The sequence below is a fragment of the Burkholderiales bacterium genome (assembly GCA_035543335.1).
Lineage (GTDB): Bacteria > Pseudomonadota > Gammaproteobacteria > Burkholderiales > JAHFRG01 > JAHFRG01.
Map to the genome: position 1 here is coordinate 167,498 of DASZZH010000028.1, position 46,308 is coordinate 213,805.

At 57.7% G+C, this 46,308-nt stretch carries 47 protein-coding genes and 1 pseudogene (1 of these 48 running past the window's edge); 13 read left to right on the forward strand and 35 right to left on the reverse strand.

Annotation, left to right across the window (positions count from 1 at the left end; all coding sequences use genetic code 11):
* Positions 1 to 1,051: the 5' portion of an ABC transporter ATP-binding protein gene (locus tag VHE58_08170; protein HVS27255.1), read on the reverse strand. 35 nt of this gene lie to the left of the window's left edge; only the first 1,051 of its 1,086 coding nucleotides appear in the window; its start codon is at positions 1,049 to 1,051; the stop codon falls past the left edge of the window.
* 155 nt (positions 1,052 to 1,206) lie between these two features.
* Here VHE58_08170 and VHE58_08175 point away from each other — a divergent pair, with 155 nt between their 5' ends.
* A complete protein-coding gene (locus tag VHE58_08175) occupies positions 1,207 to 1,950 on the forward strand; it encodes a sulfite exporter TauE/SafE family protein (GenBank protein HVS27256.1) in 744 nt (247 codons plus the stop codon).
* A gap of 139 nt (positions 1,951 to 2,089) precedes the next feature.
* Here the strand turns inward: VHE58_08175 and VHE58_08180 are convergent, their stop codons facing one another.
* From VHE58_08180 to VHE58_08240, 13 genes are all read right to left on the reverse strand, one after another.
* A complete protein-coding gene (locus tag VHE58_08180) occupies positions 2,090 to 2,344 on the reverse strand; it encodes a hypothetical protein (protein HVS27257.1) in 255 nt (84 codons plus the stop codon).
* A gap of 29 nt (positions 2,345 to 2,373) precedes the next feature.
* Positions 2,374 to 2,727 (reverse strand): hypothetical protein, encoded by a 354-nt coding sequence (locus tag VHE58_08185; protein HVS27258.1) that lies wholly within the window; start codon positions 2,725 to 2,727, stop codon positions 2,374 to 2,376.
* Positions 2,728 to 2,774: 47 nt separating this feature from the next.
* Entirely contained in the window at positions 2,775 to 3,605 is an 831-nt protein-coding gene (locus tag VHE58_08190) for a hypothetical protein (GenBank protein ID HVS27259.1), read from the reverse strand.
* A gap of 134 nt (positions 3,606 to 3,739) precedes the next feature.
* The gene (ubiB, locus tag VHE58_08195) at positions 3,740 to 5,257 is read right to left on the reverse strand and encodes a ubiquinone biosynthesis regulatory protein kinase UbiB (GenBank protein HVS27260.1); all 1,518 of its coding nucleotides are present in this window, start codon (positions 5,255 to 5,257) and stop codon (positions 3,740 to 3,742) included.
* Positions 5,258 to 5,296: 39 nt separating this feature from the next.
* Positions 5,297 to 5,866 (reverse strand): SCP2 sterol-binding domain-containing protein, encoded by a 570-nt coding sequence (locus VHE58_08200; protein HVS27261.1) that lies wholly within the window; start codon positions 5,864 to 5,866, stop codon positions 5,297 to 5,299.
* The gene (locus tag VHE58_08205) at positions 5,859 to 6,704 is read right to left on the reverse strand and encodes a Tim44-like domain-containing protein (GenBank protein ID HVS27262.1); all 846 of its coding nucleotides are present in this window, start codon (positions 6,702 to 6,704) and stop codon (positions 5,859 to 5,861) included. The genes VHE58_08200 and VHE58_08205 overlap by 8 nt, the downstream gene beginning before the upstream one ends.
* The gene (locus VHE58_08210; protein ID HVS27263.1) at positions 6,701 to 7,942 is read right to left on the reverse strand and encodes an ATP-grasp domain-containing protein; all 1,242 of its coding nucleotides are present in this window, start codon (positions 7,940 to 7,942) and stop codon (positions 6,701 to 6,703) included. The genes VHE58_08205 and VHE58_08210 overlap by 4 nt, the downstream gene beginning before the upstream one ends.
* A gap of 46 nt (positions 7,943 to 7,988) precedes the next feature.
* Complete coding sequence (locus VHE58_08215; protein HVS27264.1) at positions 7,989 to 9,428, reverse strand: CUAEP/CCAEP-tail radical SAM protein; 1,440 nt, start codon at positions 9,426 to 9,428, stop codon at positions 7,989 to 7,991.
* 6 nt (positions 9,429 to 9,434) lie between these two features.
* On the reverse strand, positions 9,435 to 10,169 hold the full coding sequence (ubiE, locus tag VHE58_08220) for a bifunctional demethylmenaquinone methyltransferase/2-methoxy-6-polyprenyl-1,4-benzoquinol methylase UbiE (protein HVS27265.1): 735 nt from the start codon (positions 10,167 to 10,169) through the stop codon (positions 9,435 to 9,437).
* 111 nt (positions 10,170 to 10,280) lie between these two features.
* Positions 10,281 to 10,691: a DUF971 domain-containing protein gene (locus VHE58_08225; protein ID HVS27266.1), complete on the reverse strand. Its 411-nt coding sequence runs from the start codon at positions 10,689 to 10,691 to the stop codon at positions 10,281 to 10,283.
* Between the two features lie 105 nt (positions 10,692 to 10,796).
* Complete coding sequence (locus VHE58_08230; GenBank protein ID HVS27267.1) at positions 10,797 to 12,401, reverse strand: hypothetical protein; 1,605 nt, start codon at positions 12,399 to 12,401, stop codon at positions 10,797 to 10,799.
* Positions 12,402 to 12,423: 22 nt separating this feature from the next.
* Positions 12,424 to 12,843 (reverse strand): HIT family protein, encoded by a 420-nt coding sequence (locus VHE58_08235; GenBank protein HVS27268.1) that lies wholly within the window; start codon positions 12,841 to 12,843, stop codon positions 12,424 to 12,426.
* A gap of 9 nt (positions 12,844 to 12,852) precedes the next feature.
* Complete coding sequence (locus tag VHE58_08240) at positions 12,853 to 13,716, reverse strand: dienelactone hydrolase family protein (protein ID HVS27269.1); 864 nt, start codon at positions 13,714 to 13,716, stop codon at positions 12,853 to 12,855.
* Positions 13,717 to 13,845: 129 nt separating this feature from the next.
* Here VHE58_08240 and VHE58_08245 point away from each other — a divergent pair, with 129 nt between their 5' ends.
* Complete coding sequence (locus tag VHE58_08245) at positions 13,846 to 14,583, forward strand: ATP-binding cassette domain-containing protein (protein HVS27270.1); 738 nt, start codon at positions 13,846 to 13,848, stop codon at positions 14,581 to 14,583.
* Positions 14,583 to 16,091: a glycine betaine ABC transporter substrate-binding protein gene (locus VHE58_08250; GenBank protein HVS27271.1), complete on the forward strand. Its 1,509-nt coding sequence runs from the start codon at positions 14,583 to 14,585 to the stop codon at positions 16,089 to 16,091. Before VHE58_08245 ends, VHE58_08250 begins: the two co-directional genes overlap by 1 nt.
* 320 nt (positions 16,092 to 16,411) lie before the next feature.
* On the opposite strand, the gene VHE58_08255 is transcribed toward VHE58_08250, so the two are convergent.
* From VHE58_08255 to leuS, 7 genes are all read right to left on the reverse strand, one after another.
* Complete coding sequence (locus tag VHE58_08255; GenBank protein ID HVS27272.1) at positions 16,412 to 17,275, reverse strand: methyltransferase; 864 nt, start codon at positions 17,273 to 17,275, stop codon at positions 16,412 to 16,414.
* Positions 17,276 to 17,313: 38 nt separating this feature from the next.
* The gene (locus VHE58_08260) at positions 17,314 to 17,883 is read right to left on the reverse strand and encodes a TMEM165/GDT1 family protein (GenBank protein HVS27273.1); all 570 of its coding nucleotides are present in this window, start codon (positions 17,881 to 17,883) and stop codon (positions 17,314 to 17,316) included.
* Between the two features lie 13 nt (positions 17,884 to 17,896).
* Positions 17,897 to 19,612 carry a dihydrolipoyl dehydrogenase gene (lpdA, locus tag VHE58_08265; protein HVS27274.1) on the reverse strand — a complete coding sequence of 572 codons (1,716 nt, stop codon included), beginning with the start codon at positions 19,610 to 19,612 and terminating at the stop codon, positions 17,897 to 17,899.
* Positions 19,613 to 19,708: 96 nt separating this feature from the next.
* Positions 19,709 to 20,974, reverse strand: coding sequence for a glutamate-5-semialdehyde dehydrogenase (locus tag VHE58_08270; protein HVS27275.1), 1,266 nt, complete (start codon positions 20,972 to 20,974; stop codon positions 19,709 to 19,711).
* 2 nt (positions 20,975 to 20,976) lie between these two features.
* Positions 20,977 to 22,002 (reverse strand): DNA polymerase III subunit delta, encoded by a 1,026-nt coding sequence (gene holA, locus VHE58_08275; protein ID HVS27276.1) that lies wholly within the window; start codon positions 22,000 to 22,002, stop codon positions 20,977 to 20,979.
* The gene (lptE, locus tag VHE58_08280) at positions 22,002 to 22,487 is read right to left on the reverse strand and encodes an LPS assembly lipoprotein LptE (GenBank protein HVS27277.1); all 486 of its coding nucleotides are present in this window, start codon (positions 22,485 to 22,487) and stop codon (positions 22,002 to 22,004) included. Before lptE ends, holA begins: the two co-directional genes overlap by 1 nt.
* Before the next feature lie 107 nt (positions 22,488 to 22,594).
* Positions 22,595 to 25,255 (reverse strand): leucine--tRNA ligase, encoded by a 2,661-nt coding sequence (gene leuS / locus VHE58_08285; protein ID HVS27278.1) that lies wholly within the window; start codon positions 25,253 to 25,255, stop codon positions 22,595 to 22,597.
* Positions 25,256 to 25,342: 87 nt separating this feature from the next.
* On the opposite strand from leuS, the gene VHE58_08290 reads away from it, so the two are divergent.
* The 3 genes from VHE58_08290 (at position 25,343) to uvrD (ending at position 28,749) form a co-directional block, all read left to right on the forward strand.
* Complete coding sequence (locus VHE58_08290) at positions 25,343 to 25,513, forward strand: hypothetical protein (protein HVS27279.1); 171 nt, start codon at positions 25,343 to 25,345, stop codon at positions 25,511 to 25,513.
* 137 nt (positions 25,514 to 25,650) lie between these two features.
* Complete coding sequence (locus tag VHE58_08295; GenBank protein ID HVS27280.1) at positions 25,651 to 26,523, forward strand: phosphoribulokinase; 873 nt, start codon at positions 25,651 to 25,653, stop codon at positions 26,521 to 26,523.
* 48 nt (positions 26,524 to 26,571) lie between these two features.
* Entirely contained in the window at positions 26,572 to 28,749 is a 2,178-nt protein-coding gene (uvrD, locus tag VHE58_08300; protein ID HVS27281.1) for a DNA helicase II, read from the forward strand.
* On the opposite strand, the gene VHE58_08305 is transcribed toward uvrD, so the two are convergent.
* From VHE58_08305 to VHE58_08320, 4 genes are all read right to left on the reverse strand, one after another.
* Positions 28,750 to 29,511: a BPSS1780 family membrane protein gene (locus VHE58_08305; protein HVS27282.1), complete on the reverse strand. Its 762-nt coding sequence runs from the start codon at positions 29,509 to 29,511 to the stop codon at positions 28,750 to 28,752. It lies immediately after the preceding gene.
* Between the two features lie 56 nt (positions 29,512 to 29,567).
* Entirely contained in the window at positions 29,568 to 30,512 is a 945-nt protein-coding gene (locus tag VHE58_08310; GenBank protein HVS27283.1) for a homoserine kinase, read from the reverse strand.
* A gap of 62 nt (positions 30,513 to 30,574) precedes the next feature.
* Positions 30,575 to 30,907: a DUF2782 domain-containing protein gene (locus VHE58_08315; protein ID HVS27284.1), complete on the reverse strand. Its 333-nt coding sequence runs from the start codon at positions 30,905 to 30,907 to the stop codon at positions 30,575 to 30,577.
* Positions 30,908 to 31,132: 225 nt separating this feature from the next.
* Entirely contained in the window at positions 31,133 to 31,819 is a 687-nt protein-coding gene (locus VHE58_08320) for a TIGR00730 family Rossman fold protein (protein ID HVS27285.1), read from the reverse strand.
* A 102-nt stretch (positions 31,820 to 31,921) separates the two neighbouring features.
* Between VHE58_08320 and polA the strand changes: the two genes are divergently transcribed.
* The 3 genes and pseudogenes from polA to VHE58_08335 all read left to right on the forward strand — a co-directional run bounded on the left by polA (position 31,922) and on the right by VHE58_08335 (position 35,932).
* A complete protein-coding gene (gene polA, locus VHE58_08325) occupies positions 31,922 to 34,696 on the forward strand; it encodes a DNA polymerase I (protein ID HVS27286.1) in 2,775 nt (924 codons plus the stop codon).
* 64 nt (positions 34,697 to 34,760) lie between these two features.
* The gene (locus VHE58_08330) at positions 34,761 to 35,270 is read left to right on the forward strand and encodes a TlpA disulfide reductase family protein (GenBank protein HVS27287.1); all 510 of its coding nucleotides are present in this window, start codon (positions 34,761 to 34,763) and stop codon (positions 35,268 to 35,270) included.
* A 185-nt stretch (positions 35,271 to 35,455) separates the two neighbouring features.
* Positions 35,456 to 35,932: pseudogene (locus tag VHE58_08335) on the forward strand (DinB family protein).
* A 57-nt stretch (positions 35,933 to 35,989) separates the two neighbouring features.
* Here the strand turns inward: VHE58_08335 and lipA are convergent.
* From lipA to VHE58_08360, 5 genes are all read right to left on the reverse strand, one after another.
* Positions 35,990 to 36,940: a lipoyl synthase gene (gene lipA, locus VHE58_08340; protein ID HVS27288.1), complete on the reverse strand. Its 951-nt coding sequence runs from the start codon at positions 36,938 to 36,940 to the stop codon at positions 35,990 to 35,992.
* Positions 36,937 to 37,491: a lipoyl(octanoyl) transferase LipB gene (lipB, locus tag VHE58_08345; GenBank protein HVS27289.1), complete on the reverse strand. Its 555-nt coding sequence runs from the start codon at positions 37,489 to 37,491 to the stop codon at positions 36,937 to 36,939. Before lipB ends, lipA begins: the two co-directional genes overlap by 4 nt.
* Before the next feature lie 142 nt (positions 37,492 to 37,633).
* A complete protein-coding gene (locus VHE58_08350; GenBank protein ID HVS27290.1) occupies positions 37,634 to 37,900 on the reverse strand; it encodes a DUF493 domain-containing protein in 267 nt (88 codons plus the stop codon).
* A 6-nt stretch (positions 37,901 to 37,906) separates the two neighbouring features.
* Positions 37,907 to 38,782 carry a D-amino acid aminotransferase gene (locus VHE58_08355; protein HVS27291.1) on the reverse strand — a complete coding sequence of 292 codons (876 nt, stop codon included), beginning with the start codon at positions 38,780 to 38,782 and terminating at the stop codon, positions 37,907 to 37,909.
* On the reverse strand, positions 38,779 to 39,903 hold the full coding sequence (locus VHE58_08360; GenBank protein HVS27292.1) for a D-alanyl-D-alanine carboxypeptidase family protein: 1,125 nt from the start codon (positions 39,901 to 39,903) through the stop codon (positions 38,779 to 38,781). Before VHE58_08360 ends, VHE58_08355 begins: the two co-directional genes overlap by 4 nt.
* Positions 39,904 to 40,239: 336 nt before the next feature.
* Here VHE58_08360 and VHE58_08365 point away from each other — a divergent pair, with 336 nt between their 5' ends.
* Positions 40,240 to 40,695 (forward strand): copper chaperone PCu(A)C, encoded by a 456-nt coding sequence (locus VHE58_08365; GenBank protein HVS27293.1) that lies wholly within the window; start codon positions 40,240 to 40,242, stop codon positions 40,693 to 40,695.
* A gap of 13 nt (positions 40,696 to 40,708) precedes the next feature.
* Here VHE58_08365 and VHE58_08370 read toward each other — a convergent pair whose 3' ends face one another.
* The 5 genes from VHE58_08370 to VHE58_08390 form a co-directional block, all read right to left on the reverse strand.
* Positions 40,709 to 41,479 carry a putative DNA-binding domain-containing protein gene (locus VHE58_08370; GenBank protein HVS27294.1) on the reverse strand — a complete coding sequence of 257 codons (771 nt, stop codon included), beginning with the start codon at positions 41,477 to 41,479 and terminating at the stop codon, positions 40,709 to 40,711.
* Positions 41,457 to 42,308: a DUF692 domain-containing protein gene (locus tag VHE58_08375; protein HVS27295.1), complete on the reverse strand. Its 852-nt coding sequence runs from the start codon at positions 42,306 to 42,308 to the stop codon at positions 41,457 to 41,459. The genes VHE58_08370 and VHE58_08375 overlap by 23 nt, the downstream gene beginning before the upstream one ends.
* Before the next feature lie 19 nt (positions 42,309 to 42,327).
* The gene (locus VHE58_08380; GenBank protein HVS27296.1) at positions 42,328 to 42,648 is read right to left on the reverse strand and encodes a hypothetical protein; all 321 of its coding nucleotides are present in this window, start codon (positions 42,646 to 42,648) and stop codon (positions 42,328 to 42,330) included.
* 125 nt (positions 42,649 to 42,773) lie between these two features.
* Positions 42,774 to 42,950: a zf-HC2 domain-containing protein gene (locus tag VHE58_08385; protein ID HVS27297.1), complete on the reverse strand. Its 177-nt coding sequence runs from the start codon at positions 42,948 to 42,950 to the stop codon at positions 42,774 to 42,776.
* On the reverse strand, positions 42,950 to 43,549 hold the full coding sequence (locus tag VHE58_08390; GenBank protein HVS27298.1) for a sigma-70 family RNA polymerase sigma factor: 600 nt from the start codon (positions 43,547 to 43,549) through the stop codon (positions 42,950 to 42,952). The genes VHE58_08385 and VHE58_08390 overlap by 1 nt, the downstream gene beginning before the upstream one ends.
* A 191-nt stretch (positions 43,550 to 43,740) precedes the next feature.
* On the opposite strand from VHE58_08390, the gene VHE58_08395 reads away from it, so the two are divergent.
* The 3 genes from VHE58_08395 to VHE58_08405 form a co-directional block, all read left to right on the forward strand.
* Entirely contained in the window at positions 43,741 to 44,163 is a 423-nt protein-coding gene (locus tag VHE58_08395; protein HVS27299.1) for an Hsp20/alpha crystallin family protein, read from the forward strand.
* Positions 44,164 to 44,536: 373 nt separating this feature from the next.
* Positions 44,537 to 45,430: an acetylglutamate kinase gene (gene argB / locus VHE58_08400; protein HVS27300.1), complete on the forward strand. Its 894-nt coding sequence runs from the start codon at positions 44,537 to 44,539 to the stop codon at positions 45,428 to 45,430.
* A gap of 7 nt (positions 45,431 to 45,437) precedes the next feature.
* The coding region (locus VHE58_08405; GenBank protein HVS27301.1) for a pyrimidine 5'-nucleotidase at positions 45,438 to 46,308 on the forward strand (871 nt) is incomplete at its 3' end.

The window sequence follows — 46,308 nt, forward strand, 5'->3', positions numbered from 1 at the left end:
ACGCTACTTCGACGGTATCGCCGATTTCGAAGAATTTGGCGCGTCCCGGTGCCGAGTTGGGCAGCAGCGCCTCGACGCGGGCGCCATTGTTGAGGTCAACGATGTAGGTGGTGATGTCGCCGATGTAAAGAAAGTCGCGCACCTTGCCGGGAAAGTGGTTGTCATTCGCCACATCCTCGATTTTGGCGGCGATGCGCACCTGCTCCGGGCGCAGCGCCAGCACTCCTTTCTGGCCGGGCGAGGCGCCGGTTTTGGCCGGCGCCCGCACTTCGCCCATGCCGGGAATGCGCAGGCGCAAATGCTCGGAGGTCGTTTCCACCACTTCGGCATCGAGCATGTTGATGTTGCCGATAAAGTCGGCGACGAAGCGGTTGACCGGGAAACTGTAGATTTTCGAGGGCTCGTCCATCTGCTCGACTACGCCCGCATTCATCACCGCGATGCGGTGCGAGAGCGCCAGCGCCTCGGCCTGCGAGTGGGTGACGAACACGAAGGTGATGCCGACATCGCGTTGCAGGCTGATAAGCTCGATTTGCATTTCCTCGCGCAGCTTGGCATCGAGCGCGCCCAGCGGCTCATCGAGCATAAGCAGGCGCGGGCGGTTCACCAGACCGCGGGCGAGTGCGACGCGCTGCTTCTGACCCCCGGAAAGTTCATGCGGGAAACTTTCGCCTTTATCCGAGAGATGAACCAAATCCAGCACCTCTTTGACTTTGGCTTGAATTTCCTCCGGAGGCTTGCCCGCCATTTTCAGCGGAAACGCGACATTACCCGTTACCGTCATGTGCGGAAACAGCGCGTAACTCTGGAACACGGTATGAATCGGACGCTTCTCCGGCGGCGTGCCCGCGAGGTCCTTGCCGTCGAGCAGAATCTGGCCGCCATCGGGCAAATCGAATCCGGCGATCATTCTGAGCAGCGTGGTTTTGCCGCAACCCGAAGGGCCAAGCAGGGTAAAGAATTCTCCTGCCTCGATATTGATGCTGACGTTGTTGACTGCGGTCAATTCGCCGAAGCGCCGCGTCACGTTGCGAATTTCCAGAAGCGCCATGCACAGTCCCAAAAGAAAAGTGGCCTATTCTAGCAAAAAGCGGGGCCATGATGCCGCGGCTTGCTGACGGCAACCGGAGCGTGTATAAAACGTGGGAACAATATTAGCCTGCCCGGCCCCGTGTTTTTTGCGGCGTGAACCGTGCGCAAACTCTCATGACTGTTGAAAGCATTATCGCGCTCGCGATCCTGATTTTTCTTGCCGCGCTGTTGTATTCGTCGGTGGGCCACGCCGGCGCTTCGGCTTACATCGCGGCGATGGCCTTGTTCAGCGTAGCGCCTTCCGTGATGCGGCCCGCCGCGCTGACGCTCAACATTCTGGTCGCGGTGATTACGACTTTCAAGTATCACCGGGCGGGATTCTTTTCGTGGCGTGTATTCTGGCCGTTTGCGCTGACTTCGGTGCCGCTTGCCTTCATCGGCGGCCGGACGGCATTGCCCGATCCCATATATAAGGTGCTTATCGGGCTGGTTTTGCTCTATGCCGGGTACCGCATTTTTGCCACCGCAGCGCACCCCGACGCTGAGCAGCCGAAATCGCTGCCGCTGAGCATGGGGCTGGTTTGCGGCGCCATCATCGGATTTATTTCGGGTTTGACCGGAGTGGGCGGGGGAATTTTTCTCAGCCCGGTGCTGATATTCAGTTTGTGGGCCACGGTAAAGCAAACCTCTGGAATTGCCGCCGCGTTTATTCTGGTGAATTCGATCGCAGGCTTGCTGGGCCTGCTTTCGATGCATCCCGCGCTGCCGCCGGGCCTGCCTTGGTGGGCGCTTGCCGCCTTATCGGGGGGATGGATGGGGGCCGAACTCGGCAGCCGGCGCTTCGCCAACCCCGTCATTCGAAAATTGCTGGCGCTGGTGCTGCTGATTGCCGGCTCGAAAATGATTTTCACCGCCTGAATACGCAAAGCCGCAGACGCAAATCAAGCTTTCCCGCGCGCGGAGTTGGGCATTTTTTTCATCCTAGCCTGGATGATTGGTATCCCTCCGGAAAAAAGAAAGCGCACCCGCGGGTCACGGGGGCGCTTCTTGGAGAAGGTTAACGTCCAATCCGCTCAGGCCGCGCGCCCTTTTCCGGACGCTCCGCTTTCTCAGGCCGTTCCGCGTTCTCGATGCGGTCGCGGTCGTCTCTGTCGCGGCGTTCCGCTCTTTCTCCGCGCTCCTTGCGCGCGTCGATATCGTGCGCTTTTTCGGCCTTTTCGCTTCGCACTACGTCACCCAGCTTGAATCCAAGTAAGTTGGCCACCTTGCCCCAGCCGTTGCCCTGGCTTCTCAAGGTCAGAATACCCGGCACCGTGCTTGTACCTGTGGTGAGTTTCCCGCCTAACAAAGCGGTCTTAATTTGCTCAGGCGAAGGGTTATAATGTTTAGTTTGGTGAATTCCGCTCTTGCCAGCGACAACGCGATGTTCACGTTGCCAAAGCCCATCTTACCGGTGGGTGGCGTGAACGTCGTACCGTCGAGCGTAACCTCGGTGCCGTTGCGCAAGCCGGTGACCAGGGCTTCGGCGTTCGCATCGGAGCCGGCAAACTCGGTGAATTCCTTGGTCAGCCTGTCGGTGACCACCGCGGGCGAGCCGGACGTGACGCTGGTGCCGTCTGCGGCATGCGCCGCGGGGAGGCCAGCCACGAGGAACGCCGCGCAAATTGCCGCTGCGATTTTGCTAGTCTTAAACATGGATTTCTCCTTCAACATAAAAGGGACTTGCAATACATATAACGCGGCTAGAATTTATAGGAATACGACAGCCCGCCGCCATAATCAGGGCTGCCGCTAGAAAAACCTCCCAAGACATAAACCTGGAATTTGGAGACCGGCGTCACTTTATAGCTTACGAACGCCGTAATCTCGCGCACCTCGCCGGTGCCGGCGGAGCTCGCCTGGGCGAAGTCATAGACCAGTCCACCGCTCGTCAACTGTAAAAATTTGTAACTTCCGCCCACTGAACCGAAGAACACATTGCGCAGGTTGATGCCGGGAGGGTCGCCCAAGAACCTGTACCCGGCCGAGCCGAATAGAGAAAAAGCATCGAACGACTTAGTGACGTCACCTTGTATCGAATAATCGTTTTCCCCGGTGCCAAGGCCTTTTCGCTCGTCGGCGGTGCCGAACTTGATTTTGCCGGTCACATCGACCAGTACGCCTTGCGACCCTAAATCGAGCAGGTTGTAGGATGCCGCCGCGATGATGTCGCCCAGACCCGAGTTGGTCGCGCTCCCGACCCGGTTATCCTCGAAACCGCCGTTGCCGCGGCCACGCCTGCCACCGCCTTCGTTTTCAACGACGATGGGACTGATGCCGCCGACCACGTTGCCGGCGCCCGATATCCGAATGTAAGGAACGGTAAGCTTGAGCGAATACAGATTCGTTTCGAATTTGCCGGTGAAGGGCACATACAAAATATCGGTCCGGGTCGCGCCGCCGTATGTGCCCGAAGTGTAGTCTGCACCGAACGATATGCCGAAATGGCCGTCCTCTGCACGCGCCCCGCCCGCTATGAAGGCCGTGGCAAGGGAAACCGCTGCCAAAAGCGACTTGTGTTTAGTCCCATTCATAATTGTTTGTCTCGTCGAAAAATTTATTTTTACTTTGGTGGTGCCGATGGTAATCGTTTCGAAAATGCATTGCAATGAAGAAAGCACAACTGTCGTCAAATGACGACAGACACGCGGAAGGTCTTGGAAATAGTTTAGAGGATAAAAACAAGCCAAACGAGAATCGCGGCGAGCAGGACGGCAATTGCCGCGAGCCAACGGTTCTGCCGCTGGTGCTCGATGCGCAGTAGTTGCAGCTGCTGTTGCAGGGCTTGCGCACGGTCGTCCGTCAGCGCGCGGTGAATGAGACGAGGCAACTGTGGCAGCAGCGCGCCCCAGTGCGGCGCTTCTTCGCGAACCCGGCGGACGAGTCCCCGCCAGCCCACTTGCTCGCTCATCCAGTGCTCGAGGAAAGGCTTGGCGGTTTTCCACAAATCGAGATCGGGATCGAGGTCACGCCCCAGCCCTTCGATATTGAGCAGCGTTTTCTGCAGCAGCACCAGCTGCGGCTGAATCTCGACATTGAAGCGGCGCGAAGTCTGGAAGAGCCTGAGCAGGAGTTTCCCGAAGGAAATTTCTTTTAACGGCCTGTCAAAAATCGGCTCGCACACCGCACGGATGGCGGTTTCGAATTCATCCACCCGCGTGTCCCTGGGAATCCAGCCGGATTCGATGTGCACTTCCGCCACCCGCTTGTAGTCGCGGCGGAAAAACGCGAGGAAATTCTGCGCGAGATAATTCTTATCGACATCGTTCAAAGTGCCCATGATGCCGAAATCGAGCGCGATGTATTGCCCTTGCGGATTGACCTGGATATTGCCCGGGTGCATGTCGGCGTGGAAGAAGCCGTCGCGGAACACCTGCGTAAAGAAAATCTCCACGCCGGCGCGCGCGAGCTTCGGGATATCCACGCCAAGATCTCGCAGCCGCTGCACCTGGCTGATCGGCGTGCCGTGCATGCGCTGCATCACCATGACTTCGTTTGCGCAGTAATCCCAGTGCACTTCGGGCACGATCAACAGTGGAGAATTTTCAAAATTGCGGCGCAACTGGCTGGCGTTTGCCGCCTCGCGCATCAAATCCAGTTCATCGTGCAGGTGCTTTTCAAATTCCCTCACCACTTCGTGCGGCTTAAGGCGCTTGCCGTCCTGCCACAGGGTTTCAATCAATCCCGCGCCGATGTCGAGCAGCGCGAGATCCTTGGCAATCACCACGGCGATTCCCGGCCGCAGCACTTTCACCGCGACATCGGTGCCGTCGTGCAGCACCGCCAAGTGCACTTGCGCAACCGAAGCGCTCGCCACCGGTTCGCGCTCGAAATGCCTGAACACCTCGTTGAGCGGCCGGCGGTACACCCGCTCGAGCAGGACGACGGCTTCAGCGGATGGGAAAGGCGGAACTTGATCCTGCAGCTTGGCGAGCTCGTCGGCGATGTCGGCGGGCAGCAAATCGCGCCGCGTGGAAAGCACCTGGCCGAATTTGACGAAGATCGGCCCCAGCACCTCGAGCGCCAGGCGTAGGCGAACCGCGCGGGGCTTCTCCAGCCTGCGCCAGAACAGCAGGAGCTTGAGCAGCACGCGAAGCAGACGCACCCGCTCGTGGCCGAGGAAAAACTCGTCGAGCCCGAAGCGCACGCTAATGCTGATGATTTTAAGGAGGCGAAACAGGCGCATGCGCGGATTGTAACCGTGGCATGTGAGGCCGGCTAGTTGTTAGCCGGCGAGCTTCTTCAGGCGCTTTTCCAGCCGCTCGACATCATCGCGCAGGGCGTCCACCCTCCCGACGAATTTTTTCACGTCGATGGTTTTTGCGATGAGCGGTTGTTCTTCGGTCCAGTATTCGGCAAGGGAGAGGGCCAGGCTGTCGAGGCTCTGCTTTCCCCAATTGTTGAAACTTTGCACGGTATTGACGATGCGCCGCGCCGCAATGTCGCCGACGATGCGGCTCAAATCCTCCGCCGCGTCCCAGCGCAGGTTTTTGGCGACATAAGCGATGGCGCCGGCAAAGTTGGTGTCGCCTTCGATCCGCACTTCCTGGTAAGCGGCTTCATCGCGGGCGAAAAGCCTGGCGAGGAGTGCCGGGCTCACGGTGAACTGGACCTCCGCGGTTGTCGCATCCCCGGCTGGTTTTGCTTCTCCATTTTCCGCGACGGTGAGCACGAGTGAAAACGGCGGCACCAAAAACCGCGCGGTTTTTCCGGCATGGGTTTTGAGCCGTTGACGCGCCCAGGACTCGCCGCGCAGCAGATGATTCAAAGGTACAGCGATCGCCGCATCAAGCATGAACGATTCGGTGTGCCTGCTGGATTGCGGCGAGCAGCCACACCGACTCGGGTTCGTTAAGCCGCTTTTGCACGTTCCAGATTTCATAGAACGGCTGCGCCGGGCCGCCAAAATCTTTTTCCCGCAACAGGCCGCTGAAACGAACGCTGGCAACGGCCAGATCGTCTTCGATCGCCACTTCCAGTACTTCGGCATCGAGCGTGACGATGTCGGTTTTGCACGGCTCGCCGCCGCGCGCTTCGATTTGTTTTTTAAGCGCGGCTAACATTTCCGGCGTGGTGTAGTCGCGGATCACGTCCAGGTTCGCGGAATCGTTGGCGGCCTGCAGGCGGATGAAACTCGCCTTGGCGTTCTTCAGGAATGGCTCGATTTCAAAACCGACCGCATAGGGCGCGGGTCGTGCCATGCCGCCGAACATCCTTGCCGGCAGCGAGGGCATGGTTTCCGCTCCCAGCGCAGCGTACTGCATCGGTTCATTTACCGGTTTCTTGCGTAACATACGAAAGATGAAAAAAACCGCGCCGAACAGCAGCGCGAGCATCGCTATGTCAGCAAAGCGGATTCCATTGAAGGCACCGCCGGTAAACAAAGCCGCAAGCAGTCCGCCTGCCGCCAATCCTGCGAACAGCCCCGGCCAGGTGCTGCCCGCTGGAGCGGGTGAGGGGACGAGGGCCGGCGGCGGAACGGGCGCGGGCCGGGTTACCGCCTCGCGCTGCTTGCTGAGGCTGCTCCCGCTACCGAGGCGCTTGGCTGCATGAGCGTCAAAGCTGGCAAGCCCCGGGCTTACCAGGGCAAGAACGAGCAGCAGGACAAATTTTTTTAAGGCGGTCTGTTTCATGTTGAAGATTCTACCACTTTGAATTCGGGCTGAATATCAAATTGCAAACATCGGTGCGCTGATCTTATGACAGATTCAACCTCTTGCGGGTTCGCGGCGATGGCAAAAATAAAGCCGAGATAGCTTGCGCCTTCAGGCGCCGGAACGATGTCTTGCCCCGGCTCAATGGTGATCCGAATATCAGTGATGCCTGGCATGTGTCTCGCAAGATCGAGGTTTCGAACGCCCTGATAAATTCCGCGCATCGGGATCGGGATCATCATCACCGCTGCGGTTTTTCCTGGGCCAAGCGCTGGCAGGGGTTCGCCCAGCGCTTGGCGCAGAATCAGTTCCTCGAGGCTCATTCCCAGCGCATACCGCAGCACGTGCCCGCATAAGCCGCCAATTGAGCGCGCTGCCATTTCCAGAATCCAAATGCCTGCGCTGTTCAAGCGCATTTCCGCATGCACCGGGCCGGTAGTGAGTCCTGCGAGCTGGCAGGTGCGCTGTACAGTTTGTTGAATTTCATCCTGGGTTTTTTGCGGCAGCCGCGAGGGCGTGACATAAAGCGTTTCCTCGAAATAGGGCCCATCAAGCGGATCAGGCTTGTCGAAGAGCGCGAGGGTTTTGAGTTGGCCATCTTCCAGTATGCCTTCAAGAGCGTATTCCATTCCTGGAATGAAGCTTTCGATAACCAGGCCAAGCGCTGCGGCGTCGCGGTCGGCCTTGTTCTGGATTGCGCGCACCCGGGCTATGGCCTGCAGGTATTCCTGTGGATTATCGGCACGGATTACGCCGCGGCTCGCCGAGAGTCTTCTTGCTTTGACGACTACCGGGAAACGCGGAATTAGGGCGGCAGGATCGGTGTTATCCGGCAGATGATGAAATTCAGGGCAGTTGAATCCATGTGCGTTGAGCAGCTTGCGGAATGCCAGTTTGTCGCGCAGCTTTCGCACCGCCTGCGGCTTGTTTCCTGTAAGCCCAAGGCGCTCATTGAGCAATGCCGCAAGCGCGAGGCCGTGATCATCCACCGCCAGCACCGCTTCGGGCTTGCGCGCAAGCGCTTGCAGGATGGTTTCCGCTGCCTGTTCGGGCATATCGAAATGCACTGACATGATGGGCGTTAATCCCCATTGCGGCGCGAGTTGATGGCAGTAATCGGCTGCGCTGATGATTTCGGCGTTGAGCGCTTCGGCCGCGGCGAGGAAATCGTTGTTGCGGTAAGAGGTGGTGGGAAGAAGGAGGAGTATCTGCTTCATTTATTAATTCCAAGCTGCCAAGGCGCTAAGGACGCCTGGTTCGTCCCTAAAAACTCTGCAACTGCTGATGGGTTGGCTCGGCACAGCAATACCAGGGCTCGGATAATCGGGGAATCGGTTGTTGATTTTTGGACTTGGGCAAAGCAGGAACGGGAATGCCCAGCGCGCCATGCGCCATTTGCCAGACGTGTTCGAACGCTTCGTGGCGCGGGAGCTTCTTCGACTGTTCAACCAGCGATTGCACCTGGCTTTGCAGGCGATCCACCCGCGGGTCGCGGTGCCGCCACGGATAGCCCAAAAGACCCGGGTTGAAATCCTCGATGAGATCGCGAAAACCCGGCAATTGCAACAGGTATGAACCTTCGGGAATCAGCAGGCGAAGGGAAAGTTGCACCGGCGGCACGCTTTCCACGAGATCGAGATCGGCGATACGCCACAACAGTTTGATATAACCTTCGAGCGTGATCCATGGGGTGAATGCGACAAAAGTCGGAGCAAAAGCGATGCCAGCTTCGCGCATCAGCGCCACAACGCGGTTGAAATCCTCACTCGAGTGGTTTTTGGCCAGGTATTCAAGAACGCGATCCTCCACTGATTCCACAGCTGAGGTAATGAACAGGCAGCCGGTTTTTTTCAATTCCGGCAAGAGGTCCGCATGTTCGATGAGGTGCTGCACTTTGATAGTGGCGTCGTAAGTGATATCGGGAAATTCCTCGTGCAACGCGCGTACAATTTTCAGAGAATGGGTCGGGCCGTTGAAGAAATCAGGGTCGCCGAAGGAAATGTGTTGCGCGCCCATCGCCACCTGCTGGCGGATATCCGCCAGCACCACCTCCACCGGCACAATGCGGAACTTGCCCTGGTACACCGGCACCACCGGACAATGGCGGCATAGATGTTTGCAGCCGCGGCTGGCTTCGGCAAAGCCAACCACTTTTTTGCTTGCGTCTGGCAGTTCCAGCCGGGTGTAGTGCTGAAGATCCGGAAGAATCGAACGCTCAGGCACTACAAAATCGATTTTGTTCAGATTAACCACCGGCTCGATCTGTGTAGCAGAGATCTGCTTGTTTTTGAGCCGTTGCGCCAGGCTAAGCAGTCCCGGCTCGAATTCACCGCCAAGCACGGTTTGTACCCCAAGGCTTCTCAGGAGTGCTTCATTCATGGGCGCGTACAAACCGTAGACGCAAAGGTGCGTCTTGGGAGCAAGCTGTTTAATACGCGGCAGGGCTTCCACTGCGATGCGCGTGGCGGTGTGCATACCGACATAAATGGCGACCAGCGAAGTTTCCGCCAGCGCCGACGCGTCGAGTTTTTGCAAGGAAAGATCAAGGCAGGCAACTTCAATTCCCTCGCGTTTCAGCCATGCCGCGGGTTCGGCCAGCGCGAAGGGTTGCCGCCCCAGCTCATAGGGGTTAATAAGAATAACTTTGAATATGCCGGTGGGGCGTGATTGCAATCCGGGGGGATTAATCGTAGCAGTGTCCACTGTGGTTTAAAACTTGTAGCCACGGTGCAGCGCGACGACACCTGCGCTGAGATTGAAATACTCGACGCGTTCGAAACCGGCGCTTTCCATCATTTGCTTCAATTCTTCCTGCGAGGGGTGCATGCGAATGGATTCGGCAAGATATTTGTAGCTATCGGTATCGTTAGCCACGAACTTGCCCAGAGCGGGCAGCACTTTAAATGAATAAACATCGTAGAGCGGTTGCAGGGGCTTCCAGATTTTGGAAAATTCCAGTACCAGCAAGCGGCCGCCCGCTCTTAAAACACGCAGCATTTCCTTGAGTGCCGCTTCCTTGTGCGTCATGTTCCGCAGGCCGAAGGCGATGCTCACGCAATCGTAATAGTCATTGGGAAAGGGCAGTTTTTCCGCATCGCACTGGGCAACGGGCAGAGCCAGGCCTTTATCCAGCAGCCGGTCGCGGCCGATGCAGAGCATGCTGTTGTTGATGTCGGTGAGCCATACCTCGCCGCTTTCACCGGTACGTTTTGCGAACAGTGTGCTTAAGTCGGCAGTGCCGCCGGCGATATCCAGAACCCGGTCACCGGCTTTGATTGCGCTTAATTCAACGGCAAAGCGCTTCCATAACCGGTGCGCGCCCAACGACATGAGATCATTCATCAGGTCGTAGCGGCGGGCGACCGAATGGAAGACGCCCGCGACTCGCGTGGATTTTTCGTCTTCGGCGACTTTCTGAAAACCGAAATCGGTAGGTTTACTCATAACCAAACTTAAAAAGAATTAGCCGGACGAACACGGAGGTAAATAATGAAATTATCTGTGCGTTCTGTGATGGCAGATAATCTCGGTTTGCATTGCTTTCCTGGGCGGTTCCTATTTGGATTTGGGGCGGGACTCAAACGCTCCGGCAACCGGTTCGCGGCTTGCTCCCGCGGTTTGCATGCGTTTCAAGTATTCCTGCCACATGCTTTCCTGGTTCACCCCCATTAGGTACAAGTAATCCCACGAGTAAATGCCGGTATCATGGCGATCCGAAAAACAGGGTTGCACTGCATAGCTGCCTACCGGCTCGATTCCGGTAATCTCGACATTTTTCTTACCGACTTGCAATACTTCCTGCCCCGGCCCGTGGCCGCGCACTTCGGCCGAAGGAGAATATACACGCAAGAATTCGTACGGCAGCATGAAAGTCTTGCCGTCGGAAAACGCTATTTCCATTACACGCGACTTTTGGTGCAGCTTGATTTCGGTCGGGGTGGGGGTGTTTCTGTCGAGCCCAGCCATGATTTTCCCGCAAAGGAACCGCCGTTACGTTCAGGGAATCATGATAACCGAGTTATAACCGAGTTGGGGAAAAACAAAAACTGCTGCCGGCGAGTGTTTTTAGCGTTACGGAACGCCGAAATCCACCCGCTCATAGTCAGCCCCCTTTTCCATAAGCTTGGTAAGCTTGATCCGCTGTGATTCGCTGGTGAACACGTCGATAATCCGGTCCGTCTGAAACCAGCCGTTGGGGAGCACCAGTGACGGTTCGGTCTTGAGTACCGCCACGTCCGGCAGCAACAACGCCTGCACATAGGCCGTTCCTCTGCCCGTCCCGCTGGGGCGCGCGGCGACCGGCTCGGGGAGACCCGGAAGCGTGCGCGTGCCAATGTGCAATTCGCCGTTTTGCTGCAGGGTAATCCGCTCCACGACGCAAAGCATGAAGTACTTGCTCTCCGCCGGGCGGGCGCCGATGAGTTGCTTGAGGCTCACGCGCGAGCCGCCGCCGTTGGCATCGCGCATCATCCCGAGGCCTATTGAGGAGTCGCTGATGATTTTCCAGGAATCCAGCGCGAAGCCCAGTTGCGAAAGCTGCATCGCCTCGCGGTGCTTGCTGATGTGGCCGAACGTCCTTAATTCTTCTTCCTCCTGGCGGGAAAGCTGGGGCGCACCGGGCTGCTTGAACGGCTTGCCGCTGACGAAATAGTGAATCGCCGGAATGCCGAAGCATAGCTGCACTTGCTGGTCGGCTTGATGGCGCGGCTCGGCGCGACCGGTGATGCCGGGCTTGCGCCATTGCTGATAAAGGAGTTTCAGGAGCGCCTCGCAGCCCGGTTGCAGGCAGTCGCCGCCCAAACCCAGTTCCGCAGGCGATTTTCCCTCGCCAAGCAGCATGATTCTTATCCCAAGGTTTTTGCCCAGGTCGTCGGTCACCAAGTAGCGTGTTGAAGAGGTATCGGGGATTTCGCCCGCTTGCCTGGCGCCGCTGTTGCTCTCCGGGTCCACCGTCAGCACGCTTTCGCCTTCGCCAGGTGTCGTCCTGACCTGGATTTTTTCGCCCCATTTGTCGATCCAGCGGCTCGCGAGTTCAAGTTGTTTGGGGGTGAGCGAATAAGGGTTGCTTCGCCCAATCAGCAGCGCCTGCGCGTACGCTATCGTGCAAGATGTGGTTTTGGCTTCTTCGATGAGGCTGTCGCGCACCGCTTCATCGGTTAAATTATGTTTTTCGGCGAAAGCGTAAAGTCCATGCAAGTGGCGCCACAATTCAGGGTCCACTTCCTGGTTGGTGAGGTAGTATTCGAAAAGGGTCAGCGCGGTATAACGCAGGCAGCGCTGGCAAATCAGCGCGGCATGTTGCGCCGCCTCGCCGCCGCCGCCCAGGGCATCCAGCAAGCAGCGCTGATACGCCGCCCGCAGGTTTTGCCATAGCTCCACGGATTGTTTCCACTGCGCGACCTCCGTGGTCGCCATCGGCAACGGTTTGGCTGCGTATTTCTTGGCGCATTCGGCTTGTACCATCGCTGCGGTCTCGCGCAGCTGCTCGAGGGTGTTGAGACGTTCGAGAGGCGCAATTTTCAAATGCAGAAAGCGTATGAGCTCAGCGGTTAGGGCCTGCTGCGCCTGGCCAAAATTGGTAAGCGGCAACTGGTCCAGCCAGCGCTTGCACGAAGCCGCATCCTTCCAGTCGCAGGGAGCGGACGTGTGGGTATCGGGAAGCGACATCGGCAGCATCGGGTGCCCCGTTAATTGCGTATTAGTTAATACTCGAGCCAAGCGCCCGGATTAGCGCCGCTTGCATAGCGTCCTTGAAGCCGCTGTGCAGGGCGCGCGGGCCGGCGCGCAATTTCCGACCCCATACCGGATTGGGGTAATGCGAGTCATCGTGAAACCGCGGAATCACGTGCCAGTGCAGGTGCGGCGTCATGTTGCCCAGGCTCGCCAGGTTGATTTTGTCAGGTGAGAGCAACTTGCGCAATTCCGTCTCCACCGCCAGCGCCACCCGCAGCACATGCTGGCGTTCGGTTTCACCCAGGTCGGTCATTTCCTTGACATGCGCATTCCAGATGACGCGGCAGAAACCGGGATGCTCGGCATCGTTCACCAGCACCACGCGGCAGAGGGCGTCGCGCCACAGCGGCTCGCCTCCGGCAGATTCGCATAGTTCACAGGGCATATGCAACTCTCAGGCTACACCGTGAGTTTTGAACCAATCCTGCAATTTTTTCCAGCCGTCCTCGGCCTGCGCCTTGCGATAGCTTGGCCGGTAGTCGGCGTGAAAGCCGTGAGATGTGTCCGGATAGACCACGATTTCCGATTTGCTGCCCGCCGCTTTCAGCGCCTTGCGCATGTTCTCTATGATTTCCAGCGGTATGCCTTGATCGGCGCCGCCGTAAAGTCCTAGCACCGGCGCCTTGAGCAGCGCGGCAAGATCAATGGGGTTCTTGGGCTTAATCTTGTTGGATTGTCCTGCCAGTGACCCATACCAGGCTACGCCGGCTTTGAGTTTATTGCTGTGCGCCGCATAGAGCCAGACGATGCGCCCGCCCCAGCAGAATCCGGTGATGCCGAGTTTCGCGACATTGCCTTTGCCCGATTTCTCCGCCCAGGCGACGCTGGCATCGAGGTCGGACATGACTTGCGCATCCGGTACTTTGGAAACGACGTCGCTCAGAATCTGCTGGATATCGGAGAGTTTCGATACATCGCCTTGCCGCGAATAGAGTTCGGGTGCGACCGCGAAATAACCCAGCTTAGCGAAGCGCCGGCACACATCCTTGATATACTCGTGCACCCCGAAGATTTCCTGCACCACCAGAATCACCGCGAACGGTCCACCGCCGGCGGGCATCGCATGATACGCGGGAATCTCCCCGGCATTTACCGGAATTTTGACTTCGCCCGCGGTCAATCCCCTGTCGTCGGTGTGCAGGGTCTGCGCGGAAACCGGCTGCACGGCCAGCGCAAAGCCGCTGGCGAGCATGGTCACAACAAATTCGCGGCGGGTAAATTCAGTTTTGGGTTTCAAGCTCAGGAATTGCGAGTCCATGCGCGATTCTCCTTAAAATATTGAAGTTTTAACTGAGGCAATTCTACCTGCAATTGCGCAGTCTTGCGCGGTAGCGCGGCAGACAGACAGATGCTAGGCTAGCTCAAGATTTGCAGCAAAGGGCAACGGATGATCGCTGTCGAAAATATTTGTAAAAGTTATGGCCGGCAAATTGCCCTTGCCCCGACCAGCCTGGCGTTTCATGCCGGCACAACTGCACTGATTGGCGAAAGCGGCTGCGGCAAATCCACGCTGCTGCGGCTCATGCTGGGACTGATTCGGCCCGACAGCGGCCGGGTTGTTTTCAATACCGAGCCTTTGACTGCCGACAACGTAGAGCGCGTGCGCCATGCCATCGGCTACGTGATTCAGGACGGAGGCTTATTTCCTCATTTGACGGCGCGCGCCAATGTGACTTTGCTGGCGCGCTTCCTGCGGCGCACCCCATCCTGGATAGACGAGCGGGTGAATCATTTGGCGGATCTGGTCAGGCTGCAGCCCGCCGCGCTGGCGCGCCATCCGCGCGATCTCTCCGGCGGTCAGCGGCAGCGTGTGGGGTTGATGCGCGCACTGATGCTCGACCCAGAAGCGCTGCTGCTGGATGAGCCGCTGGGCGCGCTTGATCCGATCATCCGCTCCGAGCTCCAAACCGAACTCAAAAGCATATTCGCGCAACTCGGAAAGACGGTGATTTTTGTCACTCACGACATGAACGAAGCGGCTTATTTGGCCTCCGACATCGTGCTCCTGCGCGAAGGAAGGGTGGTGCAGCGTGGCGTCCTCTATGATTTGCTGCATCGCCCCGCCGAGCCGTATGTAAGGGAATTCATCCGCGCGCAACGCTCGTTGATAACAGAAACGGCTTGATGAAGACCAAGGCATTATTCCTTTCACTGCTATTGCTTGCACCCGCAGCTTTTGCCGAAACCACGCTCAACATCGGCTCCAAGCGCTTCACCGAATCGTACCTGCTCGGCGAAATTCTTGCCCGGACCGCGGCAAATGCCAATGAAGCGGAGGTGGCGCACAAACAGGGCTTGGGCAATACCGGAATATTGTTTGCGGCGTTGCGAAGCGGGAACATCGACGTTTATCCGGAATATTCCGGAACCATCTGGTTTGAGCTGCTGAAAAAGGACGCTGCGGGCGATTTCGCGGCGTTGAACCGCAAGCTTGCGCCTCTGGGATTGGCGGCGGCAGTGCCGCTGGGCTTCAACAACACCTACGCGCTTGCCATGCTGGATGCACGCGCCGGGCAGCTTGGCATCTCCAGCGTCGGCGATCTTGCCCGCAAGCCGGAACTGAAATTGGGATTGTCTCAGGAGTTCTTGAACCGCCAAGACGGCTGGCCGCCGCTGAAAAAAGCGTATGCACTGCCATTTGACCCTATCGGCCTCGACCACGGCTTGGCGTATGAGGCGCTGGTCAAAGGCAAAATCGATGTCATTGACATTTATTCCACAGACGCCAAAATCGCCAAATACGGCCTGCGCGTGCTGAAAGACGACCAGCATTTTTTCCCTGCTTATGACGCGTTGTTGCTTTATCGCCTCGATATGCCCGGCCGTTTCCCCAAAACTTGGGCGGCGCTGCAAAAGCTGGAAGGGCGGATTTCCGAAACGCAAATGGCGGCGATGAACGCCGAGGCGGAGCTTACAGGCAAACCGTTTGCGGCCATCGCTGCGGATTTCCTCTCCCCCGGCGCAGGATATAAGCCGGCCGAGGGCACTTGGGGAAATTTTCTCGCCCTGCTGTTTGCCGCAGATTTCTGGCGCCTGACCGCTGAACACCTGCTGCTGGTGTTCGTGTCACTCGGCGGGGCGATACTGCTGGGCATCCCGCTAGGGGTCTGCGCCGCTTACTCGCCCGCAGCCAGGCAGCCGATTCTTTTGGCAGTCGGAGTGATTCAAACCCTGCCGTCACTGGCGCTGCTTGCATTTTTGATCTCGGCTCTTGGCGTCATCGGCGTACTGCCGGCCCTGATCGCACTCTTTCTTTACGCGCTGCTGCCGATTGTGCGTAACACTTACGCTGGGCTCGCCGATATCGCGCCCTCGTTGCGGGAAGCGGCACAATCGCTGGGATTGCCTCTGTTTCCGCGCCTGCGTTTGATCGAGCTGCCGCTGGCTTCACGCGCGATACTTGCCGGCATCAAGACTTCGGCGGTCATCAACGTGGGAACCGCAACCATCGCGGCCTTTGTCGGCGCCGGCGGTTACGGCGAGCGCATTGTGCGGGGGCTGGCATTGAACGACAACGCAACGCTGCTGGCCGGAGCGATCCCCGCGGCGGCACTGGCGCTCCTGGCGCAGGGCGGTTTTGAGTTGCTTGACCGCTGGCTGATTCCCGCCGGACTGCGGGAGAAGAGCCACTAAGTCGAAATAAAGCAGGCTTACTAGTTTGTTGCCGGGGGCAGCCCGGCAGCTGGTGACTTTTTCTTGCTCGGCCAGGAAAAGGTCACCAAAAAGAAGGCCGCCCCGGTTCGCCGCCCTGCGGGTTCCCTCCGCTGCTCACCAAGTTCGCGCGGCTGCGCAACTCGCACTTCGTGCTCAGACAGTGCTCGCCGACTTCCTCGCGCCTTGGCTGCGCTGCTCGGCGACTCACAAGGGGGATTAAACCAAATTCAATACGCGTAGCCCCATGTGCCGCGCTAACTCGAAAATCTTGTTCTCCTAAAAACGGGTTTTTTTACGGATTACTTTGGTTTCACGAACTTGAGGGTCATGCGGTCGCTCTCGCCGATCGCCAGGTATTTTTCCCGGTCCTGATCGCCGAGGCGCAGCATCGGCGGCAAGGTCCACACGCCCTTGGGATGGTCCTTGGTGTCCTTGGGGTTGGCGTTGATTTCCGATTTCGCCGCCAGCTTGAAGCCTGCGCCTTTCGCCAGGCCAATCACCAGTTCTTCAGTCAAATAACCACTGCGAATCATATCCTGTAAGGGGGTGCCGGGCTTGGCGCGGTGATCGATGACGCCGAGGATGCCGCCGGGTTTCAATACATCGTAAAACGCCTTGAAGGTGGCTTCGGCGTTGCCGTCTTTCGCCCAGTTATGCACGTTGCGGAAAGTTAGCACCATGTCGGCTTTGCCGTGTGGCCCGATGTTGACGTATTCCGGCGCCTGCAATTGGGTGCGGATGATGCGGTTGTAGATTTCGGGATGCTGCGAAAGTTTTTTCAAATAATCCCGCTCGATTTCGACGCGGAACTCCGGTGTGTTTTTGGCGTTCACGGCAAAGCTCGCGGCATAAAGCCTGCCTTTGTCGCGCAAAACCGGCGCCAGGATTTCGGTGTACCAGCCGCCGCCCGGCCAGATTTCCACCACTATCATGTTGGGCTTCAATCCGAAAAACAGCAGGGTTTCCTTGGGGTGGCGGTAAATGTCGCGCGCTTTATTTTTTGGATCGCGGTGGGCCCCGTCGATGACTTGATCAAGGAGTGCCTCGGTCTGGTTTGCCGCAAATGCGGGAAATGCAAGGAAGGCAAGCAGAATCGAAAACAATAATAGCGATTTAAGCCGCATAATGAGTTCCGTTTTGAAAACCGTTAATGTGTCGAGCATACCTGATTAAGACCGGCTTTCCCGCGAATAGTGCAAAACTAGGCCCCGAACTCAAGCGGCCGCATCAAGGTAAAAAGGCCCAAAGCGATGAAAAGCGTAGCGGCCGCATAACGCACGAGCCGCATGGGAATATATTTTGCCAGCTTTTCACCGATAAAAACCGCCGGCACGTCGGCGAGCAGCATGCCCAGCGTGGTGCCGAGCACGACTTCGGCAAGGGCGTCGAAGCGCGCCGCCAGCGCAACCGTGGCAAGCTGGGTTTTATCGCCCATCTCGGCGAAAAAGAAAGCGATGAAGGTGGTGACAAATACCCCCGCCCGGTGGATGCGCGGATCTTTTTCCAGCGAATCAGGATGCAGCGTCCATAAGCCGAAAGCGATGAATGCTGCGGCGACCATCCAGTTGAGCGTTTGATGCGGAATAACGTGAGCCAGCCAAACGCCGACCGAGCCGGCGAGCGTGTGATTGAACAGCGTCGCGGCCAGTATCCCGGCGATGATGGGGTAAGGACGGCGCAGTCTTGCTGCCAGCACGAAAGACAGGAGTTGAGTCTTGTCGCCGATTTCGGCTGCCGCAACCAACGCGGTCGAGGTGAGAAAAGCCTGCACGGAAAACGCCAGATTACTTCTTGGGAATATACAAGTCGGTGATCGTGCCTTCCGCCATTTCGGCGGAGAAGAACACGGTCTCCGACAGCGTGGGATGCGGGTGGATGGTGAGCCCGATGTCCTGCGCGTCCGCGCCCATTTCCAATGCCAGCACGGTTTCGGCAATCAATTCACCGGCGTTTGGTCCTACCATGCCCGCGCCAAGAAGCCGCTGGGTATTCTTGTCGAAAATGAGCTTGGTCATGCCTTCGTCGCGTCCCTGTGCTAGCGCCCGCCCGCTCGCCGCCCAGGGGAAGGCGGCTTTTTCGAACTCGACGCCCTGTTCTTTTGCCTGCGCCTCGGTCAGCCCCATCCACGCTACTTCGGGATCGGTGTAGGCGACCGAGGGGATGGTGCGCGCGTCAAACGCGCTCTTTTCCCCGGCAATCACCTCTGCGGCGACTTTGCCTTCATGCGTTGCCTTATGCGCCAGCATCGGCTCGCCGGCGATATCGCCGATGGCGAAAATGTGCGGCATGTTGGTGCGCATCTGCTGGTCCGTACCGATATAACCTCTGTCGGTGACCTGAACGCCGGCATTTTCGGCGGCGACGGCCTGGCCATTGGGGCGCCTGCCCACCGCGACCAGCACGCGGTCGAAAACTTGCGGCCGCGGCGCGTTGTCGCCCTCGAAATAAACTTTCAGCCCGTCTTTTTGCGGCTCGATTCTGGTTACTTTGGTTTTAAGGTAAATGCCTTCGTAACGCTTTTCAATGCGCTTTTGCAGGGGCTTCACCAGATCACGATCCGTGCCCGGCATCAGGCCATCCAGCAATTCCACCACGGTGATTTTCGAACCCAGCGCATCGTACACGCACGCCAATTCCAGCCCGATGATGCCGCCGCCGATGACCAAAAGTCTTTTGGGAATCTCGGCGATTTCCAGCGCGCTGGTCGAATCCATGAGGCGCGGGTCGTCGGGAAAGCCGGGAATTTTCGCCGCCTGCGAGCCGGCGGCGATGATGCAGTAATCGAAAGACACGGTTTTCGCGCCGTCTTTGGTTTCCACGTGCAGGGTATTGGGCGAAGCGAATTGGGCGACACCCTGCAGCACCTGTATCTTGCGCTGCCTGGCGAGACCGGCAAGACCCTTGGTGAGTTTGCCGATCACGCTGTTTTTCCACGAGCGCAGCTTTTCGGTTTCGATTTTGGGTTGCCCGAAAGTCACGCCGTAATGCTGCATTTCCACGGCCTCAGACATGACTTTGGCGACATGCAGCAGCGCTTTCGAGGGTATGCAACCGACGTTGAGGCACACGCCGCCCAGATCCGGGTAGCGCTCGATCAAAATTACCTGCTTGCCGAGGTCGGCGGCGCGGAACGCCGCGGTGTAGCCGCCCGGCCCCGCACCCAGCACCACGACTTCAGCCTGAATATCTGCAGCGGGTTTGGCAGCTGTAACAGCGGGCGCGGCTTGATATGATTCGGGCGATTCGGCGGTTGCTGAAGCCGCAGTGTCCAGCGTGAGAATCAGTGAACCTTCCGACACCTTATCGCCGACTTTGACCTTGATTTCTTTTACCGTTCCCGCTTCCGGAGAAGGCACATCCATTGTTGACTTGTCGGATTCCAGCGTAATCAGCGGATCTTCCTTGGCGATACGGTCTCCGGGTTTCACCAGGACTTCGATCACCGGCACGTTTTTGAAATCGCCGATATCAGGGACTTTGACTTCAATGAGTTTGTGCATGGGTTATTTATGAGTGAACAAGTGAAGAAGTGAAGCCCCCTCACCCCGACCCTCTCCCCCGGGTGCGGGGGAGAGGGTGTTCACCCGTTCACTTATTCACTGCCTTATTTGCCCGTCGCCGAGCACGATGAACTTCTGCGAAGTGAGCCCTTCCAGCCCCACTGGGCCACGTGCGTGGATTTTGTCGGTGGAAATGCCGATTTCCGCGCCCAGGCCGTATTCGAAGCCGTCGGCAAAGCGCGTCGAGGCGTTCACCATCACCGAGCTGGAATCCACTTCGCGCAGGAAACGCATGGCGCGGCCGTAATCTTCAGTCACGATGGCGTCGGTGTGCTGCGAGCCGTAGGTGGCGATGTGCTGAATAGCCTGCTCCACGTCTTTGACCACGCGCACGCTCAAAATCGGCGCGAGGTATTCGGTGTACCAGTCTTCTTCGGTGGCGGCCTTGATTTGCGGCACCAGCGCCCGTGATTTCTCGTCGCCTCTGAGCTCCACGCCTTTGGCTAGATAAATCTTGCAAAGCTGCGGCAGCACTTGTGAAGCAATGCCTTCCGCGACCAGCAGCGTCTCCATGGTGTTGCAGGTGCCGTAGCGCTGGGTCTTGGCGTTGTCGGCGATGCGTACCGCTTTTTCGATGTCCGCCTTGTCGTCGATGTAGACATGGCAGACGCCGTCCAGGTGCTTGATCATGGGAATGCGCGATTCGCGCATCACGCGCTCAACCAGGCTCTTGCCGCCACGCGGCACGATGATGTCGACGTACTGGTTCATCGACAGCAGCTCGCCCACCGCGGCACGGTCAGTGGTCTCGATCACCTGCACCGCGGTTTCCGGCAGCCCCACGGCGCGCAGGCCTTCGCGCACCAGCGCGGCGATGGCCTGATTGGAGTGAATCGCTTCCGAGCCGCCGCGTAGAATCGCGGCATTGCCGGCTTTCAGGCACAGCCCGGCGGCGTCGGCGGTGACGTTGGGGCGCGCTTCGTAAATAATGCCCACCACCCCCAGCGGTACGCGCATTTTCCCTACCTGAATTCCAGTAGGACGGTAATTGAGGCCGGTGATTTCGCCCACCGGATCGGGCAGCTGCACGATTTGCATCAGCCCTTCGGCCATGTTGTCCACGATTCTGGCCGAAAGCGCGAGGCGGTCGAGCAGCGCGTCATCAAACTTCTGAGCGCGCGCTTTTTCCATGTCCCTGGCATTGGCGGCGAGCAGGTTGCTGCTATCGCGGCGGATCGCCTGCGCCATCACGGTCAACGTCTTGTTCTTGGTGCGGGTGTCGGCTTTGGCCATGAGGCGGGAGGCGGCGCGCGCTTCGCGCCCCATGCCGTGCATGTAGGCTTTGATGTCAACGATATCCATGATCAGTGTATTTTAACCCCGGCCGGGCCGGAACAGAAACGCAAGCCCAATTGCATAAACTCGTCCCACACATTGCCGGAAGCCAGTCCCTTGATCATGCGGTCCAGCCGCGCCGCGTGCAAAAGCGCTTCTTCCAGCATTTTTTTGCGCAGGTGTTTCACCGCGTGCTGCACTCCTTCCTGGCGCGCCCCCCACACCCGCGCTTCGCGCAGCAATTGCGGCAGCGGCCTGCCTTGCTCGAGGCCCATCACGATTTTAAGCAGCGCGCGGGTTTCTTCCGCCAGCGCCCAGAGTATCAGAGGCGGCGCGGTGCCTTCACCGCGCAGACCCTCGAGAATGCGCGCGAAGCGCACGGCATCCGCGGCGAGCATCGCCTCGCCCAGCTTGAACACATCGTAGCGCGCGACTTCCAGCACCGCCACCTTGACTTGCTCAAAGCTCAATGGCCCGGTGGGGTAGAGCAACCCCAGTTTCTGCACTTCCTGGTGCGCGGCGAGCAGATTGCCTTCGACACGGTCGGCGATGAATTGCAGCGTATCGGAATCGGCGCTCTGTGCTTGCGCAGCGAGGCGTCCTGCTATCCATTGCGGCAGCCGCCCGCGTTCCACGGCGCTGGCGTTCACCACTTCGCCATGCTGCTGCAACGCCTCAAACCATTTCGAGTTTTTTGTTTGCCCGTCGAGCTTAGGTAGCAGCACCAGCCCCATCAGGTCGGGGCCAGCGGCAGAACAGAAGCTTTCGATTGCCTGCGCGCCTTCAACTCCCGGCTTGCCTGAAGGGATGCGCAGTTCAACGAGCTTTTTGGCGGCGAAGAGCGAAAGGCTTTGGCTGCTTATGGCGAGCCGCTGCCAATCGCACCCCGGCTCGGCGGTGAAGATTTCCCGTTCGGCGAAGCCCGCCTGTTTTGCCGCGCTGCGTATTTGGTCCGCGGCTTCAAGAGCCAACAGCGGTTCGTCGCCATGCACCGTGTAGAGGGATTTCAGACCCCGTTGTAAATGCTGTTTGAACTGTTCCGCTTCGATGCGCATCAGGAGGGCGCTTTGGCCGCGCTCAAGCGCCGCATGACCTGTTGCACGGCGTCGCTTTGCATGTCTTTATAAAGCAGCGCCTCTTCGGATTCCTTGGCCAGCACTTGCGAGTCGTTGAACGTGACGTCGCGCTTGAGGATGATTTCAGTCTGTGGTATCCAGTCGTGGCCTTGGTTGTCATGCACGCGGAAAGCCACGCGATAGCGCAACTCGAATTCGCGCACGGTGCCGGCGCCGCTCAAGCTCAAGATTTGTTTCTCCTGGATTTCGCTCACCAGATCGAAAATGGCTTGCGCATCCTTGGAGCTGTCGCTCAGGCGGGCGTTGGTGCCAGCCAGCACCGCGCGCTTCAGTTGCGTGGCAAAAGCGGAACCGCCGGAAGCGTTCACATACAGACTTTCAAATGGCAGCGTGGTCTGCCCGCGCAAGTGAAAGCCGCAGGCAGCGACAAGGAAACTTGTTGCGATGGCGAGAACGAAGCGCATGGCTGCTCTCTGGAAAGGGTTCAGGGGCTTAGGGGTTAGGGATCAGTTTAAACCTGAAACCCGTACTTTTATGTGGATTTTAATCTCTAATCCCTGACCTCTAATCCCTAAACTACCACGTTGACCAGCCGTCCCGGTACGACCACCACTTTTTTGATGGGTTGACCGACCACGTATTTTTGCACACTGGGGTGGGATACCGCCAGTTGCTCGATGGCGTCGCGCGCGGAATCGCGGGGCACACGCATGTTGCCGCGCAGCTTTCCGTTAACCTGTAGCACGAGTTCAATCTCGTCCTCGATCAATGCCGACTCGTCAACAGTGGGCCAAGGTGCTGTGAGGATATCCCCTGAATAACCGAGTTCACGCCACAAAATGTGGGCGATGTGTGGTGTGATGGGATTCAGAACGCGCAGCAGTATGCTCATCGTCTCGTGTAGCGCAAGCTGAAAGACGCCGGCTGCAGCAGCAGCCTCGGTGATGGAATCGACTCCCAACGTGCCTTCTTGGAGTGAGTTAAGCATCTTCATTGCTGCGGACGAAACCGTGTTGAATTGTTTGCGCTCCATGTCGAAGCTGGCCTGTTTCAGCGCCGCGTGAATCTCTCTGCGAAGCGCGGCAAGTGTTGGATTGGTGTTGGCGATATTGGTCGGATATTCATAGCGGGTGAAATCGCCACTCCTCCGCTTCGATTCCCCGAAGATTACTGGTTCCCAATGGTGCGCGAACGTCCACAGTCGCTTGAGAAAGCGCGACGCGCCTTCGACGCCACTGTCTGACCACTCCAGCGTCTGCTCGGGTGGCGAAGCGAACATCATGAACAGCCGCGCCGTGTCGGCGCCGTATTCTTTAATCAGCGCTTGCGGATCAACGCCGTTGTTCTTCGATTTCGACATAGTGCCGATGCCGCCCGATTCCACCGCCTCGCCATCCGCCATAAGCTTGGCGCCCGCCCGCCGGCATTTGTCGTCCATGATGATTTCCACATCGGCCGGATTGTAATAAGTAATGCGGCCGCTTGCATTCTTGCGGAAGAAAATTTTATTCAGCACCATGCCCTGGGTGAGCAAATTGTTGAACGGCTCGTCGATTTTGACGAGCCCTACATCGCGCATGACCTTGGTCCAGAAGCGCGAATAGAGCAGATGCAGGATGGCATGCTCGATGCCGCCGATGTACTGGTCCACCGGCAACCAGTAGGAAGCACGCTCGTCCACCATCGCTCTATTCTGGTCGGCGCAGGCATAGCGCAGGAAATACCACGACGAATCCACGAACGTGTCCATGGTATCGGTCTCGCGGCTGGCTTTCTTGCCGCATCGAGGGCAGAAGCATTCGTAAAACGAAGGCGTCTTGGCGAGCGGATTGCCGGTGCCATCGGGCACCAGGTTTTCCGGCAAAACGACCGGCAATTGCTCATCCGGCACCGGCACGTCGCCGCAGGAATCGCAGTGAATCATCGGAATCGGGCAGCCCCAGTAGCGCTGGCGCGAAATGCCCCAATCGCGCAGGCGGTAGGTGACCTGCTTCTCGCCCAGTCCCATTTTTTTCAGGTCGGCGGCGATGGCGTCGACCGCCCGCTGATAATCGAGACCATTGTATTTGCCGGAATTCACGCACACGCCGTAATCGGCGTACCACGGCTGCCAGGCATCAAGCGAATACGGTTTGCCGCCAACATCAATCACCGGTTTGATTGGAAGATGATATTTTTTGGCAAAAGCAAAATCGCGCTCATCGTGCGCGGGTACCGCCATCACCGCGCCTTCGCCATAGCCCATCAGCACGTAGTTGCCCACCCACACCTCGATTTTTTCGCTGGTGAGCGGGTGGGTGACATAGAATCCGGTGGGCATGCCTTCTTTTTCCATCATCGCGAGTTCGGCTTCGATTACGCTGCCGCGCCTGCATTCGTCTACGAACGCAGCGAGCTTGGGGTTGTCACGTGCAAGCCTTGTTGCGAGCGGATGCTCGGCCGCCACAGTGCAGAAAGTCACGCCCATGATGGTGTCGGCGCGGGTGGTGAAGACACGCAGCAATTTTTTCTCGCCGTCGAGTTCGTAGGGAAAGCCGAAATTGACGCCAAAGCTTTTGCCGATCCAGTTGGCCTGCATGGTTTTTACCCTGTCCGGCCAGCCGGGCAGCTTTTCCAAGGCTTCCAGCAATTCGTCGGCGTAGGCGGTGATTTTCAGGTAATACATCGGGATTTCACGCTTTTCCACCAAGGCGCCGGTGCGCCAGCCGCGGCCGTCGATTACCTGTTCGTTGGCGAGCACGGTCTGATCGACAGGATCCCAGTTGACTACCCCGGTTTTTTTATAGGCCAACCCTTTTTCCAGCAGGCGCAGGAACAGCCACTGGTTCCAGCGGTAGTATTCCGGTTCGCAGGTGGCGAACTCGCGCTCCCAATCGATGGCAAAGCCCAGCGACTGGAGCTGCTTTTTCATGTAGGCGATGTTGTCGCGGGTCCACTTGGCTGGCGGGACATTATTGGACATCGCTGCGTTTTCCGCGGGCAGCCCGAACGCATCCCAGCCCATCGGCTGCAGCACGTTGTAGCCTTTCATGCGATAGAATCGGGTGAGCACATCGCCGATGGTATAGTTGCGCACATGCCCCATGTGCAGCTTCCCCGAAGGATAGGGAAACATGGAGAGGCAGTAATATTTGGCTTTGCCCGGATGTTCCAGTGCGCGGAACGCCTTGCGCGATTCCCAATATCCTCGCGCTTGCCGCTCGATTTCTTCAGGCCGGTACTGCGCTTGCATAAGCGAATGAATCCTTGTTATAAAAACTATAAAAAACTTAAGAATTATACCTGATACCATCTGGAAATTCGGGGTTAAGGAGAAACCATGAAGCCGACGCTGCTCTTTAACGGCTACGCGGTGCGTATTCAGCCGGTAATGATTGAAGGCCAGCAGCGCTTGCGCATCACTCACCTGCCGAGCCGGATTGAGGCGCAAGCGCTGACGGCAAAACTCAAGGGGCAGCTGGGCGCGGAACAACCCTCGATATCCCGCTGATTTCCAGCCGGGCTGCCGCCTTCCGCCGGCACCTAAACAATCCTTATCGTAACAATAAAAAAATATAACTATGGTTTATGCTTTTTCGTTGTACCATTTTCGCGGGAATTCGAACAACTTAAGGGAGCGACAGCTTAATGTCACGCCAGCATCCGGTTGTAGCGGTCACCGGCTCGTCGGGAGCGGGCACCAGCTCGGTCACCCTCAGCTTCGACCACATCTTCCGCCGCGAAAAAATCAATGCGGTGGTCGTGGAAGGCGACAGTTTTCACCGCTATGACCGCGAGGGGATGAAGCGGGAAATCGCCAAGGGCGAGAAAAACGGTCAACGTCCCATCAGCCATTTCGGCCCGGAAGCGAATCTGTTCGAGGAGCTCGAAGGCCTGTTCCGTCAGTACGGCGAGACCGGCACCGGGAAAACCCGCCGCTACCTGCACAACGAAGAGGAAGCCGCGCTGTACCAGCGAAAGCCCGGCACCTTCACCCCATGGGAGCCGATTGCGGAAGACAGCGACTTGCTGTTTTACGAAGGGCTGCACGGCGGTGCGGTGACGCCGACCGCGAACGTGGCGAAATACGCCGATTTGCTGATCGGCGTGGTGCCCATCGTCAACCTGGAGTGGGTACAGAAAATCCACCGCGACATGCAGGATCGAGGTTATTCCATCGAGGCGGTGACCCAGACCATCCTGCGGCGCATGCATGATTACGTGCATTACATCGTGCCGCAGTTTTCGCGCACCCACATCAATTTCCAGCGCGTGCCGACGGTGGACACCTCCAATCCGTTCATCGCGCGCGACATCCCGACCGCGGACGAAAGCTTCGTGGTGATCCGCTTCCGCAACCCCAAGGGGATTGATTTTCCCTATCTGCTGACGATGATCCACGACTCTTTCATGTCACGGCCCAATTGCATCGTCGTGCCCGGCGGCAAAATGGGTCTGGCGATGCAGCTGGTCCTCACGCCGCTCATTCTTGACTTGATGGAAAAGAAAAAGCGCAGCTGATTGCACGAGGGGTATGACTTATAATGCCGGTTTGAAAACCAGCATTGAATCATGTCCATTCTCTCCGGATTAAACCCCCGGCAGCTCGAAGCGGTCACCCTGCCCAAGCAATCGGCGCTGATTCTCGCCGGCGCGGGCAGCGGCAAAACCCGCGTGCTCACCACGCGCGCCGCCTGGCTGATTCAGACCGGACAAGCCGGCCCGATGAGCGTCCTCGCCGTGACTTTCACCAACAAAGCGGCGAAAGAGATGCTCGCGCGCATCTCCGCGATGCTCCCCATCAACACCCGCGGCATTTGGGTCGGCACCTTTCATGGCCTGTGCAACCGCATGCTGCGCGCACATTACCGTGAAGCGGGACTGCCGCAGCTGTTTCAAATCATGGACAGCGCCGACCAGCTGGCACTGATCAAGCGGCTGATGAAATCCCTCAACGTGGATGATGAAAAATATCCGCCAAAGCGGCTGCAATATTTCATCAACGACAACAAGGAAAAGGGCTTGCGTGCGCCGCAGGTGGAGGCGTTTGACGATTTCTCGAGGAAGCTCAACGCGCTTTACGCGGCTTACGACGAGCAGTGCAACCGCGAGGGCGTGGTGGATTTTGCCGAGCTGCTGCTGCGCTCGTATGAGCTGCTGCTGCGCAACGAAATCCTGCGCGAACATTATCAAGGCCGCTTCCAGCATATTCTGGTGGATGAATTCCAGGACACCAACAGCCTGCAATATCTGTGGTTGCGGTCGCTCGCCGGCAAAACCAATTCGGTATTCGCGGTGGGCGACGACGACCAATCCATTTACGCCTTCCGCGGCGCCAGTGCCGCGAACATGTTGGGTTTCGAGCAGGACTTCGGCGCGGCCAAGGTCATAAAGCTTGAGCAGAACTACCGCTCGCATGGCAATATTCTGGATGCGGCGAACGCACTGATCCGCCACAACCGCACGCGTCTTGGCAAGAATTTGTGGACGGTGGAAGGGGGCGGCGAGCCGCTCCGCTTCTACGAAGCGGCGACGGATCTGGAGGAGGCGGGCTTTATCGTCGACGAGGTGAAAGCGCTTGCCGCCGAAGGGGTCAAGCTTTCAGACATCGCGGTGCTGTATCGCTCCAACGCCCAGTCGCGGGTTTTGGAGCACGCGCTGTTTTCCGCTTCGATTTCCTACCGCGTATACGGCGGCCTGCGCTTTTTCGAGCGCCAGGAAATCAAGCACGCGCTCGCCTATCTGCGCCTGGTTGCCAACCCCGATGACGACAGTGCACTGCTCAGAGTGATTAACTTCCCGCTGCGCGGCATCGGCAGCCGCAGTCTTGAGCAATTGCAGGAGGAAGCGGCGCAAAACAAAAGCAGCCTGTGGCAAGCGGTCATGCGGCATCCAGCAGCCAGTGGTCAACGATCAGCAAAAGCAAAAGGCATCGAAGGCTTTGTTGCATTGATTGAGTCACTGCATTCAAGCTGTGCCGGGTTGCCGCTTCCGGAAGTCATCGAGCTCGTGATTGAGGCAAGCGGGTTGAAAGCGCATTACCAAAGCCAGAAAGACGGGCAGGACCGGCTGGAAAACCTCGACGAACTGATTAATGCGGTGGTAGCGTTTCTTAATGAAAACGATGAGGAAATGGAAAATTCGCTCGTGAGTTTCTTGGCTTTTGCCGCGCTGGAATCGGGCGAGCACCAGGCGGGAGAGGGCGCGGAGGCGCTGCAACTCATGACCGCGCATTCCGCGAAAGGCCTGGAGTTCCACAGCGTGTTCATCAGCGGACTGGAAGAGGGATTGTTTCCACACGAGCAAAGCCTGACGGAAGACGGCGGGCTGGAAGAAGAGCGGCGCCTGATGTATGTGGCGCTCACCCGCGCGCGGAGAAGACTGTATTTAAGCTATGCGCAAAGCCGGATGCTGCACGGACAAACCCGCTACAACATCACCTCGCGTTTCTTGCAGGAAATTCCTGAAAACCTGATAAAGCGCGTGAATGCAGGGTTGAGTGTTCAGAGTTCAGTGTTCAGTGTTAAAAGCAAAAGCGCAGCGGCCTCTCACACTCAACACTCAACACACAACGCTCAACCTTCGCTGCCGTGGCGCATCGGCCGAACGGTGCTGCATCCGAAATTCGGCGCAGGCGTCATCGTCAACGCCGAAGGCAGCGGGACGGACGCCCGCGTCCAAGTCAATTTCCACAAGGCCGGTGTGAAATGGCTGATGCTGGAATACGCCAAACTGACCCCGGCTTAATCAGGTTTTGGTCTGGATTGAATTATCAGAAAAAATATCTTTATAGCTTATGTAGAGCGTAGGGATAAGCACCGGCAGCATTACAACGAGCGCAATCATAAACCGCGAGCTGAAAGAAATATTCATTATCCCCAGCAACAGCGCTATGATGACTTGTAAAATAAATACAATAACACCGTAAACCAGGAAAGGCAGGATATTTTTCAGACAGGCAATAAAGCTCAATTTCAGGGCAACCATTGCCTTCGTGTCACGAAGCGCCACCAATACGGGTGAAAGCCATAGCGCCATGGCTAATGGCACGTATAGCGCCAGCCCTACAAGCAGAGCCAGCAATATCTGGTTTCCGTAAGTTGTGAGGACCGCCATATCCAAGTTACCTTGGTCACCCGCCAATACCGCATCTAGGGCTTGGCCTCCGATCAGCACCACTACAAATGCAATTAAAATTATCCCGACCAAGTTGACGCCGCCAAGCGCAATCAGGCTGCTCGGATTTTTGCGGAAACAGGCAAAAAGGTGGGCAATCTCCAGTTCCCCGCCATTTTGCAGGGATTGGCAGCCCAGCATCAGGCCGCCCACCAGCACGGGCAGGATTAAATTCAACACCATCCCGAGAAAGGGAATTTTAATCAATACGTAAGAAATTGCGACGAGGATGGCGCACAGGACAACCCAAATCAAAGGATTTTTCCTGAACAAAGCAAAGCCATCAACCAGCCATTGCCACCCCTGTTTCACCGCCACTTGATGTGGTTCCATGATATGCCTCGCCGACCAGTTGCCAGAGCTTTAACTTACACCGGTTTGGGCAAGATTTAAAGCCAGATAATCCCGGATTGGCCGCTTGCGTGCTGCCTCAATAATTTCATGAAATGATTGGGGTCCTTGGCATGGGTGAGCTCGCCCGGCCGCGGCAGATGCAAGTCCTGCAGGCGCGAGACCCAGAAGCGCAGAGCGCCCGCGCGCAGCATCACCGGCCAGGCCTCGCGTTCGGCTGCGCTAAACGGCCGGGTGGAGTGGTAGACGGAGAGGAAAGCGCGAGTGCGCCCGGCGTCCAGTTTATAATTTTGCGTGATGCACCAGTCGTTGACGGCAATTGCCACGTCATAGAGCAGCACGTCGTTGCAGGCGAAATAGAAATCAATCACGCCGCTCACCGCGTCGTTGTGGAACAGCACGTTGTCGCGAAACAAATCGGCATGGATTACGCCGCGCGGCAGATCATGGTAGCGATAAAGCGACTGGTAGCTCAACTCAGCTTTCAGCAGATCGGCCTCCTCTTGCGAGAGGAAAGGCATGATTTGCGGCGCGATGGTGTTCCACCAGTGGGTACCGCGCGGGTTTTCCATTTTGTCCGGATAGGTCCGCCCGGCGAGGTGCATGCCGGCCAAGAGTTCGCCCACTTCGGCGCAGTGTTCGGGCGAGGGTTGTTTCAGGTCCACCCCCTGGAGGCAGCTCACCAGGCACGCTGGTTTGCCGTTTAATTCCCCCAAAAAACTGTTTACCAGATTGGCGATGGGATCGGGGCAGGGAATGCCGTGGCTCGCCAGGTGCGACATTAAATTCAGATAATAGGGCAGTTCCTCGGTTTTGAGCTTCTCGAACAGCGTCAGCACGTAGCGGCCGTGGGTGGTGTCGACAAAATAATTGGTGTTATCAATCCCGGCGGCGATGCCGCGCAAATCCGTGAGCATGCCCAGCGAATAATTCCTGAGCCACGCGGCAAGCTGCTCGCGGGTGACGGTGGTGAAGACGGACATGTGTTGTTATCGGCCGCAGTATCCATCCCGCGGCTGCAAAGGGATTTATGCCGGCGGCCGGATCAAAATTCCAGCAACAACCACATCGGCACTTTGACCGGGTTATCGAGGTCGTCGTGCCGGACAAACTTGCCTTGGCCGGACTCATCCAACAAGTAATAGGGCACCCCGTGCGAGGGCGTTACCTTGATCATGTACAGCCGCCCGTGCATCCGGTATTCCTCGATGGTCTCCTGGCCGCGCTTGATGATGGTTACCTGCGGCTCGAGCGGGGAATCGACCGGCAGCGGAGGCGGCGGAGCCTCGGGCAAGGGTTGCAAATCCCTGGGCCGTTGCGGGGCCTGCGCAAACGCGGATAGCGCAAGGCAAAGCAAAGCGGCGGTAACGAGGCGCATGCGGTCCTTTATGGGTGGTTTGCCCGGGACGTCAGAGGGCGTTAGTTTATCATTAGACCGTGGGAACCTCTAAACAAGCCCCGTCCCTCCGGGTTGCGGCAAAATGCAGCGTCTGCGTCGTTGCGCTCCTTGCCCATACGATTAAATATGGGCTGCGTCGCGCGTCTCGCATCCATCCGCATTTTGCCAGCAACGCGCATGCGTGTGGGCTTGTTTAGAGGTTCCCTAAAGGTTGAGCTGGATTTCGAGTTCCTGAGCAGAAGGCTCGAAGCCGCGTTTCTCATAATGGTCAAAAATCGCGTCGACCACCGCTTTCGGCTCATTGATGACCTTGATGAGATGCATGTCTTCGGCGTCGATCATGTTTTCCGCAATCAGCGTTTGCTTGAACCAATCCAGCATGCCGCGCCAGAACGGCTCGTGCACCAGGATAATGGGAATTTTGCGCGTTTTGCCGGTTTGCACCAGCGTCAGCGCTTCCATTAATTCATCCAGCGTGCCGAAACCTCCGGGCATGACCACCCAGGCACTCGCGAATTTCACGAACATCACCTTGCGCGCGAAGAAATGGCGGAAGGTCTGGCTGATGTCCTGATAGACGTTGCTGTGCTGCTCGAGAGGCAGCTGAATGTTCAGACCCACGCTCGGGCTTTTGCCGTGGAATGCCCCTTTGTTCGCCGCATCCATGATGCCGGGACCCCCGCCGGAAATCACGGCAAAGCCGGCGTCCGACAGTTGCCGAGCGATTTGTTCGGCAAGCTTGTAATAAGGGTGGTCCTGCGGCGTGCGCGCGCTGCCGAAAATGCTTACCGCGGGGCGGATCGCGCTCAGGCGTTCCGTCGCTTCCACAAATTCTGCCATAATCTCGAATACGCGCCAGGATTCGCGCGCCGACCACGATTTCTCGAGCATTTCGGGGGCTATTAATTTCTGCAGCTTGTCTGAATGCGTCATTTTGGAAGCCTGTTCAGTGAATTCGAATCGTAACCACGTCAACATGCGAGGCGGGAGGAAATGAAAAACGCCACGAACGCGGACAATGGGCGGAAAACGCTGCTGCTGGTTGACGGCTCGTCGTATCTCTACCGCGCCTTTCACGCGCTGGCACCGCAGGATTTGCGCAACCGCCGGGACGAGCCCACCGGTGCGATTTACGGTGTCCTCAACATGCTGCGCCGGTTGCGCAGCGACTACAAGGCGGATTATAGCGCCTGCGTGTTCGACGCAAAAGGCAAGACCTTCCGCGAGGACTGGTACCCCGAATACAAAGCCAACCGGCCGGCGATGCCGGACGACCTCGCTGCGCAAATCGCCCCATTGCATGAATGCATTCGCGCGCTCGGCTGGCCGCTTTTGATCATCGAAGGCGTGGAAGCGGACGATGTTATCGGCACACTCGTCACCATGGCCGCGCGCGAAGGCGTCAACAGCATCGTCTCCACCGGCGACAAGGACCTTGCGCAGCTCGTCAATCCGTATGTCATGCTCGTCAACACCATGAGCAATGAAAAACTGGATGAGCAGGGCGTATTGGCCAAATTCAGCGTGGCGCCTGCGCGCATGGTGGATTATCTGACGCTGATCGGCGACAGCGTGGACAATGTTCCGGGCGTGGACAAGGTCGGGCCGAAAACCGCGGTGAAGTGGCTCTCGCAGTACCAGACACTCGATAATCTGATAACGCACGCCAATGAAATTCCAGGCGTGGTGGGCGAAAACCTGCGCAAGTCGCTCGATTGGCTGCCGCAGGCGCGCCAGCTCCTTACCGTCAAATGCGATGTGGATTTGCCGGTTGCTCTTCCCGACCTTGCGCCGCAACCGCAGGATGCGGCGAAACTCAACGAGCTGTTTGAGCGTTTTGAATTCAAGAGCTGGCTTAGGGAGAGTAAGGGGCTGGAAAAGAAAGTTCAGGGTTCAGAGTTGAGAGTTCAGAGTTCGAGAAGTGGTGAATCAAACCCTCAACCCTCAACGCTCAACACTCAACCCAGAACATACGAAACCATTCTGACCGAAGCACAACTGGAAAAATGGCTGAAGCGTATTCACGCGGCGCAATTGGTGGCGGTGGATACCGAAACCACCGGCCTTGACCCGATGCAGGACAAACTTGTAGGGATATCGTTTTCAGTGGAGGCAAATCGAGCTGCTTATATTCCGCTCGCCCACCGTTATTCCGGCGCGCCGGAGCAGCTTGATTCCGGGCGGGTTTTAGAGCGGCTCACGCCCTGGCTGGAAGATGCGGGCAAGCCCAAACTTGGACAGAATCTCAAATACGACAAGCACATTTTCGCCAATCACGGCGCGGCCTTGAACGGCATCGCGCACGATACGCTGCTCGAATCCTATATCCTGGAAAGCCACCAGCCCCACGACATGGACAATCTGGCGGAACGCCATCTCGGCGTGAAAACCATCACCTATGACGAGGTTACGGGCAAGGGCGCCAACCGCATCGGCTTCGACCAGGTGGCGATTGATCGCGCCGCCGAATATGCCGCCGAAGACGCCGACGTCACTTTGCAGTTGCATCAGGCCTTGTATCCCCGGATCGCCGCGGATTCCAGGCTCGAAGATATTTACCGGCGCATCGAAATGCCGCTTCTGGAAGTGCTGTTCAGCATGGAGAGAAACGGAGTGTTGCTGGACGTCAAGCTGCTGGACGAGCAGAGCTGCGAGCTGGGGAGCCGCATGCTCGAGCTTGAAAACCAAGTGCACCAGGCAGCCGGCCAGCCGTTCAATCTCAATTCGCCCAAGCAAATCCAGGAAATTTTATTCGAGCGCCAGAAGCTGCCGGTGGTGAAAAAAACTCCGGGCGGCCAGCCTTCCACCGATGAAGACGTGCTGCAGGAGCTGGCGCTGAATTATCCGCTGCCCAAGCTGATACTCGACTATCGCGGCTTGGCCAAGCTCAAATCCACTTACACCGACAAACTGCCGCGCATGGTTAATCCGCAAACCGGCCGCGTCCACACCAATTATGCGCAGGCGGTGGCGGTGACCGGGAGGCTCGCCAGCAATGATCCGAATTTGCAGAATATACCGGTGCGCACGCAGGAAGGGCGGCGCATCCGCGAAGCGTTCATCGCGCCGCCCGGGCAGCGGATTATTTCCGCCGATTATTCGCAGATTGAACTTCGCATCATAGCGCACCTCTCAGGGGACAAGAGCCTGCTCAGGGCTTTTGCCGAAGGCCAGGACATCCACCGCGCCACTGCTTCGGAGATTTTCGGCATCCCGCCGGCCGAAGTCGGGCCGGAACAGAGGCGCTATGCCAAGGTGATAAATTTCGGCCTGATTTACGGCATGTCGGCGTTCGGTTTAGCGAGCCAGTTGGGCATTGAGCGCTCGGCGGCGCAGCTTTACATGGAGCGCTATTTCGCGAGATATCCGGGCGTGGCCGAATACATGCAGCGCACCCGCGAACTTGCCAAACAACAGGGCTTTGTGGAAACCGTGCTTGGCAGAAGGCTTTGGCTTCCCGACATCAAAAGCTCGAACGGCACGCGCCGGCAGGGGGCGGAGCGCGCGGCGATCAACGCGCCGATGCAGGGTACTGCTGCGGATCTTATTAAACTTGCCATGATCGCAGTGCATGGGTGGCTTAAGCAAAAGCGGCTCAAAGCCAAGCTCATCATGCAAGTGCACGACGAGCTGGTGCTGGAAGTGCCGGATGACGAACTCGAGTTGCTAAAAACCGAGTTGCCAAAGCTCATGTGTGGCGTGGCCAAACTGAATGTGCCGTTGGTGGTCGATGTGGGAACCGGGCTCAATTGGGAAAAAGCACATTAGTGTCTGATGACAAGAACGAGAAAAAGTCACACAATAATCACCCTCGAGGAAATCGATGAGAGCCATGAATACGCTTAAAAACAGGCGCTTCCTGATTTTGCTGGTGCTGGGCGCGCTGTTGGCGGTGCTGTTCGCGCAGGCCGTGACCCAAAACTCGCCCGCGCCGCAAGTGACGTTTACTTCGCTGAAAGGCGAGAAAATCCCGATGGGGAGCCTGCGCGGCAAGGTGGTGCTGGTGAATTTCTGGGCCACCAGTTGCGTCGGCTGCATCCGCGAAATGCCGCAGATGGTGGACACCTACCGCAAGTTCCAGGCGCAGGGGCTGGAGACCATCGCCGTGGCGATGAGCTATGATCCGCCGAATTACGTGGTGAACTACACCGAGAAAAATGCGCTGCCCTTCAAAGTGGCGCTGGATGTGCAGGGGGGTATTGCTCAGGCGTTTGGCGATGTGAAGCTCACGCCCACCACCTTTGTTATCGACAAGCGCGGCAACATCATCAAACGCATCCTCGGCGAACCTGATTTCGCCAAACTCCATCTTCTGCTGGAAAAAGAATTGCGGGCCACATGAGACCTCAGCGAAACAAGAAGTTTGACTTTAGACGAGGAACGGCGAAGTTGAGCAGCGGAGCCGAATAGTATGTGAGCAGCGGAAACGAGCCGTGAAAAGTATAAAGGCAAAATCCGCAGTTTCGATGGGGTTTCATCATGATCGGTTGGAAGCAGCACTTCATCTACTAGGTTGACTATCAGCACTGGGCCAACGAGCAAATATTCATTATGCTCGACCGCTTCGACGACAATGTGCGCAAGAGCCAGCAGGGCACGCTGTTCGAAAGCATCCACAACACCGTGGACCACATGCTGGTACTGACCCGTGTCTGGTTCGGCCGCCTTAAGGCACAGCCGAACGAACTGCCTTTCAACCAACTGCTCCATCCCGACTGGCGCGAGCTGAAACGCGCATTCCGCCAGGAGCTGCGCGATTTGCAGCGCTGGCTGGAAACCAGGCCGGAAGATTTTTTTGCGCAGCAGGTCAGTTATCGGACGGGTGAGGGCCGTGCGGCCTCATTCTGGGCGCGCGATTTGCTGACTCACTTGATGCTGCAATTGATCCATCACCGCGGCCAGGTCACGTCGGTGGCGGGAAAGCTCGGCGCGCCCGCCCCGGAACTGGGTTATCTGTTTTACCGTCGCGAGATGGACAGATACCTGGCGCAGATCAGGAGTTAGCCAGAAACAACCACGCCTCCCCGACCAGGGCTCGAACCTGGGGTTTGAAAATTATAGTTACGCCGCGGCGATTCCGGCTTCGTGCGCTTGTTGGTCAGCGTGATAGCTGGAACGCACCAACGGTCCACACGCGGCGTGCAAGAAACCCATTTCCGAAGCCAATTGTTCAAACTGATTAAATAACACCGGCTCTGCGTAGCGCTGCACCGGCAGATGGTGCGCGGAGGGTTGGAGATACTGGCCCAGCGTCAGCATGCCCACGTTATGCTCACGCAAATCGCGCATCACTTCGAGAATTTCCTCATCGGTTTCGCCCAGCCCCAGCATCAGTCCCGACTTGGTTGGAAGTTCGGGATGGCGCGCCTTGAATTCTTTTAATAGTCTTAGCGAATTGTGGTAATCCGCGCCGGGGCGCGCCTGCTTGTAAAGCCGCGGCACGGTTTCCAGGTTGTGATTCATCACATCCGGCGGACAGGCGCTTAAGATATCCAAGGCAATTTCAAGGCGGCCGCGAAAGTCCGGCACCAGTATTTCGATTCGCGTATGAGGTGATTTTTCACGCACGCAGCGGAGGCAATCGGCGAAATGCTGCGCGCCGCCGTCGCGCAAATCGTCGCGATCCACGCTGGTAATCACCACATAATTGAGTTTCAACGCGGAGATGGTTTGGGCCAGATGCATCGGCTCGTCTTGGTCGGGCGGAAGCGGCTTGCCGTGCGCCACGTCACAAAACGGGCAACGGCGCGTGCACAGGTCTCCCAGAATCATGAAAGTCGCCGTGCCCTTGCCGAAGCATTCTCCGATGTTGGGGCAGGATGCTTCTTCGCAGACGGTGTGCAAATTATGCTCGCGCAGGATGCGCTTGATTTCGTAAAAGCGCGCGCCGCTTGCCGCTTTCACGCGGATCCAGTCCGGTTTTTTCAGCCGCGCCATAGGCACGATTTTGACGGGTATACGCGCCGTCTTGGCTTCGCCCTTTTGCTTGCGCTCTTCGGAAACCGAACTCATGTATTCTCAAGCTGATGCAGGAGTTTTTGAATAAGTTTATTGCCCACCTGATCGGGTGAGTCGGCAATGCCGAGATCGTGCAGTTGCGTGACCTGCAAGCCGGGATGACCGCAGGGGTTGATCGCGTGAAACGGTGTCAGATCCATGTCCACGTTGAGCGCCAGGCCGTGGTAACAGCAGCCGTTTTTGATTCTCAACCCCAGCGCGGCGATTTTCGCGCCGCTGACGTACACACCCGGCGCGTCCGCCCGGTTTTGCGCTTCGATGCCGTAATCATGCAGCAAGTCTATCACGGACTGTTCCAAGCTTCTCACCAGCGGGCGCACGCCCAGTTTCAGCCTGCGCATGTCGAGCAGCGGATAAGTGACAAGCTGCCCCGGACCGTGATAGGTAATCTGTCCGCCGCGGTCGGTTTTAATGACTGGAATGGTGGTGCGCTTCGGCAAATGTTCGGACCTGCCGTTCAAACCCACGGTGTAAACCGGCGGATGCTGCATCAGCCATATTTCATCCGGCGTATTGGCATCGCGCTGTCTCGTGAAATCCTGCATTGCCTGCCAGGCGGTGAGATATTCAACCGGGCCTAAGCGCTTGACGTCCGGTGAGGAGCAAGGGATAAGAGGTAAGGGGTTTTTAATTTCGTTCTCACCCCTGTCTGGTAACGCCTTACTCCTCACGCCTTACTCCTTACGTTTATAAGACCATCACGACCATCGGGTGATCGCACAATTCGCGATAGAGGTCGTCCAGCTGTTCGCGGGACTGGGCTTGAATGACACAGGTGAGGCTCAGGTATTTGCCTTTTTTGCTGGGTTTCATTTCGAGGCTCGCGGGGTCGAAGTCCGGCGCATGGCGCAGCACGATTTCCATCACCGCTTGCGCAAAACCGGCCTGGCTTCTACCCATGATTTTGATGGGAAAGTCACATGGATACTCAATGAGAGAAGGCTCGAGGCCCATTTTTATTCAGATGGCCGGTGCTTCGGCTTTGCGCATCACGGTTTCCTTGTACCGCTGGTACAACCCGTGCATGCGCCAGAAGTGTTCCCCCGGCTTGCCGTCGCCCACCGGTTTGCCGTCGAGTGTGGTAATGGCCAGCACTTCCCGGGTCGAAGAAGTCATCCATAATTCCTGCGCGCTGCGCACTTCGTTTTCGGAAACCACCCTGACTTCATGCGGAATATTGTTTGCGGCGGCGAGTTCCAGCACCACGTCGTAGGTGATGCCAGCCAGCATCAAATGATTTTTCGGCGGCGCAAGCAGCAGATTGTCTTTCACCACCAGGATATTGCTCGCCGCGCCCTCGGTGAGAAAACCGTCGCGCAGTAAAATGGTTTCCGCTGCGCCGGCATCCGCCGCCATTTGCCTGAGCAGAACATTGGGCAGAAGCGAAATCGCCTTGATGTCGCAGCGCAGCCAGCGATTGTCCTGCGCGGTAATGGCCGCCACTCCGGTTTTCAAAAGTTCCGGAGGCGGGGTGATGAGCGGCGTGCTCATCATGAACACGGTGGGGTGAACCTGCTTGGGGAAAGCGTGGTCGCGCTTTGCCGGCCCGCGCGTGACATGCAGGTAAAGGTACTGATCTTCGCCCTGGTTTTGCGCAATCAGTTCGCCGATGAGTCGGGTCCATTCGGCATCGCTGTGCGGGTTTGCGAGGCGGATGGCGCCGAGGCTCGTCTGCAGGCGCAGCAAGTGCTGCTTGAGGCGGAACGGGATGCGCGAATAAGCGGGAATGACCTCATATACGCCGTCACCGAAGATGAAGCCGCGGTCGAGCACCGGAATCCGCGCCTCCTCCGGGGGCAGGAACTTGCCGTTCAAATAAACGATTTGCCTGCTCAATTGAAAAGCAACCTCAGGGTATCCCAGCCGCGGCCGAGAATATTCGCCAGGCCGATACTCTCCAGCGCAACCACCGGGTACTCTGCTACGGGTTTGCCGTCCAGGGTTAGTTTGACCACGCCGACATTCTGTCCGGCGCTGATCGGCGCGATCAGCGGTTGCCGGTTTTCCATGGTGGCCTTCAGGCGTTCCGCTTGTCCCTTGGGCAGGCTTAAATAGACATCATCGGAAAATCCGGCCTTTACTGAATTCTCCGCGCCTTTCCAGACTGGGAACGAAGTGACCGCCTGGCCTTTCTGGTACAGATGCAGGGTATCGTAAAACTGGAAGCCATAGTTCAAAAGCTTCTGGCTCTCGGTCGCGCGCACGCTGTCGGAGGAGGTGCCCAGCACCACCGAAATCAGCCGCCGCTTGCCGCGCTTCGCGGTGGATATCAGGCAATAGCCCGCGTTTTCGGTATAACCGGTCTTCACGCCGTCCACGTAAGGGTCGGTCCACAGCAGCCGGTTGCGGTTGGGCTGCGAAATGTTGTTGTACTTATATTCCTTGATCGAATAGAGCGGATAATATTCGGGAAAGTCGCGAATGATAGCCGCGGCGAGCAGGGACAGGTCATGCGCGGTGGAATAATGCTGCTGGTGCGGCAAGCCGGTCGAGTTCATGAAATGCGTGTTCTTCATGCCCAGGCGCTGCGCTTCGCGGTTCATCATTTGCGCGAACACGTCTTCGCTGCCGGCAATGCCTTCGGCGAGCGCGATGCAAGCGTCGTTGCCAGATTGCACGATCATGCCGTGTATCAGCTCATCCACCGTCACCGGCCGGTTCGGCTCGATGAACATGCGCGAGCCCTCGGCGCGCCAGGCGCGGGTGGAGACCGGCAGGATCTGGCTCAGCGTGATTTGCTTCTGCTTGAGCGCAGTGAAAGTAAGATAGGCGGTCATGAGTTTGGTGAGCGAAGCCGGCTCGATGCGCTCGTTGACGTTTTGCCTTACCAGCACCTGCCTGCTGTAAAAATCAGTTAGTAGATAGGACTTCGCGGCGACGGGAGGCGCCTGCGGTACAGGCAGTTGCTGGGCGTAAAGAAACGACGGAAATAATAAAAGAATTAGCAGCGGTCTCATTTTTTGATTTGAAATAAAAAGTAAAATTATATACTAAAGGAACCTCTGATTGAATCCCGCGCGTAGCGCGTTGCGGGCGAGGGGCGGCCCGATGCTAGACGCGAGGGCGCAGCGCTACTGAGTAGTAACGCAAGCCCGAGCAACACCGCAGATGGCCGCCTAGTCGCCGCAACCCAAAGGGACGGAGCAATCCGTGCGCATGGCTTTGTTGTTCGTCGCTGGTTTGGCTTCCACCAAACGGCGCTCCTCACGCCTCGCCCTGCACCCGGATTGCATACCGTCGCGCACGCGCGGGATTCAATCAGAGGTTCCTTGTGTTAGTCTGTTGAGGCCATCGTGAGTTGCATCAGAAACATCGTGCTGAAAATCTTCCAATCCGCAGTCTGGAGCATGTGTTGGGTTGGCACGACTGCCGCTGGCGAGGTGGATGTGGTGCAGGCCTGGGTGCGAACGACGGCTCCCGGCCAGCAAGTGGCGGGCGCTTATCTGCAAATCACGAGCGCCGTGCCAGCCAAATTAATCGCCGCCTCAAGCCCGGTTGCAGGGAGCGTGGAAATCCATTCGATGCGCATGGAAGGCGGCATCATGAAAATGCGGCAGCTGCAAGACCTCGATCTGCCGGCAAATAAACCGGTCAAGCTCGAACCGGGCGGGCTGCACCTGATGCTGCTTGATCTGAAAACTCCGCTCAAGCCCGGCGATAGAGTGCTGCTGCGCCTCACCGTGCAACGCGCCAATCAAAGCAGGCTGGAAACGGAAGTGCGGGCGGAGGTGCGCGCCGGCCCCCCATGAATGCGGCGTGCGGCTATTTCCAGGTGCCGAGGATAGCCTGTTCCCGATGGAGATTTTTCAGGATTTGAAGCCCGCCCGCCATCACCACATCGGGCTCGGAGTACCGCAGTTCCTTGATGATTTGCTCAATCGCTGCCTTGCCGGTGATGCGACCGTTTTGAAGTAAATGCACCAGCCTGGCGCTCACGGGATTCAGCAAGATGAAGCGCACTCTGTATTCGAGGTTGCGGAACACCAGAAGATCAGTGGGCTGCTTTTTGCGCGGATGGTATTCAGGGCCGATGCGGTGCACGGCGTATGGATAATGCAGCAGAAGCAGCACCGGATTGAGCGCGAGTTTCCCTTTCAGTAAATCGCCGTCGGGATTGATTTTAAGGTGCCCGGCTTCCTTGTTGGAGACATCCAGCGCCAGCTCCACCCATTCGTAATGCGCAAGATGAACCAGATACGGCGGGTCTTGCTGGCGAGCCCTGCGCTCCTGCTGCAAATACTGCACGAATTCCTCGGGAATCTGCCGGAACAGCGGCGTGCGGCAGCGGTGAGTGGCGAAAAACTCGCGCACGAGTTTACCCCATTTGCTCAGCCCCAGAATTTTGCGCGTGACCGGAAAGCAGGCGAGCAGAAAACTTTCCAGATTGTTGTAAAGCAGCTCGTTGTATATTTTCATGCGCCGCACTTCCGTTCCCGCCGGCCGCGGATTGTGCCGGGGATCGCGGATGTGGCGCGTGAACTGGAACTGGTATTGCTGAAATGCGGGAAGTTCAGGCGGTCTTGGCGCGGGCATGTTTCTTTTCCCACTTCGCCTGCAGCGCGGCGATGTGTTTCACTTCGGCGGCGAGTTTGGATAGCGGCGGGATGTTGAAGTCGCGCTCAAGCAGTGTCGGGCGCACGCCGAAAATCTGGTAGGTTTTATCGAGGAGTGCCCACACGAGGTCAATGACATCGGCGCCGTGGGTGTCCACGATCAGGTCCTCCGCCTCGTTGTAATGACCTGCGATGTGCAGGTAAACGATGCGCTCCGCGGGCAGCGATTGTATGAAATGCAGCGGGTCGTAACGGTGGTTCACGCTGTTGACGTATACGTTATTGACATCGAGATGCAACAGGCAGTCGGCTTCTTCGAGTACGGCCCGGACGAATTCAAGCTCGGTCATTTCGTTGATCGCCGGCGCGAGGTAGAACGAAGCGTTTTCCACCGCGATTTGTCTTTCCAGAATTTCCTGCGTGTGCCGGATGCGCCCGCCTACATAGCGCACCGCCTCTTCGGTGAACGGAATCGGCATCAAGTCGTACATGTGCCCGTTGTCGCTGCAGAAGCTTAAGTGCTCGGTGTAGAGCCTGATGCGATGCTCGCGCAGAAAGCTTTTGACGCGCTTAAGAAACACTTCATCGAGCGGGGCAGGCCCGCCGAGCGAAAGCGAAAGTCCGTGGCAGACGAAGGGGTAGCGCTCGGTGAAATGGCGCAGGTCGCGGCTGGATGCGCCGCCGATTTCCATCCAGTTTTCCGGAGCGATTTCGAAAAACCGGATGGCCGGAGGCACAAAGGCCTTAAGCGGGTCAATCAACTCCCGCCTCAGGCCCAGTCCCGCGCCGTAAAGGGCGGGGATGTTCATTGGAGGTTTTAGAGACAGCTTACTTTTTGCTGGCGCCGCACTTGCCTTCGCCGCATTTGCCCTCTTTGAGATTCTTGGCGCCGCACTTGCCTTCACCGCATTTGCCTTCTTGCATCATCTTGGCGTTGGCTTCCCGGTCTGCCTTAGACATGCCCTTGGTCGCCCCGTACTTGCCTTCGCCGCATTTGCCGTCGGCTTTCTTGTCATCGCCGGCGACTTGGTAGCCGTTCTTCAGCGAATCCATGGCGAAGGGGTTGCCTGCGGACTTGGCCGCGGGGACGACGGCGAGGGAAGCCGCAAACGCGGCGCCCAGAGCAACGGTTAAAGCAGTTTTGTTCATGACGTTCTCCATGTTTAAAGGATTAAAAAACGACGCCCGTTCAGGGTCATCTTGAGTTAAAAGCGTTTACAACCTGTGCGCTTTTGTCTGATGCTTGGATGCGCGCACGGGCAAAAGATTCAGGTTTACCTGTCTTCCACGTAACTGCGGCAGGCGTGGCGGATGAAGGCCATCTGCTCACGGAAGCGCCGGCAGCCGTCGCAAATCCTGAAATGCAGATACAGCCCGACCCGTTCCATCAGACCCAGGCGGCGGTCAAGGGATTGCGATACCAGTCTTGTCACTTCCTTGCAGGGCAGCATCATCTCTCCTCAAAACGGCCGCCGAACCAGTTGTGTTCCAGGCAGAGTCTCAGACTCATGCGAGCTCGGTACAGCATCACCCAGCAATTGGTCGCCGTGATTTGCATGTCCTTACAGATTTCCTCGGTGCTCAAACCCAGAAACTCGCGCATCACGAAGGCCTTGGCGATGTTGACCGGCATCAGCTTGGCGCAGACCTCGAATATTTCCCAGAATTTTTTGTTTTCCAGGCTTTTAAGCGGATCTGCCCACTCTTGCGGCGGCGTGTTCCATGCGCCCCCTTGATTAAACAATGTATCGAAATCGTTCTCACTTTGCAGCTCGGCCTCGAGACTGACTTGCGTGCTCGTTTCTTTTGCCTGTTTGCGGAAGAGGTCGATGATTTTGTGCTTGAGGATTCCGGTGAGCCAGGTTTTGGTCGAGGACCTGCCGGAAAAAGCGGACCGGCTTTCCAGCGCCGCCAGCAGGGTTTCCTGCACCGCGTCCTCGGCGAGCGTGTTGTCGCGCAGTTGCAGCAGGGCGTAGCGCAGCAAGTACGGACGGTATTCTTCGAACGCCCCGGCGGCGGCAGGGTCTAGTTTTGTTGTTTGACCGTTCATGTTGTGCCGAAACCCGCTTGAAAGGGTAAGCGGCCAATTTAGACGTTTCCGCCAAGAAATACAAGGGCGGTTGTGTGCCGGAACGGGACGAAAACCGGGTACTTGAAAAGACGGGATTGCGACCCATATAAAAGGCAAGGCGGCGCAAGGAAGCGCCGCCCCAACCCTGTTCTAAATGGAGGTATTTGACTATGGCAAATATTACGCGTTATGACCCGTTCGACGAGATGTTCGGCGATCTGTTGAAGGGTTTTTTCGTGCGGCCGGTGAGCTTTGAAGGACCGTCGCAACTGCAGATGAAAGTCGATGTGGCCGAGGATGATAACGCCTACACGGTGCAGGCCGAAGTGCCCGGCGTGAAAAAAGAAGACATCAACGTGTCTATTAATGGTAACCAGGTGTCCATCAGCGCCGAAGTGAAGAAAGAGCACGAAGTAAAAGACGGCGCGAAAGTGCTGCGGAGCGAACGTTACCATGGTAAGTTTTCGCGCAGCTTCGCGCTGGCCGGCGACGTAGACGAAACCGCGGCGCAGGCCAAATACGCCGACGGGGTGCTGGAACTGAAGCTCCCGAAAAAAGCGCAGGCTTCCGCGAAACGGCTGTCCATCCAGTAACACGAGGTTACGGAACCTCTGATTAAATCCCGCGTGGCCGCGACGGCGGCTTTGCGGGATGGGATGCGCGAAGCACGACGCAGCGAATGGTTGACCCCCCTTCGCAAGGAGCGCGACAAAGCAGACCGCCCGCAAAGCCCCGTCACGAAAAGTTGCGGCGACCAAGGCCGCATCTGCGGCGTTGCGCTCCTTGTCCGTAGCCTTCACTATGGACTTCGTCGCGCGCCTTGCATCTGACGGCCTTCTCGCCAGCAACGCGGCTCACGAAGGATTTAATCAGAGGTTCCTTAGCAAAAGGCGGCCTCGCGCCGCCTTTTTTGTTTTAAGGTTGCAGAGTGTAAAATAGCGCACTTTGCAGCCCGGACCGAAAACAATGTCCCTGAACCCGATTACCGCCAGGCAGAAGGCCGGCATTCTCGCCGAGGCGCTGCCTTACATCCAGCGCTTCCACGGCAAGACCGTCGTCATCAAGTACGGCGGCAGTGCCATGACCGAGGAAGCGTTAAAGCACGGCTTCGCCAGCGACGTGGTGCTGCTGAAACTGGTCGGCATCAATCCGGTGGTGGTGCACGGCGGCGGGCCGCACATCAACGATTTGCTCAAGCGGGTCGGCAAGCAGAGCGAATTCGTACAGGGCATGCGGGTCACCGACCGCGAAACCATGGACGTGGTGGAAATGGTGCTGGGCGGCCAAGTCAACAAGCAGATTGTGAGCTTGATAAACCAGCATGGCGGCAAGGCGATCGGCATTACCGGCAAGGACGGCGATTTCATCCGCGCGCGCAAGATGAAGATCAAAAGCAAGGAAAAGCAGGACGAATGGCTCGATGTCGGCCACGTCGGCGAAGTGGTGGGTGTCGACCCGCAGATTGTTTCGCTGCTCGACAGCCAGGATTTCATTCCGGTGATTGCGCCGATAGGCGTGGGCGACAAAGGCGAGTCCTACAATATCAATGCCGATCTGGTCGCGGGCAAAATCGCCGAGACGCTGAAGGCGGAGAAGTTGATTCTGCTTACCAACACGCCCGGGGTGCTGGACAAAGCCGGCAAGGTGCTGACCGGGCTTAATGCATCCAAGGTAAATGTCTTGATTGAAGACGGCACGATTTCCGGCGGCATGCTGCCGAAAGTGAACTGCGCGCTGGAAGCGGTAAGGAACGGCGTCAAGACCTGCCATATCATCGACGGCCGGGTCGAGCACGCGCTGCTGCTCGAAATCCTTACCGATGAAGGCGTGGGCACGCTGATTCGCTCCGGCACGCGTTGAGCGTGGCATGAGCCGGCAGCGCGGCTTGGTTTGGGTGTTCGACCTTGACAACACCCTGCACAACGCCAACCCGCATATTTTCCCGCACATCAACCGCGCCATGACCGCGTATCTGCAGACCCATCTCAATCTCGATGAGCAGGATGCGCACGCGCTGCGCCAGCATTATTGGCGCAAGTACGGCGCCACCATCCAGGGCTTGATGCGGCATCACGCCACCGACCCCCGGCATTTTCTCCATCATACGCATCAATTCACGGACCTGGGGCGGATGTTGCTCACGCAGCCGGGATTGAGCAAAATGCTGAAACGGCTGCCCGGAAGAAAACTGGTTTTTTCCAACTCGCCGGCGCATTATGCCAAGGCGGTGCTGAAAGCCATGAAAATCGGGCATTTGTTTCATAATGTGTTTTCCATCGAGCATGCCCGCTACCAGCCGAAACCCAAGCCGCACGGTTTTCTGCGTTTGTGCAGCAGAACCGGGGCACGCCTGCAGCGTTGCGTGATGATTGACGATATGTTGGAAAACCTCAAAACGGCGAAGAAGCTCGGCATGAAAACCATATGGGTCAGCACTTCACTCAAGGCCCCTTCCTATGTCAACATGAATATCCGGAGCGTGATGGAATTACCAAGACTGCTTGGGAACTTGAAGGAACCTCTGATTAAGTCCTACGCGGTTGCGACGGTGTTGCAATCCGGGTGCAGGGCGAGGCGTGAGGAGCGCCGTTTGGTGAAGGCCAAACCAGCGACGAACAACAACGCCATGCGCACGGGCACCCCGGACTCGGTCTCGCGCAGCGTGGTGCGGGCAGGGGCGCAAGCTGCCGCAAGAGGCGCCGTTCGATGGGCCGCCCATGCTGCCGCTCCCGCACCCC

What these genes read in the sequence shown, in the direction of transcription:
- VHE58_08175 (HVS27256.1), top strand. Translation starts at nt 1,207, where the DNA reads ATGACTGTTGAAAGCATTATCGCGCTCGCGATCCTGATTTTTCTTGCC.
- VHE58_08185 (HVS27258.1), bottom strand. Translation starts at nt 2,727, where the DNA reads ATGTTTAAGACTAGCAAAATCGCAGCGGCAATTTGCGCGGCGTTCCTC.
- VHE58_08190 (HVS27259.1), bottom strand. Translation starts at nt 3,605, where the DNA reads ATGAATGGGACTAAACACAAGTCGCTTTTGGCAGCGGTTTCCCTTGCC.
- ubiB (HVS27260.1), bottom strand. Translation starts at nt 5,257, where the DNA reads ATGCGCCTGTTTCGCCTCCTTAAAATCATCAGCATTAGCGTGCGCTTC.
- VHE58_08200 (HVS27261.1), bottom strand. Translation starts at nt 5,866, where the DNA reads ATGCTTGATGCGGCGATCGCTGTACCTTTGAATCATCTGCTGCGCGGC.
- VHE58_08205 (HVS27262.1), bottom strand. Translation starts at nt 6,704, where the DNA reads ATGAAACAGACCGCCTTAAAAAAATTTGTCCTGCTGCTCGTTCTTGCC.
- VHE58_08210 (HVS27263.1), bottom strand. Translation starts at nt 7,942, where the DNA reads ATGAAGCAGATACTCCTCCTTCTTCCCACCACCTCTTACCGCAACAAC.
- ubiE (HVS27265.1), bottom strand. Translation starts at nt 10,169, where the DNA reads ATGAGTAAACCTACCGATTTCGGTTTTCAGAAAGTCGCCGAAGACGAA.
- VHE58_08225 (HVS27266.1), bottom strand. Translation starts at nt 10,691, where the DNA reads ATGGCTGGGCTCGACAGAAACACCCCCACCCCGACCGAAATCAAGCTG.
- VHE58_08230 (HVS27267.1), bottom strand. Translation starts at nt 12,401, where the DNA reads ATGCTGCCGATGTCGCTTCCCGATACCCACACGTCCGCTCCCTGCGAC.
- VHE58_08235 (HVS27268.1), bottom strand. Translation starts at nt 12,843, where the DNA reads ATGCCCTGTGAACTATGCGAATCTGCCGGAGGCGAGCCGCTGTGGCGC.
- VHE58_08240 (HVS27269.1), bottom strand. Translation starts at nt 13,716, where the DNA reads ATGGACTCGCAATTCCTGAGCTTGAAACCCAAAACTGAATTTACCCGC.
- VHE58_08245 (HVS27270.1), top strand. Translation starts at nt 13,846, where the DNA reads ATGATCGCTGTCGAAAATATTTGTAAAAGTTATGGCCGGCAAATTGCC.
- VHE58_08250 (HVS27271.1), top strand. Translation starts at nt 14,583, where the DNA reads ATGAAGACCAAGGCATTATTCCTTTCACTGCTATTGCTTGCACCCGCA.
- VHE58_08255 (HVS27272.1), bottom strand. Translation starts at nt 17,275, where the DNA reads ATGCTCGACACATTAACGGTTTTCAAAACGGAACTCATTATGCGGCTT.
- lpdA (HVS27274.1), bottom strand. Translation starts at nt 19,612, where the DNA reads ATGCACAAACTCATTGAAGTCAAAGTCCCTGATATCGGCGATTTCAAA.
- VHE58_08270 (HVS27275.1), bottom strand. Translation starts at nt 20,974, where the DNA reads ATGGATATCGTTGACATCAAAGCCTACATGCACGGCATGGGGCGCGAA.
- holA (HVS27276.1), bottom strand. Translation starts at nt 22,002, where the DNA reads ATGCGCATCGAAGCGGAACAGTTCAAACAGCATTTACAACGGGGTCTG.
- lptE (HVS27277.1), bottom strand. Translation starts at nt 22,487, where the DNA reads ATGCGCTTCGTTCTCGCCATCGCAACAAGTTTCCTTGTCGCTGCCTGC.
- leuS (HVS27278.1), bottom strand. Translation starts at nt 25,255, where the DNA reads ATGCAAGCGCAGTACCGGCCTGAAGAAATCGAGCGGCAAGCGCGAGGA.
- VHE58_08290 (HVS27279.1), top strand. Translation starts at nt 25,343, where the DNA reads ATGAAGCCGACGCTGCTCTTTAACGGCTACGCGGTGCGTATTCAGCCG.
- VHE58_08295 (HVS27280.1), top strand. Translation starts at nt 25,651, where the DNA reads ATGTCACGCCAGCATCCGGTTGTAGCGGTCACCGGCTCGTCGGGAGCG.
- VHE58_08305 (HVS27282.1), bottom strand. Translation starts at nt 29,511, where the DNA reads ATGGAACCACATCAAGTGGCGGTGAAACAGGGGTGGCAATGGCTGGTT.
- VHE58_08310 (HVS27283.1), bottom strand. Translation starts at nt 30,512, where the DNA reads ATGTCCGTCTTCACCACCGTCACCCGCGAGCAGCTTGCCGCGTGGCTC.
- VHE58_08315 (HVS27284.1), bottom strand. Translation starts at nt 30,907, where the DNA reads ATGCGCCTCGTTACCGCCGCTTTGCTTTGCCTTGCGCTATCCGCGTTT.
- VHE58_08320 (HVS27285.1), bottom strand. Translation starts at nt 31,819, where the DNA reads ATGCTCGAGAAATCGTGGTCGGCGCGCGAATCCTGGCGCGTATTCGAG.
- polA (HVS27286.1), top strand. Translation starts at nt 31,922, where the DNA reads ATGAAAAACGCCACGAACGCGGACAATGGGCGGAAAACGCTGCTGCTG.
- VHE58_08330 (HVS27287.1), top strand. Translation starts at nt 34,761, where the DNA reads ATGAATACGCTTAAAAACAGGCGCTTCCTGATTTTGCTGGTGCTGGGC.
- lipA (HVS27288.1), bottom strand. Translation starts at nt 36,940, where the DNA reads ATGAGTTCGGTTTCCGAAGAGCGCAAGCAAAAGGGCGAAGCCAAGACG.
- lipB (HVS27289.1), bottom strand. Translation starts at nt 37,491, where the DNA reads ATGCAGGATTTCACGAGACAGCGCGATGCCAATACGCCGGATGAAATA.
- VHE58_08350 (HVS27290.1), bottom strand. Translation starts at nt 37,900, where the DNA reads ATGGGCCTCGAGCCTTCTCTCATTGAGTATCCATGTGACTTTCCCATC.
- VHE58_08360 (HVS27292.1), bottom strand. Translation starts at nt 39,903, where the DNA reads ATGAGACCGCTGCTAATTCTTTTATTATTTCCGTCGTTTCTTTACGCC.
- VHE58_08370 (HVS27294.1), bottom strand. Translation starts at nt 41,479, where the DNA reads ATGCCCGCGCCAAGACCGCCTGAACTTCCCGCATTTCAGCAATACCAG.
- VHE58_08375 (HVS27295.1), bottom strand. Translation starts at nt 42,308, where the DNA reads ATGAACATCCCCGCCCTTTACGGCGCGGGACTGGGCCTGAGGCGGGAG.
- VHE58_08380 (HVS27296.1), bottom strand. Translation starts at nt 42,648, where the DNA reads ATGAACAAAACTGCTTTAACCGTTGCTCTGGGCGCCGCGTTTGCGGCT.
- VHE58_08385 (HVS27297.1), bottom strand. Translation starts at nt 42,950, where the DNA reads ATGCTGCCCTGCAAGGAAGTGACAAGACTGGTATCGCAATCCCTTGAC.
- VHE58_08390 (HVS27298.1), bottom strand. Translation starts at nt 43,549, where the DNA reads ATGAACGGTCAAACAACAAAACTAGACCCTGCCGCCGCCGGGGCGTTC.
- VHE58_08395 (HVS27299.1), top strand. Translation starts at nt 43,741, where the DNA reads ATGGCAAATATTACGCGTTATGACCCGTTCGACGAGATGTTCGGCGAT.
- argB (HVS27300.1), top strand. Translation starts at nt 44,537, where the DNA reads ATGTCCCTGAACCCGATTACCGCCAGGCAGAAGGCCGGCATTCTCGCC.